53 protein-coding genes (1 of these 53 only partly in view) are annotated in these 57,024 nt (G+C 63.0%); 27 read left to right on the forward strand and 26 right to left on the reverse strand.

Translation table 11 applies throughout. From position 1 onward, the window contains the following. Positions 1-114 precede the first annotated feature (114 nt). Positions 115-789: a flavin reductase gene (locus BV95_RS22745; RefSeq protein ID WP_051749751.1), complete on the forward strand. Its 675-nt coding sequence runs from the start codon at positions 115-117 to the stop codon at positions 787-789. Positions 790-820: 31 nt separating this feature from the next. Here the strand turns inward: BV95_RS22745 and BV95_RS12200 are convergent, their stop codons facing one another. From BV95_RS12200 to BV95_RS12215, 4 genes are all read right to left on the reverse strand, one after another. Beyond that, positions 821-1,672, reverse strand: a complete 852-nt coding sequence (locus tag BV95_RS12200; RefSeq protein WP_234703178.1) for an SDR family NAD(P)-dependent oxidoreductase — start codon at positions 1,670-1,672, stop codon at positions 821-823. Between the two features lie 89 nt (positions 1,673-1,761). Next, on the reverse strand, positions 1,762-3,003 hold the full coding sequence (locus BV95_RS12205; protein WP_051749752.1) for a cytochrome P450: 1,242 nt from the start codon (positions 3,001-3,003) through the stop codon (positions 1,762-1,764). A 12-nt stretch (positions 3,004-3,015) separates the two neighbouring features. Continuing rightward, positions 3,016-3,474 (reverse strand): VOC family protein, encoded by a 459-nt coding sequence (locus tag BV95_RS12210; RefSeq protein WP_037452062.1) that lies wholly within the window; start codon positions 3,472-3,474, stop codon positions 3,016-3,018. 11 nt (positions 3,475-3,485) lie between these two features. Continuing rightward, a complete protein-coding gene (locus tag BV95_RS12215) occupies positions 3,486-4,169 on the reverse strand; it encodes an SDR family NAD(P)-dependent oxidoreductase (protein WP_037452065.1) in 684 nt (227 codons plus the stop codon). 206 nt (positions 4,170-4,375) lie between these two features. Here BV95_RS12215 and BV95_RS12220 point away from each other — a divergent pair, with 206 nt between their 5' ends. The 3 genes from BV95_RS12220 to BV95_RS22750 all read left to right on the forward strand — a co-directional run bounded on the left by BV95_RS12220 (position 4,376) and on the right by BV95_RS22750 (position 8,854). Next, positions 4,376-5,020 carry a TetR/AcrR family transcriptional regulator gene (locus BV95_RS12220; protein ID WP_234703179.1) on the forward strand — a complete coding sequence of 215 codons (645 nt, stop codon included), beginning with the start codon at positions 4,376-4,378 and terminating at the stop codon, positions 5,018-5,020. 218 nt (positions 5,021-5,238) lie between these two features. Continuing rightward, on the forward strand, positions 5,239-7,527 hold the full coding sequence (locus tag BV95_RS12225) for a TonB-dependent receptor (protein WP_037452068.1): 2,289 nt from the start codon (positions 5,239-5,241) through the stop codon (positions 7,525-7,527). 64 nt (positions 7,528-7,591) lie between these two features. Beyond that, positions 7,592-8,854 carry an MFS transporter gene (locus BV95_RS22750; RefSeq protein WP_051749753.1) on the forward strand — a complete coding sequence of 421 codons (1,263 nt, stop codon included), beginning with the start codon at positions 7,592-7,594 and terminating at the stop codon, positions 8,852-8,854. Between the two features lie 43 nt (positions 8,855-8,897). Here the strand turns inward: BV95_RS22750 and BV95_RS22755 are convergent, their stop codons facing one another. Next, entirely contained in the window at positions 8,898-10,190 is a 1,293-nt protein-coding gene (locus BV95_RS22755; RefSeq protein ID WP_051749754.1) for a cytochrome P450, read from the reverse strand. A 103-nt stretch (positions 10,191-10,293) separates the two neighbouring features. After that, positions 10,294-11,571: an MFS transporter gene (locus BV95_RS12240; protein WP_051749755.1), complete on the reverse strand. Its 1,278-nt coding sequence runs from the start codon at positions 11,569-11,571 to the stop codon at positions 10,294-10,296. 335 nt (positions 11,572-11,906) lie between these two features. Between BV95_RS12240 and BV95_RS12245 the strand changes: the two genes are divergently transcribed. From BV95_RS12245 to BV95_RS12255, 3 genes are all read left to right on the forward strand, one after another. After that, positions 11,907-13,652 carry an N-acyl-D-amino-acid deacylase family protein gene (locus BV95_RS12245; protein ID WP_037452073.1) on the forward strand — a complete coding sequence of 582 codons (1,746 nt, stop codon included), beginning with the start codon at positions 11,907-11,909 and terminating at the stop codon, positions 13,650-13,652. A gap of 69 nt (positions 13,653-13,721) precedes the next feature. Continuing rightward, complete coding sequence (locus tag BV95_RS12250) at positions 13,722-14,270, forward strand: nuclear transport factor 2 family protein (protein ID WP_037452075.1); 549 nt, start codon at positions 13,722-13,724, stop codon at positions 14,268-14,270. Between the two features lie 63 nt (positions 14,271-14,333). Beyond that, positions 14,334-15,017 carry an SDR family NAD(P)-dependent oxidoreductase gene (locus tag BV95_RS12255; protein ID WP_037452078.1) on the forward strand — a complete coding sequence of 228 codons (684 nt, stop codon included), beginning with the start codon at positions 14,334-14,336 and terminating at the stop codon, positions 15,015-15,017. Positions 15,018-15,079: 62 nt separating this feature from the next. Here BV95_RS12255 and BV95_RS12260 read toward each other — a convergent pair whose 3' ends face one another. Next, on the reverse strand, positions 15,080-16,258 hold the full coding sequence (locus BV95_RS12260; RefSeq protein WP_037452081.1) for an acetyl-CoA C-acyltransferase: 1,179 nt from the start codon (positions 16,256-16,258) through the stop codon (positions 15,080-15,082). A 168-nt stretch (positions 16,259-16,426) separates the two neighbouring features. Between BV95_RS12260 and BV95_RS12265 the strand changes: the two genes are divergently transcribed. From BV95_RS12265 to BV95_RS12275, 3 genes are read left to right on the forward strand one after another with little or no spacing between them, the layout of a single operon-like run. After that, positions 16,427-17,197: an enoyl-CoA hydratase/isomerase family protein gene (locus BV95_RS12265; protein WP_037452084.1), complete on the forward strand. Its 771-nt coding sequence runs from the start codon at positions 16,427-16,429 to the stop codon at positions 17,195-17,197. 56 nt (positions 17,198-17,253) lie between these two features. Continuing rightward, entirely contained in the window at positions 17,254-17,562 is a 309-nt protein-coding gene (locus BV95_RS12270) for a Zn-ribbon domain-containing OB-fold protein (RefSeq protein ID WP_234703180.1), read from the forward strand. Next, positions 17,559-18,719: a thiolase gene (locus tag BV95_RS12275; RefSeq protein WP_037452087.1), complete on the forward strand. Its 1,161-nt coding sequence runs from the start codon at positions 17,559-17,561 to the stop codon at positions 18,717-18,719. The genes BV95_RS12270 and BV95_RS12275 overlap by 4 nt, the downstream gene beginning before the upstream one ends. A 35-nt stretch (positions 18,720-18,754) precedes the next feature. On the opposite strand, the gene BV95_RS22760 is transcribed toward BV95_RS12275, so the two are convergent. Continuing rightward, positions 18,755-19,390: a TetR/AcrR family transcriptional regulator gene (locus tag BV95_RS22760; protein ID WP_051749757.1), complete on the reverse strand. Its 636-nt coding sequence runs from the start codon at positions 19,388-19,390 to the stop codon at positions 18,755-18,757. Positions 19,391-19,498: 108 nt separating this feature from the next. Here BV95_RS22760 and BV95_RS12285 point away from each other — a divergent pair, with 108 nt between their 5' ends. Further along, positions 19,499-20,359, forward strand: coding sequence for a TauD/TfdA dioxygenase family protein (locus tag BV95_RS12285; protein ID WP_037452090.1), 861 nt, complete (start codon positions 19,499-19,501; stop codon positions 20,357-20,359). Positions 20,360-20,363: 4 nt separating this feature from the next. Here the strand turns inward: BV95_RS12285 and BV95_RS12290 are convergent, their stop codons facing one another. Then, positions 20,364-21,266 carry a LysR family transcriptional regulator gene (locus tag BV95_RS12290; RefSeq protein WP_037452094.1) on the reverse strand — a complete coding sequence of 301 codons (903 nt, stop codon included), beginning with the start codon at positions 21,264-21,266 and terminating at the stop codon, positions 20,364-20,366. Positions 21,267-21,491: 225 nt separating this feature from the next. Between BV95_RS12290 and BV95_RS12295 the strand changes: the two genes are divergently transcribed. Genes BV95_RS12295 through BV95_RS12305 form a run of 3 tightly spaced genes read left to right on the forward strand, consistent with a single transcriptional unit; the run spans position 21,492 to position 24,531 of the window. Beyond that, positions 21,492-22,394 (forward strand): SDR family NAD(P)-dependent oxidoreductase, encoded by a 903-nt coding sequence (locus BV95_RS12295; RefSeq protein WP_037452097.1) that lies wholly within the window; start codon positions 21,492-21,494, stop codon positions 22,392-22,394. After that, positions 22,391-23,041: a glutathione S-transferase family protein gene (locus BV95_RS22765; RefSeq protein ID WP_051749758.1), complete on the forward strand. Its 651-nt coding sequence runs from the start codon at positions 22,391-22,393 to the stop codon at positions 23,039-23,041. Before BV95_RS12295 ends, BV95_RS22765 begins: the two co-directional genes overlap by 4 nt. Then, positions 23,038-24,531 (forward strand): AMP-binding protein, encoded by a 1,494-nt coding sequence (locus BV95_RS12305; protein ID WP_037452100.1) that lies wholly within the window; start codon positions 23,038-23,040, stop codon positions 24,529-24,531. Before BV95_RS22765 ends, BV95_RS12305 begins: the two co-directional genes overlap by 4 nt. Positions 24,532-24,601: 70 nt before the next feature. Here BV95_RS12305 and BV95_RS12310 read toward each other — a convergent pair whose 3' ends face one another. The 6 genes from BV95_RS12310 to BV95_RS12335 form a co-directional block, all read right to left on the reverse strand. Continuing rightward, positions 24,602-25,345, reverse strand: a complete 744-nt coding sequence (locus BV95_RS12310) for a 2-oxo acid dehydrogenase subunit E2 (protein WP_051749759.1) — start codon at positions 25,343-25,345, stop codon at positions 24,602-24,604. Beyond that, positions 25,342-25,659: a DUF4286 family protein gene (locus BV95_RS12315; protein ID WP_037452103.1), complete on the reverse strand. Its 318-nt coding sequence runs from the start codon at positions 25,657-25,659 to the stop codon at positions 25,342-25,344. Before BV95_RS12315 ends, BV95_RS12310 begins: the two co-directional genes overlap by 4 nt. Positions 25,660-25,664: 5 nt before the next feature. Continuing rightward, entirely contained in the window at positions 25,665-25,895 is a 231-nt protein-coding gene (locus BV95_RS12320) for a biotin/lipoyl-containing protein (protein WP_013849477.1), read from the reverse strand. Between the two features lie 20 nt (positions 25,896-25,915). Then, positions 25,916-26,941: an alpha-ketoacid dehydrogenase subunit beta gene (locus BV95_RS12325; RefSeq protein WP_409372076.1), complete on the reverse strand. Its 1,026-nt coding sequence runs from the start codon at positions 26,939-26,941 to the stop codon at positions 25,916-25,918. Further along, complete coding sequence (locus tag BV95_RS12330) at positions 26,941-27,921, reverse strand: thiamine pyrophosphate-dependent dehydrogenase E1 component subunit alpha (protein ID WP_037452106.1); 981 nt, start codon at positions 27,919-27,921, stop codon at positions 26,941-26,943. Before BV95_RS12330 ends, BV95_RS12325 begins: the two co-directional genes overlap by 1 nt. A 123-nt stretch (positions 27,922-28,044) precedes the next feature. Continuing rightward, entirely contained in the window at positions 28,045-28,950 is a 906-nt protein-coding gene (locus tag BV95_RS12335; protein ID WP_234703181.1) for a crotonase/enoyl-CoA hydratase family protein, read from the reverse strand. Between the two features lie 254 nt (positions 28,951-29,204). On the opposite strand from BV95_RS12335, the gene BV95_RS12340 reads away from it, so the two are divergent. From BV95_RS12340 to BV95_RS12360, 5 genes are all read left to right on the forward strand, one after another. After that, positions 29,205-30,011, forward strand: coding sequence for an SDR family NAD(P)-dependent oxidoreductase (locus BV95_RS12340; RefSeq protein WP_037452113.1), 807 nt, complete (start codon positions 29,205-29,207; stop codon positions 30,009-30,011). 117 nt (positions 30,012-30,128) lie between these two features. Next, entirely contained in the window at positions 30,129-31,472 is a 1,344-nt protein-coding gene (locus BV95_RS12345; protein ID WP_037452117.1) for an aromatic ring-hydroxylating dioxygenase subunit alpha, read from the forward strand. A gap of 24 nt (positions 31,473-31,496) precedes the next feature. Further along, positions 31,497-32,255, forward strand: a complete 759-nt coding sequence (locus BV95_RS12350) for an SDR family NAD(P)-dependent oxidoreductase (protein WP_037452119.1) — start codon at positions 31,497-31,499, stop codon at positions 32,253-32,255. Then, on the forward strand, positions 32,252-33,136 hold the full coding sequence (locus BV95_RS12355) for an SDR family NAD(P)-dependent oxidoreductase (RefSeq protein WP_037452122.1): 885 nt from the start codon (positions 32,252-32,254) through the stop codon (positions 33,134-33,136). The genes BV95_RS12350 and BV95_RS12355 overlap by 4 nt, the downstream gene beginning before the upstream one ends. Next, positions 33,133-34,086 (forward strand): SDR family NAD(P)-dependent oxidoreductase, encoded by a 954-nt coding sequence (locus BV95_RS12360; protein WP_051749760.1) that lies wholly within the window; start codon positions 33,133-33,135, stop codon positions 34,084-34,086. The genes BV95_RS12355 and BV95_RS12360 overlap by 4 nt, the downstream gene beginning before the upstream one ends. Positions 34,087-34,093: 7 nt before the next feature. Here BV95_RS12360 and BV95_RS12365 read toward each other — a convergent pair whose 3' ends face one another. The 3 genes from BV95_RS12365 to BV95_RS12375 all read right to left on the reverse strand — a co-directional run bounded on the left by BV95_RS12365 (position 34,094) and on the right by BV95_RS12375 (position 38,405). After that, entirely contained in the window at positions 34,094-34,969 is an 876-nt protein-coding gene (locus tag BV95_RS12365) for a DMT family transporter (RefSeq protein WP_037452125.1), read from the reverse strand. A gap of 149 nt (positions 34,970-35,118) precedes the next feature. After that, positions 35,119-37,440 carry a TonB-dependent receptor gene (locus BV95_RS12370; RefSeq protein ID WP_037452128.1) on the reverse strand — a complete coding sequence of 774 codons (2,322 nt, stop codon included), beginning with the start codon at positions 37,438-37,440 and terminating at the stop codon, positions 35,119-35,121. A 146-nt stretch (positions 37,441-37,586) separates the two neighbouring features. Further along, entirely contained in the window at positions 37,587-38,405 is an 819-nt protein-coding gene (locus BV95_RS12375; protein WP_037452131.1) for an SDR family NAD(P)-dependent oxidoreductase, read from the reverse strand. Positions 38,406-38,540: 135 nt separating this feature from the next. Between BV95_RS12375 and BV95_RS12380 the strand changes: the two genes are divergently transcribed. Next, entirely contained in the window at positions 38,541-39,527 is a 987-nt protein-coding gene (locus BV95_RS12380) for a GlxA family transcriptional regulator (RefSeq protein WP_013849465.1), read from the forward strand. 50 nt (positions 39,528-39,577) lie between these two features. On the opposite strand, the gene BV95_RS12385 is transcribed toward BV95_RS12380, so the two are convergent. Genes BV95_RS12385 through BV95_RS12395 form a run of 3 tightly spaced genes read right to left on the reverse strand, consistent with a single transcriptional unit; the run spans position 39,578 to position 43,769 of the window. Then, positions 39,578-41,230 carry an FAD-binding protein gene (locus BV95_RS12385; protein WP_037452134.1) on the reverse strand — a complete coding sequence of 551 codons (1,653 nt, stop codon included), beginning with the start codon at positions 41,228-41,230 and terminating at the stop codon, positions 39,578-39,580. Then, a complete protein-coding gene (locus BV95_RS12390) occupies positions 41,231-42,571 on the reverse strand; it encodes an aromatic ring-hydroxylating oxygenase subunit alpha (RefSeq protein WP_037452138.1) in 1,341 nt (446 codons plus the stop codon). A 43-nt stretch (positions 42,572-42,614) separates the two neighbouring features. Then, on the reverse strand, positions 42,615-43,769 hold the full coding sequence (locus BV95_RS12395; protein ID WP_037452141.1) for an acyl-CoA dehydrogenase family protein: 1,155 nt from the start codon (positions 43,767-43,769) through the stop codon (positions 42,615-42,617). A gap of 217 nt (positions 43,770-43,986) precedes the next feature. On the opposite strand from BV95_RS12395, the gene BV95_RS12400 reads away from it, so the two are divergent. From BV95_RS12400 to BV95_RS12415, 4 genes are all read left to right on the forward strand, one after another. Then, on the forward strand, positions 43,987-46,098 hold the full coding sequence (locus BV95_RS12400) for a 3-hydroxyacyl-CoA dehydrogenase NAD-binding domain-containing protein (protein ID WP_156028652.1): 2,112 nt from the start codon (positions 43,987-43,989) through the stop codon (positions 46,096-46,098). A gap of 40 nt (positions 46,099-46,138) precedes the next feature. Further along, positions 46,139-46,972 (forward strand): enoyl-CoA hydratase/isomerase family protein, encoded by an 834-nt coding sequence (locus BV95_RS12405; RefSeq protein WP_037452144.1) that lies wholly within the window; start codon positions 46,139-46,141, stop codon positions 46,970-46,972. A 5-nt stretch (positions 46,973-46,977) separates the two neighbouring features. After that, positions 46,978-47,940: a 3-hydroxyacyl-CoA dehydrogenase NAD-binding domain-containing protein gene (locus tag BV95_RS12410; RefSeq protein WP_037452230.1), complete on the forward strand. Its 963-nt coding sequence runs from the start codon at positions 46,978-46,980 to the stop codon at positions 47,938-47,940. A gap of 110 nt (positions 47,941-48,050) precedes the next feature. Further along, the gene (locus BV95_RS12415) at positions 48,051-49,037 is read left to right on the forward strand and encodes a phytanoyl-CoA dioxygenase family protein (RefSeq protein WP_037452147.1); all 987 of its coding nucleotides are present in this window, start codon (positions 48,051-48,053) and stop codon (positions 49,035-49,037) included. Between the two features lie 94 nt (positions 49,038-49,131). Here the strand turns inward: BV95_RS12415 and BV95_RS12420 are convergent, their stop codons facing one another. The 4 genes from BV95_RS12420 to BV95_RS12435 form a co-directional block, all read right to left on the reverse strand. Next, the gene (locus BV95_RS12420; RefSeq protein ID WP_037452150.1) at positions 49,132-50,265 is read right to left on the reverse strand and encodes an acyl-CoA dehydrogenase family protein; all 1,134 of its coding nucleotides are present in this window, start codon (positions 50,263-50,265) and stop codon (positions 49,132-49,134) included. 6 nt (positions 50,266-50,271) lie between these two features. Next, the gene (locus BV95_RS12425; RefSeq protein ID WP_037452154.1) at positions 50,272-51,471 is read right to left on the reverse strand and encodes an acyl-CoA dehydrogenase family protein; all 1,200 of its coding nucleotides are present in this window, start codon (positions 51,469-51,471) and stop codon (positions 50,272-50,274) included. A gap of 87 nt (positions 51,472-51,558) precedes the next feature. Next, positions 51,559-52,506, reverse strand: a complete 948-nt coding sequence (locus tag BV95_RS12430) for an MDR family NADPH-dependent oxidoreductase (RefSeq protein WP_037452157.1) — start codon at positions 52,504-52,506, stop codon at positions 51,559-51,561. A gap of 19 nt (positions 52,507-52,525) precedes the next feature. Further along, a complete protein-coding gene (locus tag BV95_RS12435; protein ID WP_013849454.1) occupies positions 52,526-53,368 on the reverse strand; it encodes an IclR family transcriptional regulator in 843 nt (280 codons plus the stop codon). Positions 53,369-53,529: 161 nt separating this feature from the next. Between BV95_RS12435 and BV95_RS12440 the strand changes: the two genes are divergently transcribed. Further along, complete coding sequence (locus BV95_RS12440) at positions 53,530-54,303, forward strand: IclR family transcriptional regulator (protein ID WP_037452161.1); 774 nt, start codon at positions 53,530-53,532, stop codon at positions 54,301-54,303. A 34-nt stretch (positions 54,304-54,337) separates the two neighbouring features. On the opposite strand, the gene BV95_RS12445 is transcribed toward BV95_RS12440, so the two are convergent. Beyond that, the gene (locus BV95_RS12445) at positions 54,338-55,564 is read right to left on the reverse strand and encodes an amidohydrolase family protein (protein WP_037452164.1); all 1,227 of its coding nucleotides are present in this window, start codon (positions 55,562-55,564) and stop codon (positions 54,338-54,340) included. Positions 55,565-55,830: 266 nt separating this feature from the next. Here BV95_RS12445 and BV95_RS12450 point away from each other — a divergent pair, with 266 nt between their 5' ends. Together BV95_RS12450 and BV95_RS12455 are read left to right on the forward strand one after the other, a co-directional pair. Further along, positions 55,831-56,259 carry a carboxymuconolactone decarboxylase family protein gene (locus BV95_RS12450; RefSeq protein ID WP_037452167.1) on the forward strand — a complete coding sequence of 143 codons (429 nt, stop codon included), beginning with the start codon at positions 55,831-55,833 and terminating at the stop codon, positions 56,257-56,259. Positions 56,260-56,273: 14 nt separating this feature from the next. Continuing rightward, on the forward strand, positions 56,274-57,024 hold the beginning of the coding sequence (locus tag BV95_RS12455) for an AMP-binding protein (RefSeq protein ID WP_051749761.1). The gene runs 869 nt beyond the window's last position; only the first 751 of its 1,620 coding nucleotides appear in the window; its start codon is at positions 56,274-56,276; its stop codon lies beyond the right edge, outside the window.

The following is a 57,024-nucleotide window of genomic DNA, read 5'->3' on the forward strand; positions in this document are numbered from 1 at the left end:
TTGACGGCCGCTATCGATGGTCTATTCTCATTCCTGGTCATGGTGGGGCTCCATTGGGGTTGGCGACTTTGAACATCACCAGCCTGCCATGGCCGCTCAAATCCTCAATGGATTTTGCAGAACATCCCGCACACTACCTTTGCCGGACTTGATCCACGGGACGGCCCGGAGGGAGCACCCATCATACCGGACTGCGCGGCACGCTTCGGCTGCCGTCCGACGTTCGAATATGACGGGGGCGACCATGCGATATTCGTGGGGGAAGTGATCGATTTCGTCCACGGCGAACGCGCGCCGCTCCTGTTTCACGGCGGCAAATATGGCCGGGTCGCTGCAAGGCCGCCGGCGATCCGGCCTGATGAAATCGACCGTGATGGAGAGTTTGGCCGCTATTTCATCGGCCATATGTTAAGTCGCGCCTATGATGCCGCCTTCGCGGAACTGCGGCGGGAATATCGACGCAGGGGCCTGCGGTCTTCCGAATATACGGTGCTCGTTTCGCTGGGGTTGGGAGATGGATGCACGCGAAGGGATCTGCTGGTCCGGGCTGCGAATGGCGGTGTCGATCTGCCCCTTGAGGCGATCGAACAGCTTGTTGCGCGGGGCCTGATCGTGGCTGCGGACGAAATGCTCCACCTCAGTCTGACGGGACGCCAGCTATTGATGGAGTTGATGGCGGTTGCGCAGGCCATCCAACTGCATTTCGAAGACAGCCTGACCCTGGCCGAAATGACGCAGTTGCACGACCTGTTGCGGCGCCTGTCGGAAGTCGCGCCGCGGGACCGTTGATGATGGCCCAGGGCGAGGATGCCCCTGGCCTTCAGGACACGCTATAGCCGCCGTCCACCGTCAGATGATGGCCGGTGATGTAGCTTGCCGCGTCGCTGGCGAGGAACAGGATGGCGCGGGCCTGTTCGATCGGATCGGAAATCCGGTTCAACGGGATGCGGCCTGGAACGGTCATGGGGCCGCGCATCTGGATTTCGCTTCCCATCCTTTTCGCGCCGCCGCTTGCCGTGCCGCCGGGCTGGATCGAGTTGACGCGGATCTTATGTTCGGCGAACTCGACGGCGGCGGCGCGGGTCATGGCGTCGACGCCTGCCTTGGCGGAATCATAATGGGTGTTGTTGAAGATCGTCGGATGGCTGGCGCTGACCGACGACACGTTCACGATGGAGCCACCGCTGCCCTGATCGCGCATGATCTTGATCGCCTCGCGCATCATCAGGAACGTGCCGCGCGTGGTGACGGCGTGCATGATGTCCCATTCGGACGCGGGCATCGTCATGGTGTCCGCCTTGCGCCGGTAAGCCGCGACATTGGCAAGGACATGCAGGCCGCCGAACAGCGCCTGCGTCTTGTCGAATGTGGCAGTGACCTGCGTTTCATCTGAAATATCGCAGACGGCGTAAGGGGAATGGCATGTTTCGGCCGCTTCCCGAACCGCGCCTTCGTCGACATCGACGAAGAGAACGCGTGCGCCCACCTGGGTGAACAGCGTGGCGGTCGCCTTGCCGATGCCCGAACCCGCGCCGGTGACGATGGCGGATTTGCCTTCAAGGCCGAAGATGGAAAGTGGCGAAGGATCGGACATGATGATTTCCTGACAGAGCGGTTGTGGATTGGAAGTGGCGGGGTCGATGGCGAAGTCCGGAAGCTGCATGTCGGACATCATATTCTTTCCAGCATAGGCTTTATGTTATTGGGTATGGATATTGTCAGACATGCCATCGTCGTCCCGATTTGCCGGGAGCGTCGCCATCAGACGTTCCAGACGAGGTTCAGGGAATCGACCCCGTTGACCGATCCCGAATGGGTGACGGGCGGCCGTTCCGGGTCCAGCCGGAAATCGGGCAGGGCCTTCAGCCATTCCTCTAGAAAGACCTGAATTTCCGCCCGTGCGAGCGGGCTTCCTACGCATTTGTGCGGGCCGTTGCCGAAGGTGTTGTGCACGGGGTCGCGGTCGAAATCGATCTCCATCGGCCGGTCGTAAAGCCGGTCGTCCATGCTGGACATGGAAATGGGCACCATGACCATTTCGTCCTTTTTGAACAGGGCGTCCTTATATTGGAAGTCTTGCAGGATCAGGCGGCCGGTGTTCGACAGTCCGAAGCGGCGCAGAAACTCTTCCGTCGCCCTGGGGATGATATCCGGTTCATCGATCAGGCGGCGGCGTTGTTGCGGATTTTGCGCCAGATAGCGGGTGATGAAGGACAACATGTTGGCGACAGTGTCGAGACCGCCGAAAAAGACCAGAACGGCCATGCCGATGACTTCATAGTCCCCCTGGAAACGGGGATTGTTCCGCCAGCCGGCAATCTTGCTGAGAAGATCGTCGCCGGGATCGGCGGCGCGTTCATCGAGTACTTGCCGGAGATAGGCGACGACCTTTTCCTGCGCGCCCAGCTTCACCCTGGAATCCGTCGCGGTCATGAAGGTGACGCCCCAGTCGACGAACCGCTCCCGCTGGTCGAGCGGCAGGTCGACGATGCCCAGGAACATCGTGACCGGCATGACCCGCGCAAAATCATTGACGAATTCGCATCGTCCCTTCGGCCTGATCTGTTCGATCAGGTCGCGGGTCAGCGCCACCGCATCCTCGCGCATCCGGGCGACGCGGCTGGGGGTGAAGAAGGGGTTGAGTATGGCGCGATAGCGGGCGTGCAGCGGCGGATCGACAGTCAGCGGCGGCATGCGGACGGGTGACGACCCGCGCGGTATCGTGAACACCTCATGACTGAATATCTCGAAATGTTCCTGCACGAACCTGATGTCTTCGCCGCGGGTGAGAATCCAATGCCCGCCGTTGCAGGGTGTCCAGACGATGTCGGGGCCATCATGCAATCGCTTCCACGCGGTATAGACGTCGCCTTCCTCAATGCCCGACGGGTGCAGATAGTCGAAATCCACCACCAGTTCGGGCGGCACATGATTGGGCACCGGCACGCGGTTGTAGAGCGCCTGATGCTGCGCATAGATGTCGACCATATCGGTGTCGGCCATCCGATTTTCCCTTCAATTATGGGGCACGTCGTCGTAGATCGACGTCGCTGCCCCGGTCAGATAGACAAATTCGCTGTACACCCCGGTGTCGGCGCGGGTGTCGGCGTAGATGTAGTTGAGCTGGCCATCCATGACGGCGCCCCGCATCGGGGTTGCAAGGCCGACGGCATCTATGCGCCGGTTGATGCTTTCCCAGGCGGCGGCGTCGGCTGCGCGAAAGCCGTGATGATGCAGGCGAACCGCGGATGGGTCATCGGGCACATAGGCTTCGTATATGTCGGGTGCGCCGGGGCCGATCTGGATGAGTTCCAGCATGATGGCGCCGACCCAGGCATGGGCCGCATCCATGGTCGGCGAGGAGCGCTTCCGGCGGAAGTGCGTTATCCCGAAACGCTGCCCCAGCGCCGCCGTGGCGCGGTCCAGATCGCGGGCGACGAAGCCCATCTGATAAAAGCCGTCGAACAGGGTCATGCCGCCATTCCTCACGCGATTTGAAAGCCGCCATCGACGACGATCGTCTGGCCGTTGATGTAGCGGCCGGCGGCCGAGGCAAGGAGCAGCGCGACCGGAGCCACGTCATCCGGCGTGCCGTGGCCCATCGGAAAGCGCTCCGGCCGCACGCCGGGGCCCTTGGGAGGCATGGGACAGCCCTCGGGAAAGGGGTCGGAAGGGATGGCGCCGACCAGGATCGCGTTGGACGCTATGCCGTCCGCCGCGCAATCCAGCGCGAACTGTCTGGTAAGGGCGTTCGTCCCGGCGCGCGAAGAGCCATAGGCATAATTGCCATGCAGCACCGGATGGACCGATCCGATGGTCGACAGGTTGATAAGGCGGCCACCCCGGCCATGCGCCCGCATCGTCCTGACGGCCTGCCGCATGAGCAGAAATGCGCCGCGAACATTGGTCGCGTGGACGCGGTCCCATTCGTCCATCATCAGGTCATCGAGCGGCCAGGGGCCGGTCACAATGGCGCCGTTCACCAATATGTCGAGTTGAGGCACGCCGTCGAACAGCGCTTTGACGCCCTGCTCCGTGAGTTCGGGTTCCGGCGCGTGCGTGACCGCCGCCCCTGCCCTTTCGAACAGCGCGGCAATGGCGTGGGGTACTTTGCCGGCACCGACCACCAGGGCGCTTTTGCCCGGCAGTCCGAAAAGCGAATCCAGCATCAGGCGCTCCTCTTCTTTTCAATTTTATGCTGTTTGATCGTGCAATATAAGAAACATGTCTTATTACAAGCGGCCAGCCCGTCTTCGGCAGGTTCGGGCCGCTTCATCATCCATGTGATGGGCGTGATGGGCGAGCCGTTGCATTATGGCGGCGTAAGGCGGATAGCGGAGCGACCTGCAGCAATGGCGAAAGAGCGGTTTCCATCATGCGTGATCTTCCTGCCCAACCGTTCAAGGGCACGGCGCTGGCCCTAGTGGAGGCGGCGGAAAGGTTGTTCGGCGAGCATGGGATCGAAAATATATCGCTGCGCCAGATCCGGCTGGAGGCCAATGCCGCCAATAATTCGGCCGTCAGTTATCATTTCAACGACCGGGAAAAGCTGGTCCGCGCGATCTGGGCGCATCGCCTGCCCGCTCTGGATGCCCGGCGGCGGGAAATGCTGGACCTGATCCATGCCGAAGGGCGGGAACGGGATGCCGCAGCGGTGCTGGGCGCGCTGGTCCTGCCCAATTACGAACTTCGCGATGCGCGAGGCGTGCATCGCTACGCCGCGTTTTTTCGCCATGCGATACGCTGGAGAGAGGGGGCTGAAATCCGCAACGCCCAGCTTTTCTCTACCCCCGCAAGCGGAGAGGCCATGGCCTTGTACTTCGCGCTGCGGCCCGATGTGTCGCCGGAACTGCTCAGCTATCGCCTGCGGCATGGCGTTTGCGTCTTTTTCGACATGATTTTCGAACGCGACAAGAATGTGGCCGAAGGGCTGGCGGTGATGCCGGAGGCGGAATTCCTTGCCGAAGGCATCGCCATGCTGGAAGCGATTTGCCTGCGTCCCGCACCTGCCGCCAACTAAAATAAGCCGGCCATTTCCGCACAGGCGGCGCCGCCGCTTCTGGAGCCAATAATCGCATAGGCGATCATTTCGGCATGGATTGGCGCGCCTGCCTTCTCCCTTCTAAGAAAGGCGTCTCACCTTAAGTCATGTATCTTACAAATGACGGGTGCCGAATGGGAGAAGATATGCTCAGAGGGAATTTATATCTGGCCGGGATATCGTTGCCTGGCCTTCTGATGGGTCTTGCCTCGCCAGCATTGGCGCAGGACGGTGTCGCAGAAATCATCGTCACCGCCCAGAAGCGCGCCGAAAATCTTCAGGACGTGCCGATTGCCGTCAGCGCCTATTCAAGCGAGGCGCTGGAAGCCCGTGGCGCGACCGGCCTGACCGCCCTGTTCCAGTCGCCGCCGCCGGGCGTGGTGATGCAGCCTTTCGCGGGCAGCCAGAGCATGTTGATCGTCGATATGCGCGGCGTCACCAACAGCGATCCGGGCCAGGGCACGGTGGAACTCGGCACCGCAGTCTATATTGACGACGTGTATCTGGGACGCGCCCAGGGCATGGGCGCGGAACTGGTCGATCCGGAGCGGATCGAAGTGTTGCGCGGTCCGCAGGGCACGCTGTTCGGGCGCAACGCCGAGGGCGGCGCCATCCGCATCGTGACCAAGAAGCCCACCGGCATATTCGGCGGCGACGGCAAGGTGACGATCGGCAATTTCGACCAGCGCCGTTATGAAGCGCATCTCAACCTGCCGGAGATCGCCGGTTTTTCGATCAAGCTGGATTATCTCAATTCCAGCCATGGCGGATGGACAAAGAATGGGCCGCGTGTCGCCCGGATCGGACGGCAGGACGATTTCGGCGCGTTCGACGGGGAAGGCTATCGCGGCAGCGTGCGGTGGCAGCCGACATCCGCGATCACCGTGGATTACGCCTATGACCATAGCGTCACCAAGGATACCCGCGATTATGTCGTGCTGGTGCGTCCGCCGCTGATCGATCCGAATGGCCGCACGATCCTGCCGCTCTCCACGCTGACGGGGGCGCGGCCTTTGACGGACCGGCTCGATGAGCGCACGGACACTGCGTGGACGTCGCTCTACAACGCCCCCTTCCGCACTGAAGCGTCAGGCCATACGCTTCAGGCCGGTTGGGAACTGAACGATGCGCTCACGCTGCGGTCGATCACCGCCTTCCGCAAGACAGAGGAAGAAGGCGCAAACCAGCTTGGCGGCGCGTTCACCCTGACCAAATTCCCCACCGCCCGTTCCGCGAGCATCCTGTTCCCACGGCTGGGCGGGACCAGTCTGGGGATCGATCCCGCCACCCCGATCTGGGGGATTTCGGGCGTAACCTCCTACAACAAGGTCAAACAGAAGCAGGAAAGCCAGGAATTCCAGCTCGTCGGTAGCCTGGCTGAGGTCGAATTCGTCCTGGGCGCCTATTATTTCCATGAAAAGGTGCAGGATACCCGCCAGACGCTGTTGGGCATCGTCTATACGGACCCCGCCTTTACCCAGGCACTGGGCGTCAATCCGTTCGCGGTGGGCAGCGCAGGGGCCGGGCTGAATTCCCAGACGGCGGAATCCACATCCTATGCGGGTTTTGCCCAGGCGACCTGGTCACCTGAATTCGCGGGCAACCGGCTGCACCTGACGGCGGGCCTGCGCTATACGGACGACAAGAAGACCTTCGACCGCACGATGTTCAACGGCGCTCCCACATCCGTGACCGGCGCGCCGTTCCGCGAAAAGCGCTGGGATCCGGCCTTCACCATCGCCTATGACGTGGCCGACAACGTCAACGTCTATGGCCGCTATGCCCAGGCCTATCGTGCGGGCGGCGTATCCGTGCGATCGCCCTCGTTCAAACCCTTTGGCGCGGAGGTGAACAAGTCCTTCGAAATCGGCGTGAAGAGCGACCTCATCGAACGCCGCGTGCGCGTCAACGCAGCGTTGTTCGAAAACCGCATCCACAACCGCCAGATCACCAGCCAGCTCGATCCGACCGGCGACCCGGCGGTCACCGATACGCTGAACGCATCGGGCGTGACGCGCATTCGCGGTGGAGAATTGGAGATCGTCGCGGCCCCCACGCGCGGGTTGCAGGTTTCAGCGACCTACGCCTATTTGCACGGCAAGCGCCCCGGCAGCTATTTCATCATCGATCCCAACGCCGAATTGCGCATCCAGAGCCTGCCCGAACATGCGGTCACGCTGGCGATCGACTATAGCGTGCCGGTCGGCATCGGCGATCTGGCCTTCCATGCCGATTATGCCATGGCCAGCGACACGCCGGGCACGGGCCGGGTGGCTTTCGGCGCCTTCGCCTACGACATTCGCCGCGACGTGGCCAATGCGCGCATCGCATTGCAGAATGTCGAAGTGGGACCGGCGAAGTGGCGGCTGGCGCTGTTCGCGAAGAATCTCTTCGACACGGCTTATCCGGTATTCACCTCGCCGGGGGCCAATGCGGTCCTCTCGCCCCCCAGAAGCTACGGGGTCGAACTGGGCACCAGCTTCTGACGTGATCCACCGGCACGCGGCATCTCTTCGGGATGTCGCGTGTCCCCTTTTGCGGGATAATGTCATGACGACCGCTGCTCAGGAATGGAAAAGACATTGGCGGACCCTGGCGGCCTCCTCCCTGGGGGTCGCGACCGGCTTTTCCATGCTGCAATTCAACGCCAGCATCTTCATTCAACCCTGGCAGGAAAGTTTCGGATGGTCGCGCGGGGAAATCGCCGCCGCCCATAACGGTATGATCCTGAGCGCGATCCTCTCACCCTTTGCGGGGGCGCTGCTCGATCGCCATGGCGTGCGCCGTCCGTTGCTGGCGGCGATGGCGCTGACGGGTCTGGTTTATCTGGCGATGACGCAGCTTGGCGGGTCGCTGGTGCAATTTTATGCGACCTACCTTGCCTTGCAGGTCATCGGCATCTTCACCACCGGCCTTGCCTTCACCCGTGTCGTGGCGGCGCGCTTCGTCAAGTCGCGCGGCCTCGCACTGGCATGCACGCGGGTCGGCATTTCGATCCTGGGCATATTCCTGCCCGCCACGCTGCATGCCCTGGTCGCGAGTGAGGGATGGCAGGCGGGATTTTATCTGCTGGCGGGCATCGTGCTTCTGGTGGGCCTGCCGGTCTGCTGGATCGGCATCCGCGACACGCCGCGATCGGTCGCGTCGGAAAAGCCCCTCCAGCGGGCGGGGGACGGGGAAAGCTATGTCGCGCTGCTGCGGCGCGAACCGCGCGTGCTGCTTCTCTGCCTGTGCGCGGGCTTCGGCTATGCTCCGTTGTCGACCCTGCTTAGCCAGTTTCAGCCGCTCCTGACCGCGCTCGACATTGCCCCGGCCGATGCGGCCATGTTGACGGGGGTGCTGGCGGGATCGGTGCTGATCGGCACTTTGGTTTCGGGAACGCTGATCGACCGGGTCTGGGCGCCCGCGGTGGCATGCCTGTTCAGCCTGGGGCCGATATTGGGCTGCATCCTGATGTTGCAGGGGAGCCTGACATTTCCCATGGCGCTGATCGCGGCAATGCTGATCGGCGCGGCGCAGGGCGCGGAGATCGACATCGTCGCCTATATGGCCGCGCGCTATTTCGGCATGCGCCATTATTCCGCCATTTATGGCAGCACCATCACCGTCATGACGCTGATGGCCGTGGCGGGGCAGGTCGGCATCGGTTTCCTGTACGATCGTTTCGGCAATTATCAGGTCGCCTTGATCGTGGTGATTGGCGGGCTGGTGGCGTCCATTCTGCTCTACCTGCTGATGGGCCGTTATCCCCGGCAGGTGGAGGGTGAGGCGGAACCATCCGTAGCGCCAACCGGCGCGGAAGCCGTCGCCTGATGACCCGCCCCATGAGATATGCGCATGGGGCGGGAGAGCTGCTTTAGCCCCAGGCGACCGGCAGTTCGCGCTGTCCCCAATAGATCCAACTGTTGATCCGTTCGGTCGGCCCGGTCAGGCGCAGATTGGGCAGACGTTCGACCAGTTTGCGCAGGCCCACCTGCGCCTCCAGCCGCGCGATCGGCGCGCCCAGGCAGAAATGCACGCCATAGCCGAAGGACAGATGGCGCTTCACCTGATTGAGCGGACGATCCATGATGAAGCTGTCGGCATCGGGGAAGATGTCCGGATCGCGATTGGCCCCCATCATGGAGAACATGAGCTTGCTGCGTTCGGGCAGTTCCGCGCCGTGCATCTTCACCGGGCACAGGCTGGTGCGGAAATGGGAGTTGATCGGCGGGTCGAAGCGCAGGCTTTCCTCGATCACATTTTCCACCAGATGCGGTTCCGCTTTCAGCCGTTCCCAGCGTTCGGGGACTTCCAGCAGGCGCCATATGACGTTGGTCAGCAGGCTGGTGGTCGTTTCCTGTCCGCCGGTCAGCAGTGCCGTGCAGATCTGGAACAATTCCATGTCGTTGAAGCGACGTCCTTCGACACGGCTGACGAGGCCGAGCGAGATATAGTCGAACGGCAGCACGGTGCCCCAATGTTCATGGGTGGGTTCATCGATCCCGGCATCGCGCAACATTTGCTTTCGCGCTTCGATCAGGCCCATGAAATGCGGCTGGATTTCCGCGATCAGCGTCTGTTCCGCGCTGGGATTCTTGTCGTTGAACAGCAATGACTGCAATTCATCCGCCCAGCGTTTGTAATCCGCATATAGCGCCTGGTCCGCGCCCAGCATGAAGCACATGGTCCGGGCAGGTAGCGGCAGGCAGAAGAGGTCGTGGAAATTGCCCTGCTTGTCGGTGCGATTTTCGAGTCCGGAGACGAGGTCTTCCGCAATCGCCTCTACTTCCGGCAGATAATAGCGCATGCGGGCGGGGGTCATCCCCTTGCGCAAGGCCGCGATATATTCGAGGTGGAAAGGCGGATCGGTCAATATGCCGAAATCGCTGAACGTCTCCCAATCCATGGGGGCATCGCCCCATTTGAACGACCATGTGGGATTGTCGGACAATATCTTGTCGCGAATTTCCTTGTAATCGCTGGTGATATAGAATTGATATTCATCGCCCTTATAGTGGTAGAAGGGACATTGGCCGGCAAGCGCCGAATAGGCGGGGCCGGGATTACGAACAGTCTCTGGATCGAGCGGGTCGAATATATGATCGGCCGCAGTCTTCAGCCGCCGTTCTTCCGGTTCCTGAGCCTTCGCCTCGGTGATCTCTGTCATCCCTTCCTCCGTCATGATGTTGGACAGAGCATAGGGCGCGCGGTCCCTTCATTGAACGAAAAGTCCTTTAGGGGCCTAACTATCGGATGCGCCGGATGGCTGTTCAATCCTTGTGCCGGGGATAGCGGCCCATCATCAGGTAAACGCAGCCCGCCGCCATGAAGCTGGCGGCAATCACCAGCAAGGCGGCGTCATAATTGCCGTGCCGGTCGAAGGCGACGCCCAGCATGGACGCCCCGACCGCGCTGGCAAAGGCGATGAAGAAGACGGTCATGCCATAGATGGTCGAGAAGGACCGAATGCCGAAATAGCGCGCCACCATATAAGCAACCACGTCGATTTCCGCGCCCAGACCGAGGCCAATCAACAGGATGGCAAGGCCTGCCATCGGGCCATCCAGCGCGCCCTGCCAGACGAGCAGGCAGGTTCCGGCCGCCGAACCGCAGGCGAACAGAAAGGCGATGCCCGGCGCCCAGAAGCGATCGACCAGACTGCCGGTGATGAGCGCGCCCACGAAACTCGCAATGCCCGCCATGCCCACCAGCGCGGCTGCCGCTTCGGCCGCTATGCCTTTGCTGATCAGCAGCGGCTGAAGCTGCGTCATGATGGCGGTAGCCGGTGCATAGCCCAGACCGGCGCCAACGCACAGCAGCCACACCCGCCGTTCCCGCAGCAGTTGCAGCCATGTCGGCAGATCGGGGTCCGGGCGCTGCTGTTCCACCGCGCTGGGCGTCCGCGAGCCGCCGATCCAGAACCACACGGCGGGCAGCGCGATCGCCAGCACCAGCAGCGCTTCCGTCGCATAGCCGGCGCGCCAGCCGAACCGCGCGATGATGGCAAAAAGGATTGTCGGCAACGCCGCGCTGGCGAGCGCCAGACCGCTGCGCGCAATCGCGAGCGAGATGCCGCGTGAACGGACAAAATATTGGCTGACGACCCGCGAACAGGTAAGGCCGCTGGCGGACAGGCCGATGACTCCCGCAAGGACGCTGAGCATGTAGAAGAGCGCCAGGGAGCCATTCATCGACGCCAGACCCAGATAGATCAGGATCGACAGGGTCATGCCACCAAGCATGATGCGGCGCGCGCCAAACCGGTCGACCGCGCGGCCGACGAAGGGCGCGGCGAAGGCGACGACCAGCGATGAATAATGGGCGAAGGCGATCTGGCCGCGTGACCAGCCGAACGCCTCCTGTAATGGCAGGACAAACAGGCTGGAAAGCGCCTGATAGGCGCCGTGGGACAAGCCGATGGCCATGAACGCGGCGACCCCGACCCGCCAGTTCGACCGCCATTCCTCTACCGCGCCCTGCCAGCCATGGTCGCTGTTCTGCGTTCCGGCATGGCCCGCATCGTGAACTATCTGCGCCTTTTCCGTCACGGCAGGGCCTCTCTCGCTATGGTTTTGAGAATTGACTGGCAGCGCCCCTGATCCCGGTCAATCATCGCGCCAGTGCCATCACATGGGCGGTGCCATCACATGGGCGGTACCGCCACCGGACGGCGGCTGGGCGCATCGCTGGAGATGGCATGGAAAAGCGTGAAGCATCGCTTATCTGAAATGTAGCATGGCTGGGGCCAAGCCCGCTTGGCACGCGGCCTGCCATGGGTCACGTTCCGGCAAGTGACAGGATGCAGCCGCCGCCCGATGCAGGCGTTGCGATCGCACTGATCCGTCAGATGCACCGGCCAGAAGCCAAGTTGAGAGGAAGCGCTATGCCCGACTATGACCTCATCATCCGGGGAGGCTGTATATATGATGGCAGCGGCGGAGAGCCGTTCGTCGCCGATGTCGCCGTCAAGGACGGGGTGATCGCCGCCGTCGGCGACGTGGGGGACAGTGCGAAGGAAGAAATCGACGCGGCGGGGCGCATCGTGACGCCAGGCTTTGTCGACGTGCATACCCATTATGACGGGCAGATCACCTGGGAAAACAAGCTGGCGCCCTCGTCCGACCATGGCGTGACGACGGTGGTCATGGGCAATTGCGGCGTCGGCTTCGCGCCCTCTCGCCCCGAACATCGCAAGCTGATGATCAAGCTGATGGAAGGTGTCGAGGACATTCCCGAAGTCGTCATGGCGGAAGGCGTGCCGTTCAACTGGGAAACCTTTCCGGAATATCTGGATGCGCTGGAAAAGCGGGAAAGCGACATCGATTTCGCCGCGCAGTTGCCGCACAGTCCCTTGCGCGTCTATGTGATGGGGGAGCGCGGCGCCAATCTGGAGCCGCCGACGCAAGAGGATCTGGCGGAAATGCGCCGCCTGACCGCCGAGGCGATCCAGGCGGGCGCGCTGGGCGTCACCACGTCCCGCAGCTATGCGCACCAGTTTCGCGACGGGCGCCCTGCCCCCTCGGTCAAGAGCGAGGATCAGGAAGTGCTGGCGCTGGCCCAGGGCCTGCGCGACGCCGGCAAGGGCGTGTTCCAGATGGTGCCCAGCTATGACGTGACGGCGGCCGAACGCATGGACCTGCTGGACGACATCGCACGGACATCGGGCCGCCCGGTTTCCTTCACCTTCATGCAGACGCCCAAGGGCGAAGGGGACTGGCAGGAAATGGTCGCCCGGCTGGAGGCGTCCAAGAATGCGGGATTGGAAGTGCGCGGCCAGATCATTCCGCGTCCGACCGGCGCCCTGCTTGGTCTGGAACTGTCCATGCATCCCTTCTCCTTCAGCCCCAGTTTCCGCGCGATCGACCATCTTTCGCTGGAAGAAAAGGTGGAGCGGATGCGCGATCCGGAATTCCGCAAGAAGCTGATCGCGGAGGAACCCGACGATCCGCAGGCATTCTTCGTCTATGTCATCTCCGATCTCGACGCGATGTTCGTGCTCGGCAATCCGCCGAACTACAACCCGCGCAGCGACGAGAGCATCGGCGCCCGCGCTCGCGCCATGGGCGTCGACCCCAAGGAACTGATCTACGACGCGCTGCTCCAGCGTGACGGGCGCGAGGTGCTTTATCGCCCGCTTGGCAATTCGGAAGGCGAAAAGTTCGAAAGTTCCGGGCGGAATCTGGTGAAGAACGACCGGACCTTCCCCGCGCTGGGGGATGGCGGGGCGCATTACAGCATGATCTGCGATGCCGCCTACACCACCTATTTCCTGACCTATTGGGTGCGCGATGCGAAGGGCGACAAGAAGGTCGACCTGCCCTATGCCGTCCGCAAGCTGACCTATGAGCCCGCCTATGCCGTGGGCCTGCACGATCGCGGCCTGATCAGGCCGGGCTACAAGGCGGACCTCAACGTCATCGACCTGGAAAGGCTGCATCTTTACGCGCCGCATGTCGTCTACAATCTGCCGACGGGCGGCCGTCGCCTGCAACAGCGCGCGGACGGTTATGACGCGACGATCGTCAACGGCGTGGTCACCTATCGCAATGGCCGTTCCACCGGCGCCCTGCCCGGCCGCCTTGTGCGCGGCAGCAAGGAAGCGCCGGAAAAGAGCCTGGAAATGGCCTGACGGACCAGGGCGGACGAAGCGGATCGACTGTTTCGCCCGCCCACGCATCGATAGCGCAGAGGAATTGCCATGACTGAAATTACGCCTGATCTCATTGTCTTCCTGCAGGAGATGAAGGATCGCACCGCCATCCACGACTGTCTGTTGCGCTATACGCGGGGCGTCGACCGGCATGACCGGGAATTGATGCTGTCAGCCTATTGGCCGGATGCTTTCGACGATCATGGCGTCGCGGAAGGCTATGCCGCCGACTTCGTCGACTGGGCGATCGGCTGGCATGGCGAATTCCAGACCAAACATCATCACGCGATCAGCAACCATGTGGTGGAGATCGACGGCGATACCGCGCATGGCGAAACCTATTATACTTTCTGGGGCGAAAATAAGGGCGCGCCGCCGCAGCTCAGCTTTGGCCGCTATGTGGACCGTTTCGAAAAGCGGAACGGCGAGTGGCGCATTGCCGACAGGGTCTGCGTCAACGAAATGACCACGACGCTGACGGCGGCCGAAATTCCGGAGGAATGGAAGGCCCGCATTTTCAGCACCGGTCCCAACCGGCGCGACAAGGGCGATGTGTCCTATATCCGGCCGCTGGTCCGCAAGGCGAATGTGGGCTGATTAGCCCCCCTGCCTATCGACGATATGGATCGACAAGTTAGACATTTGACTAGAGGATATTGCATGACCGCACGGACCGTCATTGTCACCGGGGCTTTCGGGATATTGGGCGGCGCCGTCGCCTCTGCCTTCGCCGCTGCGGGGGACAGGGTGGCGCGAGTCGATTACGCGCCTGCTCCGGCGGAGAGTCCGCCGGGATGCCTCGATATCGGCGGCGTCGATCTGACCGACTTCTCCGCGGCGCAGAAGGTGGTGGCCGACATCGTGAAGGCGCTGGGGTCGATCGATATACTGGTCAATGTCGCGGGGGGCTTCATATGGGAAACGCTGGCCGATGGAGGCAGCGCGACCTGGAGCCGCATGTTCGCGATGAATGCGACCACTTGCGTCAACATGACCAAGGCAGCGCTGCCGGAACTGGAGAAGGCGGCGCAGGCGCGTATCATCAACATCGGCGCTGGCGGCGCCGTGGTCGCGGCGGCGGGCATGGGCGGCTATGCCGCGTCGAAAATGGCCGTGCACAAATTGACCGAAAGTCTGGCGGCCGAACTCGCGGGCAAGGACATCACCGTGAACGCGATCCTGCCCAGCATCATCGACACGCCGACCAATCGCGCCGACATGCCCGATGCCGATTTCAGCCAATGGGTGCAACCGGCGGCCATCGCCGACGTGATCCGGTTCCTTGCCTCACCGGCTGCGCGCGCCATCAGCGGCGCGCTGATCCCGGTGTCGAAGGGCGGCTGAAACGCCCCTTGCCTGTTCGGGAAGGCGGCAAGCGGGCAGCTTCGCCCGCCTGCCGCCATATGTCAGACGATCTCGAACAGCGCGGCGGCCCCCATGCCGCCGCCGATGCACATGGTGATGACGGCGTTCTTCGCGCCCAGCCGCTTGCCCGCCAGCAGGGCATGGCCGGTCATGCGCGATCCGGTCATGCCGAACGGATGCCCGATAGAGATGGCGCCGCCATCGACATTGACCCTGGCCGGATCGATGCCCAGCCGGTCGATGCAATAAAGCGCCTGGCTGGCATAAGCCTCGTTCAGTTCCCAGATGTCGATGTCCGGCACTGAAAGCCCCAGCCGGTCGAGCAGTTTCGGAACCGCGAAGACCGGCCCGATGCCCATCTCATCCGGTTCGCAGCCTGCCACCTGCATCCCCTTGTAAAGGCCCAGGATCGGCAGTCCGCGCCGCGCCGCCTCGTCCGCGTCCATGATGACGCAGGCGCTGGACCCGTCGGACAACTGGCTGCAATTGCCCGCCGTCACGGAACCGCCTTCGAACAAGGGCTTCAGCCGGGCAAGATTTTCCATGTCCGTGCCGGGGCGGTTGCATTCATCCCTGGTCAGCGTGACCTGTTCCTGACCCGTTACGGCCAGCGCCTTGTCCACGACATTTTTCGTGGCCGCGATCGGCACGATCTCGTCATCGAACCAGCCATTTTCCTGCGCCGTTGCAGTGCGTGCCTGGCTCGTCACGGCGAATTCGTCCTGCGCTTCCCGGCTGATGCCATAGCGGCGGGCGACATTGTCGCCGGTCAGGTTCATCGCCATGTAGATTTCGGGCTTATGTTCCAGCAGCCATTCATCCCTGGTGCGGAAGCTGTTGCGGTGCGGGTCGACCAGGCTGACCGTTTCCACGCCGCCAGCCACATATACCCCCCCTTCCCCGCTGCGGATGCGCTGCGCGGCGATGGCGATGGTCTGGAGTCCGGAGGAGCATTTGCGGTCGAGCGTCATGCCGCACACGCTGATCGGCAAGCCCGCGCGCAGCGCGGCCTGTCGCGCGATGTTCGATCCGACCGCGCCTTCGCACCGTGCCGAACCCAGGAAAACATCGTCAATCTCAGCCGGATCGATCCCGGCGCGCTCCACGGCTGCGCGGATCGAATGCGCGGCCAGCGTTGCGCCATGGATGTTGTTGAGCGCGCCCCGATGCGCTTTGCCGATCGGCGTGCGCGCGGTGGCGACGATGGCTGCGTCCTTCATGCCCCGAAAATCTCCCGTCAGAAGCTATGCCGCAGATAGGAGCTGGCGGGACGGCTTGCCATAAAAGCGTCCGTCTCATCACGTCTTTGATGAAGCTGCACGGCATTCTTGACCCCGGCCGTGCCGGTCCACAAAGCTGGTTCGATTCCGAAGCATGGAGCGCTTCCAATGACCATTACCGTCGAAAAACAGGGTCCGGTCGCGATCGTGACGCTTGACCGTCCGCAAACCAAAAACGCCATCACGCAGGAGATGCGCGGTCAGCTATATGGCGCGTTCGAGGATATCGCGATGGACCATGATGTCCGCGCCGTGGTCCTGACCGGCGCGGGCGGCGATTTCTGCTCCGGCATGGACGTGACTGGCATGGGCAAGGGCGGCGTGACCGGATCGATGGACCGGATGTACACGCTCAATCGCATCGCCAAGGCCATTTATTCGCTCAAGAAGCCGACGATCGCGGCGGTGCCGGGCATATGCGTGGGCGTCGGCTTTTCCTATGCGTTGGCCTGCGACATCGTGCTCGCTGGCGAGCAGGCCCGTTTCGCGGCGATTTTCCGCAATATCGCGCTGGCGCCCGACGGCGGCCTCGTCTGGCACCTGCGTCAATTGCTGGGCGTGCAGAAGGCCAAGGAACTGGTCTATTCCGGCCGCATCATCCGGGCCGACGAAGCCGTGTCCATGGGCATCGCCTATGAAAAGGTCGCCCAGGAGGCGCTGATGGACCGGGCGATGGAACTGGCGGAGAGCTTCGCGTCCGGCCCCGGTATCGCCATGGGCATGGCCAAGCGCCAGTTCGAACTGAGCTGGAACAACGGTTTCGAACAATATCTGGAACTGGAAGCCGCGATCCAGCCCCTGATGAGCCGCACCGAAGACCATGAGGAAGGGCTGCGCGCTTTCCGCGAAAAGCGCAAGCCGGTGTTCAAGGGCGAATGACGCATATGCTCCAACCCGAAGCGGAATGGCGCGCGCACCTGGCCGAGGGGCGTTTCATGATCCAGCGTAGCCGATCGACCGGCGGCCATGTCTTTTATCCCCGCGTCGCCGAGCCGGGCACGGGCGCGGAAGATCTGGAATGGGTGAGCGCGTCCGGCGCGGGCACGGTGCACGCCGTTACGGTCGTGCGCAAGAAAGATCCCGCCGACAGCTACAATGTCGTTCTGGTCGATCTGGCGGAAGGGCCGCGGCTGATGAGCCGCGTCGATGGCGTGCCTGTCGATGTCGTTCAGATCGGCATGGCCGTCAGGGCCAGCATCATTATCGAGGGGGACAAGCCTTTGCTCGTCTTCGTGCCCGCATGAGCATGATCAACGGATTTCCACGCGGCCGGGCCGCCATTGTGGGCGCTTCGACCTATGGTATCGGCCAATGTCCCGGCGTGTCCGCCGTGGACATGGCGGCGAAGGCCGCGCTGCTGGCCCTGGCCGATGCGGGCATTGCCATGTCGGAAGTGGACGCCCTCTATACCTCCGCGCCCTATGAGGCGCTGGGCGGCATGGAACTGGCCGAATATCTGGGCCTGACGCCGAAAGTCACGGACTGCAACCGCACAGGCGGCTCCGCTTTCGAAGTGTATGTGCAGCAGGCGGCGCTGGCGCTGGAGGCGGGACTTATCGACTGCGCGCTGATCGCCTATGGTTCCAACCCGGCGAGCAACCCGCCGCCCGGCGTCGGCATGACTCGCCAGAGTCCGTGGGAAGCGCCCTACAAGCCGCTGGCGCCCCTCTCCTCCTATGCGCTGGCGGCGAGCCGGCACATGCATCTTTATGGCACCACGCGCGAGCAACTGGCCGAAGTGGCGGTCGCTGCGCGGCAATGGGCGCAACTGAATCCGGAGGCGGCGGTGCGCGATCCGCTGAGCGTCGAGGATGTGCTGAAGGCGCGGATGGTGTCCGATCCGCTGACGGTGCGAGACTGCTGCCTGTTCAATGACGGCGCGGCGGCGGTGGTGATGGTGCGCGCAGACCGGGCGAAGGATTGCGCAAAGGCGCCCATCCATGTGCTGGGCGCGGCCCATGCCGTCACCCATCGCGAAATCAGTTCCATGCCCGACCTGACCGTGACGGGCGCGGCGATTTCGGGTCCGCAGGCCTTCGCGCAGGCCGGGGTCAGGCCCGCGGACATCGACGTGGCGATGCTCTACGATGCCTTCACCATCACGCCCATCCTTTTCCTGGAGGATCTGGGCTTCTGCCCCAAGGGCGAAGGCGGGCGCTTCGTGTCGGGCGGGCATGTCGCGCCGGGCGGCGGGCTGGCGCTCAACACCAATGGCGGCGGCCTGTCCTGCGTGCATCCGGGCATGTACGGCCTGTTCCTGCTGGTGGAAGCCACACGGCAGCTTCGCGGCGAATGCGGCGAACGGCAGATCGATAATGCCCGCCTGGCCGTCGCGCACGGCAATGGCGGGGTGTTGTCCAGCGAAGCGACGGTGGTGCTGGGGACTGCCGCAACGCTGTGATGCGGCTGGATGAGGGGCGCGCCACCCGCCCCTCGTCAGGCGGGCGCGCTCAATACCAGCCGCACCAGCTTCTCTACGTCGGCAAGCAGCGTTTCCAAGTCCAGCGCCGGCTGTTCCTGACCGAACCCATGTTTGTCGAACAGGGCCACCGCGTTCCACATCATCGTTCCCGCCATCGCTATGCGCGCGCGGCCCAATTGCGGCGGCAACCAGCCCAGCGCGGCGTGCAGCCGTTCCAGCAGAGCCGCGATGCTGGGTGCGCCGGGCCGTGGCACGCGCGCATCGAACGGATCGCTGAGCAGGCCTGCCCCGCTCATATGCATCATGAAGCGGATATGGGCATGCGGCGCCTGTTCGTCATGCAGCAGGAAATAGGGCCGCATCATGCATCGCCAGGCGGTGAAGGCGTCGAGGGAATCCAGAGACGGCCCGCTTTCCCGGATCATGCGTGAACGGTCCGCCTCCGTATCCTGCAACCGCATGTCCACGACGGTGCGCAACAATTCCTCCACGCTGCCGAAATGATAGCTGACGGCGGCGGTGTTCTTCTGCCCGGCGGCGATCGCGACGGCGCGCAGCGTCGCCACGCCGATGCCGGACTGAGCCACCAGCGTCTCCGCCGCAAGGCAAAGCTGCCGCCGGGTGGTTTCGCTGCGGGAGTTGGAAGCCATCGCGACGCTTTTAGCCAGCCTGTGAGCCATGGCCAGTCCTCATATTAAAGCATTTGCTTTATTTATCGGATCATTTACATTGCGTCCAGAAAATTGAGAGGATTCCCCATGATCATCAGCGCCATGCCCGGCCCTTTCGGCGCCATCGTCGAAGGCATCGATCTTTCCGTTCCCCAAAGCGACGATATCCTGCGCGGACTGATCGCCGCCCTGCACGAGCATCAAATTCTGGCGATACGGGGCCAAAGATTGACCGATGCCGATTATGTCGCCTTCGGCCATCAATGGGGCAGGCCCCTGATGTTCCATCTGCAATCGCACCGGAAGGATGAATTTCCGGAGATGATCCGGATCACCAACGCCGCCGCCACGCCCGAACGCTATCGCGACGGCGCGAAATTCTGGCATCAGGACAGCAGCTATGAAGCCGTGCCCGCCAGCGTGACCATGTTATATGGCGCGGAAACGCCCGATGAAGGCGGCGAAACGCTGATCGCCAGCACCGCATTGGCCTATGACGCGCTGGATGACGCCATGAAGGCCAAAATCGATGGCCTTGTCGGGCTGCATTGCCTGGGGGGATCGCCTGCACTGCCGGGTGAGAAGATACCGTTCATTCCGGAAAATACGGCGCGGCACGGCATCGTTTCCCATCCGCTGGTGATGCGGCATCCTGTGACGGGACGAAAGGCGCTCTATCTGTCCGGATCGGCCTTCGGCGCGGAAGGGCTGGAGATTGACGAGGGACGCGCGCTGATCAACGCATTGCGCACCCATTGCACGCAACCGCAATTCGTCACGCGCTATAAGGTCGAAACCGGCGATATCTTCCTGTGGGACAATTTCCAGGTTCTGCACAGCGCCACGCCGATCGAATATTCCGACGAGCCCGGCAAGCGCCGTCTGCTTTTCCGGATCAGCACCAAGGGCGTGCCCGCTCTGTGCGATACCGCCGATCTGGCCGCCTGACGCATCAGCCGGGATTGAGGTTCCAGTCGATCCGTTCGGTCAGGAAGGCCAGCGCAGCCTGCACATGCGGCAGGGCGACGCGATCCGGCGCGCCCATCAGCACGACGGGCAGCCGGGGCCAGCTCAATTCCGGCAGGAGCGGGACCAGGCGACCGGCATCGATATGGTCGCGGGCCAGCATTTCCAGCGTCTGGCCCACGCCCAGCCCCGCAAGCGTGGCTGACAATATCGCGGCACCGTCGTTGAAGGTGAAGGCTGTCGGCGGCCGCACCCGAACGGTGCGGTCGCCCTGCCGCAGTTGCAACGGATTTCCGCCCGGCGTTTCCACGCTGGCATAAAGGATGGCGCGATGCTGCGCCAGGTCGTCCGCCTCCGCCGGTTGGCCGTGCTGCGCGATATAATCGGGGGATGCCAGGCAGATGAGCCGGGTCGTGCCGAGCGTCACCGTCTTCCATCCGGTCGGCGGCGCCTCGCCCGCCCGGATGACCAGATCGAAGCCGTCGACGCGGAAGAATGTGCCGCGATCGCCCAGCGTGAGGTCAAGGATCAGCCGTGGATGCAGCCGCTGGAATTCGGCCAGAGCGGGCATGATGAAGGCCTGCCCCATGGAGGCCGGAGCATCCAGCCGCACGCGCCCCGCAATGCCGGCCCCCGGCCGTACCGCCATGTCGGCCGTGGCCACGGCATCCAGCGCGGCCTGCGCATAGGTCAGATAATGCCCGCCCTCCGCCGTCAGGTCCACGCGCCGGGTCGAGCGGTTGAACAGCCGCACGCCCAGATGCTCCTCCAGCCGCCGGACGTGCAATGTGACCATGGGCGTCGAGATATTGAGGCGCAGCGCGGCGCGCGTGAAGGAACCGGCCTCAGCCACCGCGACAAAGGCTTCCATCGCGGTCAGTTGGTCCATCGGCTGCTCCTGCGGACCGGGGTGCGAGAATGCAAGGGATCGGCCATCGACATCAGGTTCAACAAGGGTGTCCGGGCTGTGGGTTGGTCAACCCGCGCATCCTATACCGGAATGTGGCGCTGCGCAGTCACCCCGCCCTTTTCATCGGCCTTTTGATGCTTGTCGCCGCCTGCTTGCCGCATTGCATGCAACCCTGCCACAAACTGGTCAAAAGAGGAGCCCTAGATGAGCGGTTTTCTGGATGAACGCGCCAATCTGGCCGGGAAAGTAGCAGCGGTCGTCGGTGGGGGCGGCGGCATCGGCGCGGGCATATCGCTGGCGCTGGCAAATGCTGGTGTCGAACTGGCGATCTGCGATATCGATATGGCTGCGCTGGCCGAAACCGAGGCCGCGATCGCATCCACCGGCGGCAAGGTTGTCGCCATGACCGCCGACGCCACGGAGGAAGGCGCGCTCGACGCCTTTTACGACATGGTCGAACGCGCCTGTCCGCGCCTGGACATAGTGGTGAACGTGGCGGGCGGAACGAAGCGGCAACTGCTTGCCGAAGCCAGCCGCGCCGACATCGCCCGCGATATCCATCGCAATTACGGCTATGTCGTTCAATCGGTGCAGCGCGCCGTGCCGTTGATCAGGCGATCGGGCGATGGCGGCAGCATCATCAATTTCACCACGATAGAGGCGCATCGCGGCGCGGCCAGCTTTTCGGTCTATGCCGGGGCCAAGGCGGCCACCACCAATTTCACCCGATCGATGGCGGTGGAGCTGGGCAAGGACAAGATCCGCGTCAGTTGCATCGCGCCGGACACGACCATGAGCCGGGGCAATATGGATGCCATGCCCCCTTCTTTTGCGGAGGGTTTTGCCAGGCTGCCTGCCCATGTCCAGGGCAAGGGTCTGGAAATATATATCCCCAGGGGCGAACAGCCGCCGGTCGACGCGCTGGCGGATGCCGTGCTGTTCCTGGGTTCCGACCTGTCGACCTTCATATCGGGCATGACGCTGCATGTGGACGGCGGCACCATGGCGGCGGCGGGCATGCTGGACTGGCCCTTTGGCGATGGCTTCGTGCCCACTCCGCTCGCCGGCACCCTGGCGCGCCTCTATCGCGACGGAGACGATGCGTGATCCTTTACGCCATCACCCTGTCGCCCTTTGCCGCCCGCGTGCGCCTTGCCCTGCGTATCAAGAAGCTGGATTACGACATGATGCCGCCGCCAGGGGGCAATACGCGATCGCCCGAATATCTGGCGATCAATCCGATCGGGAAGTTGCCGGTTTTGGTGACGGACGAAGGTCTGGCGATCGCCGAGTCCGAAACCATCGTCGATTATCTGGACGAATATTTTCCCACGCCATCCCTGACGCCTTCCGACACGGCCGAACGGGTGCGGATGCGCAACATCGTCCGCTGTTTCGAACTATATGCGACGCCCGCCATGTCCCGTCTGTTCAGGCAGATGGACCCCGCGACCCGCGACGAGGCGGTGGTCGCGACCGAAATAGCGAATTGGCGCAACGGCCTGGCGCTGACCGACCGGTTCGTGGCCGATGCGGCGTTCGCAGCGGGTGGGGCGATGAGCAAGGCCGACTGCATCCTGCTGCCCAGCCTGCTGCTGTGCGAAGTGGTCGCCGGGATTTTCGGCCTCGCGGACCCTTTGGCGGAGTGCCCGAATTTGACAGGCTACCGGGACAAGGCCCGGCAGCATCCCGACATGGGCGCGATCTGGACGGAAACGGCGGAAGCGCTCGCGGCGATGAGATCGGGCCGGTGACCATTAGATGGATCGATCCGGCGACGGGACAGCCCCTCGCCGGAACACCGCTGGGCATGGCGCTGAGCGCCCAGGCAAGGGCGACGCCCGACCGGCCCGCAATGACGATAGGCGGGCAAAGCTGGACCTTCGCGGCCTTCGACGCACTGGCGAACCAGCGGGCGCAAAGCTTTCTGGCCAAGGGCATGGCAGCAGGGGACCGGGTGATCCTTTCCATGCCCAACCGGGTCGATTATCTGCTCAGCGCCTTTGCTCTATGGAAGATCGGCGCAACCCCCTGCCCTGTATCGGATCGGCTGAATGAGGAGGAGTTTCGCGCCATCGTCGCATTGTCCGGCGCGCGCCATGTGATCGGCCCCGTGTCGCTGCCGCGATCGGAAGCGCGGCTGCACGATGTCGATGTCCCCGTCAAGGCGACCTTGCCGGACGCCCCATTGCCGCCCATCATATCCCGGCCCGGCAAGATCGCCCATAGCGGCGGCAGCACCGGGCGGCCCAAGCTGATCATCGATCCGCTGCCGTCGGTCTGGGGGCCCGACAAGGAGGGATGCCGACGCGGACCGCGCCACACGCTGCTCAATCCGGGACCGCTCTATCACTCCGCCCCCTTCAACACGACGACGATGGCAATGGCGCAGGGCACGCATATCGTCTGCATGGAGCGGTTCGATCCCGTCGAATGGCTGGCGCTGGTGGAGGAGCATCGCGTCACCTATGCCTATCTGGTGCCGACGATGATGACGCGCATAGCGCGGCTGCCGGAGGCGGTGACCGCTGCGGCGGACCTGTCGTCGATCGAGACGCTGCTGCACATGGCCGCGCCCTGCCCGCCCGACGTCAAGCGATGGTGGATCGACCGGATCGGCGCGGACCATGTGTGGGAGGTTTATGGCGGCACCGAACGGATCGGCGTGACGACCATCGGCGGCCGGGAATGGCTGGCGCATCCGGGATCGGTCGGCACCGCCGCGCTGGGTCAGGAAATCCTCATCACCGGCGAGGATGGCAGTCCGCTGGCACAGGGGGAAATCGGCGAGATCCGTTTCCGCAAGAGCGGGGGAGCCGGAAAAGGCTATGCCTATATCGGCGCCGAAAACCGCATCGTTTCCGACACGGACAGTTTTGGCGACATGGGTTGGCTGGACAAGGACGGATATCTCTACATCGCGGACCGGCGCACCGACATGATCCTTGTTGGCGGGGTCAACGTCTATCCCGCCGAGATAGAGGCGGCTGTGGAAATGATGCCGGGCGTGTTGTGCTGCGCGGTCATCGGCCTGCCCGACGCGGACCTGGGCAACAGGGTTCATGCCATCGTGGAACTGGCGCCAGATGTCAGCCCACCGGAGGAGGATAGTTTCCTGGCGCGGCTGGGCGAAATGATCGGCGGATTGAAACGGCCGCGCTCCGTCGAATTCACGACCGACCCGATCCGCGATCAGGCGGGCAAGGTCAGGCGGTCGGCCCTGCGCGCTGATCGGATGGCGTGATCCGGCATTAGCATCAGGCGGCGGCGGCGGATTTGATTCCGCCGCCGCGCCGATGATCGCGATATGTCCGTCAGGCGAAGAGGTCCGCCGACGCCAGCCTGTCAGCGATGAAGCGGCAGAAGCGCGCCGCATCCGCACCGTTGATCACGCGATGATCGTAGCTGAGCGACAGCGGCAGCATCTGGCGCCAGTCGATCCCCCCGTCATCCGCTGGAACCGGGACGGGACGGGCGCGGGTGACGCCCAGGATCGCGACTTCGGGGGCGTTGACGATGGGCGTGAAACCGGTGCCGCCAATATGGCCCAGCGACGTCAATGTGATGCAACCGCCGGACATTTCCGCCATGGACAGGCCCTTGGTCCGTGCCTTGTCCGACAGGGCGACAATCTCTTCGGCGATCTGCGTCACGGACTTGCGGTCGCAATCCCGGATCACCGGCACCAGCAACCCGCCGGGCGTATCCACCGCCACGCCGACATGCACATATTTCTTGAGCGTCAGCATGCCGCTCGCCGGATCGAGCGAGGCGTTGAATTGCGGGAAGGCAGCCAGGCCATCCGCCAGCGCCTTCACCAGCAGCGGCACGGCGGTCAGCTTCGTGCCGCCTGCGGCGTTATGCGCCTTGCGCCGTTCCTCCAGTGCGGTGATGTCCGCATCGTCCTGATGCGTGACATGCGGAATGGCGACCCAGTTGCGGCCCAGAAATGCCGCGACGAACTTCTGGATCTTGCTGAGGGGGCGCTGTTCCACCTCTCCGAAGACAGAGAAATCGCCGGTGGGCCAGGGGGCAAGACCTGCGAGGAGATCGCTCATATACGGTCCGGACCTGTCGGCTTGAAAAATGCGAAGCGCGGACTTTCCATGTCTATGGAATCGGTAAGCCGCATCGTCGGCGCCGCAGCGAACACGCTCTCCAGCAAGGCTGCCGGATCGTCGGTTTCCACCTCATAATCGGCGACGAACACGCCGGTTTCGGTCCCCGTCATGTCCAGTTCCCTGTAGCGGGTGCAGGATCGAACGCCCGGCAACCGGCACATCTCGACGGAGTGGACCTCATCATACCAGCGGTCATATTCTGCCTCGCGCCCGGCTACCGCGCGCGAGGTGACATGCAGGATATAGCGCATCGGATTTACTCGATGGTCGCCAGAAGGGTGCCGACCTCATAGGTTTCGCCGATCTGGGCGATGATCTTGAGGGTGCCGCTTGCGGGGCTTTCCACTTCCTGGGTCGATTTCTCCGACTCCAGCGCGTAGAGCGGCTGGCCTTCGACGGCCTGACCGCCATCTTCCACCAGCCATTCGGCCAGCGTGCCTTCGTTCATCGAAAAGCCAATCTTGGGCAGCAATACTTCAACAGCCATTGGGAACTCCCTGAGCGAAATTAGGATTTGATGAGGGCCTCGGCCGCCGCGACGATGTCGGCGGTCTGCGGGGCGAATGCGGTTTCCAGCGGTTTGGAGAATGGCACCGGGCAGAAGGCGCCGCCCAGCCGCTTCACAGGGGCCTTGAGCCTGCCGAACAGTTGCTCGTTCAGCACCGCCGCGATTTCCGCGCCAGCGCCGAAGGGCGTCACTGCCTCATGCACGATGATGGCGCGCCCGGTCTTGGCGACCGACTTCACCACCGTTTCCTGATCCCATGGCGCGATGGTGCGCAGGTCGATCAGTTCGGCGGAAATGCCGGCCTCCCTGAGTTTCGCGACGGCGGGCGTCGCCTCCTGGATCATGCGGGCATAGGCGATGATGGTGACGTCGCTGCCTTCGCTCAGCACATTGGCCTTGCCGATGGGCACGCGATGGCCCTTTTCCGGCGCTTCGGCGGGCGACCAATAGGTCGGCAGATTTTCGATGAACAGCACCGGATCGGGATCATCGATGGCGCTGCGCATCAGGCCATAGGCGTCCTGCGGGCTGGAAGGCGCGACGACCTTGATGCCTGCGGTGTGCGCGAACCAGGCTTCCAGATAGTCGCAATGCTGCCCGCCGCTGGCAAAGCCGGTGCCGGTCATCGTCCGGATGACGATAGGCACATGGGTCTGCCCGCCGGACATGAAGCGCAGCTTCGCCGCATGGTTGACGATCATGTCCATCGCCACGGTCGTGAAATTCATCAGCATGATCTCGGCAATGGGCTTGAAGCCCACCAGACTCGCGCCGATGGCCGCGCCGATGATCGCCTGTTCGGAAATGGGGGTGGAGCGCACGCGATGTTCGCCAAAGCGCGACGAAAGCCCCTTGGTGACGCCGCAAACGCCGCCTTCCTCCGGGTCGGCCAGGTCTTCGCCCAACGCGATGACATTCTCATCCTCCTCCATCGCATCCGCGATGGCGGCGTTGATGCCCTGAAGGATATTCGCCTTGGCGGCCTTCGCGCTATTTGCGGGGGCCATTGGGGTTTCGGCGTTCATCAGGCCATCTCCTCCGCGAACACGTCGCGCTTCAGTTCCTCCACGCCGGGGAAGTCGCTCGCCAGCGCGAATTCGACGGCTTCGTCGATATCCTTTTCGATGGCGGCTTCCATCTTGGCCAGTTGCCCTTCGGTCGCGACGCCGGTTTCGATCAGCTTCGCGCGGAACCTGGGCACCGGGTCGTTCGCCATCGCATCGGCCTTGCGCGCCTTGTCCATATAGGCGTCGGCATCGCCGAAGACGTGGCCGAAGAAGCGATAGGTCATCGCCTCGATCAAGGTCGGGCCTTCTCCGGCGCGGGCGCGGGCGATCGCTTCGTTCGCCACGGCGTACATTTCGAACGGATCGTTCCCGTCCACCCTGACGCCAGGCATGCCATAGGCGGCGGCGCGATCCGCCACCTTGACGTTGCTGGTCTTGTCATAGGCGGTGTGTTCGCCCCATTCGTTGTTCTGGCACACGAAGATCACCGGCAGCTTCCAGACGGCGGCCAGATTGAGCGATTCATGGAACGCGCCGATATTGGCCGCGCCGTCGCCGAAGGATGCGACGGTCACGCGGCCGTCGCCGCGCAGTTGCGATCCCCAGGCCAGGCCGTTGGCGATGGGCATGGTGGACCCGACGATGCCGGTCGTCACCATGATGCCCTTGGTGGGATAGGTGACGTGCATCGGCCCGCCCTTCCCCTTGCAGGTGCCGGTCGTGCGGCCGGCGACTTCCGCCCACAAGTCCTTGAGGGGCAGACCCTTGGCAAGCTGGTCGTGGCTGCCCCGGTAGATGGTGCAGATATAATCCTCATCGCTCAGGTTGACCGAAATCGCGCTGGGGATCACTTCCTGACCGCGCGGGCTGTAATAGGGCATGACCAGTCGCCCGTTCATGATGACCTTGCGCGACCGTTCGTCATTCGCCTTGATCAGCGCCATGCGGCGGTAGATCTCTATCTGGGTCGCCGCATCGGGGGTTGCCCTGTTGCTCATTTTCAGACGTCCTTTCGAAAGGCCGGATTTTCACTCTATGATTCCAGCATCTGCCATGTTTTCCCGGCCGTGAAAGCCCCGCCCCCGCTATATCGCAATTGTGAAGGATGAGGCGGACGATTCCTATTCCGGGCGGGGCCTCCGGGCGCGAAGTTCGATCCGTCCCTTGCCGAATGGCGCGTCGCGATTGGTCAGCGCTTCCTTGAGTCCCTTTTCCGCCATATCCTTGCGGAACTGGCTGCGCCGGGGGCCAGTGCTGAGATGCGCGCGGGCATCCAGTTCGGCGGCATAACGCAACGACTGCTTCGCGCCCGCCAGTTCCATCTGGGCGTTGACGACGCGCTTGTGGGTGGCGAGTATTTCCGCATCGACGCTGCCGATGCGGCGCACCATCTCATCGGCCTGAAAATCCAGTTCCTCAGCCGGATAGGCTTCCAGCACCATGCCGATGCGCGCGGCGTCGATGCCGCTGATCGTGTCGCCGGTGAACAGCATCCGCTTGGTCCACTGCGGACCACAATGATAGAACCACAGGTTCGTGGGCGGCGTGCCGTTGGCGCGGGCCGCGGGAAAGCCGATCTTCGCATCGTCCGCCGCCAGCACGATATCGCAGGAAAAGGCGAGATCGGTGCCGCCCGCCAGACAATTGCCCTGCACCTTCGCCACGATCGGCTTGTGCAGGTCCAGCATGATGGAGGTCAGGTCCTGCTGGCGCTCCAGATTCCAGATATCGTCGTCGATCGTGCCTGCACGGCTGCGATAGTCGGCAGGATCATATTCCGTCGCCATATCCCCGGCTCCGCCATAGCTGTCCGTCAGATCGTAGCCGGCGCAGAAATCCCTTCCTTCGCCCGAAAGCAGAATGACGTTGGCGTCCCGGCGGTCGTCCGCTTCCAGCAGGGCCTGGTGCAATTCCTTGAGCGTCTGGGCCGACAGGGCGTTGCGCTTTTCCGGACGGTTCAGGGTGATGCGGGCCACATTGTCATGCACCGCGAAGCTGATGCATTCCGTCGATTTAAGCCATTTCATCCCCATGTTCCACTCTCCAAGATCCTATCTTGCCAGCATAGCGCGCCACCTGCCGCGCTGACGAGGCCGCCGCCTCAGCCTATCGGCCATGTGATCCTTGCACCGTCCCCATCTTGTCCCGGCCAGACAGAGGGGGCAGTCGTATCGCATCAAGCAAAATGCAGGTGGGGATCGGTTTCCACCGCCAATTCCCGCCTTAGCGCGACCATGAATCGCTGCTGGCACGAACAATGGAATAGACAGAGGAGAGGATAATGGGCCGACTGGCAGGCAAGGTCGCGGTGATCATGGGCGCCACCCGCGAAGGCAATATGGGGCAGGCAATCGCCAGGCGCTTTCTGGACGAAGGCGCGCATGTCGTGGTTTCCGGGCGCGGGAAGGAAGGGCTGGACGCCTTCGCCGCCGCGACGGGCGCCACCGCTATAGCCTGCGACATCGGCAGCCGCGCGCAGATCCAGTCGCTGGCCGACGCGGTGGTGGCGCGGCATGGCGCCATCGACATCGCCGTCAACGCGGCCGCCATCGGCTTTCTGGCGCCGTTCGAGGAGGAGACGGAGGAGCAGATCGATTCGATGCTCTCCATCATCTTCAAGGGCGGGCTGTTCTTCATGCAGGTGATGGTCGGGGCGATGAAGCGGGAACGGCCGAGCGGACGGGGCGGCGCGATCATCAACATCTCCTCCGCCGTGGCCGACATCATGTCGAACGATCATTGCAGCTATATGGGCGCCAAGGCCGCGCTCAATCAGATGACGCGCTTTGTCGCCTATGAATATGGTAAGCATGGCATCCGCGCCAACATATTGGCGCCGGGCCTTACCATCACGCCGATGCTGGGCGGGTTCAACGTTCCCGGCCTGGTGGAGGCCTATGCGAAGGAATATCCGCTCGGCCGGATCACGACGGTCGAGGACATTGCCAATGCCGCGCTGTTCATGGCCAGCGACGAATGTTTCATGACCGGCCAAACCTTCAACGTGACAGGAGGATTGACGCTGCGCCGCAATCCCACCGCCGAAGAGGTCATGGCGTCCATCGCCGCCCATGGCGGCGCAGTCTAGCCCGGCGGTTCGCAGGGATCAGACTGGCGATGATCCAAGGGCATGGACGGCCCCGGCATTGACTTGCGCCGCGCCGACGCGGGAAGCTGACCGCAAAATCGAAGGAGAGACGGGACAGTGAACCAGCCAGTCGGTGCGCTACAGCCGGATGTCACGCGCAGGAAGAAGGCAGGCCCTGAGGATTTCATCCCCAAGGAAGATTATGTCAGCCGCGATTTCGCGCATAGGGAACAGCAGCGGCTCTGGCCCCGCACATGGCAGATGGCCTGCCGCGAAGAGGAAATCCCCCGCGTCGGCGATTATGTGACCTATGATCTGCTGGACGAATCCATCATCGTCGTGCGTGTCGCTGCGGATCGGATCGCGGCCTATCATAATGCATGCCAGCATCGCGGCCGCCGCCTGACGGACGGGTGCGGCCATGCGGCGCGCCTGTTCTGCCGCTTTCATGGCTGGTCATGGAAACTGGACGGCACGATCGCCCATGTGGTCGACCGCGACAATTGGGACGGCAGCCTGAAGGACGAGGATATTGCCCTGCCGCAAGTCCGCGTCGACCGCTGGGGCGGGTTCGTCTTCATCTGCATGGACGAAAATGCCGAGCCGCTGCTCGATTTTCTGTCGCCCATTCCGGAGGTTTTCCGCAACTATCCGTTCGAGAAGATGCGCTATCGCTGGTACAAGCGCACGGGCATCGACTGCAACTGGAAGACGGCGCTGGAAGCCTTCAACGAAGGCTATCACGTCCAGACCACCCATAGCCAATTGCTGCCGGTCCATGATGACGAAGCCCTGTCCTTCGCCGAGGGCCGCCATGGCAGCTACCAGCTCGCGCCGGGTCGCATTTCGCTTGGCGAGCGTTCTCCCCGGCTTGCCGGGACGAAGGTCGATTATCGGCGCAACGTCCGCGACTTCGTCCTGATGCTGGAAGAGGATCTGAAAGCCTCCATTCCTCCGCATATGGCGGAACTGGCGGGCAGGCTTGTCGATGAGTTGCCTGAGGATGCGACCCTACTGGACGTGCTGGTGAAATATGGCCAGATCGCCTTCGAAGCGGCGCAGGAGCGCGGCATCCCCTTCCCTTCCCTGACGCCGGAGGAGATGGCGCGGGCCGGGGCGGACTGGCACCTGTTTCCCAACATGGTCTTCCTGCCCGCGCCGGATGCGATGCTCGCCTATCGCGCGCGGCCCGACCGCAATGACCCGGAAAGGTGCATCTTCGAAGTCTATTCGCTGGTCCTTTATCCGGAAGGACAGGAACCGCCGCTGGAACGGCAGGAATTCAGCGACTGGCGCGATCATGACGCCTGGGGCCTGATCCTGACGCAGGATTTTGAGAATATGACCGAAGTGCAACGGGGCATGCGCTCCACGGGCTTCACCGGATCGCGCACCAATCCCGTGCAGGAACGGAGCGTGTCGAATTTCCACCGGGCGTTGCGCGAGTTCATCGGCGCCTGAATCCGTAGATAAAGAGGAGAGAATATGGCTGGCAGATTGAGCGGCAAGGTCGCGATCGTTACCGGCGGCGGCCAGGGCGTCGGTCTGGGCATCGCACGGATTTTCCTGCGCGAGGGCGCGAAGGTGCTGATCACCGGCCGCACCCCGGACAAGCTGGAAGTGGCGGTTGCGGCGCTGAAGGCGGAGGGCGGGGAAGCCGCCTGGATCGCCGGAACCGCCGGCGTGCGCGCCGATGCGGAAGCGGCCGTCGCCAGGGCGGTCGAATTGTTCGGCAGGCTCGACATATTGGTCAACAATGCCCAGACGTCCAAACCCGGCACCATGTTCGAGGACACGGACGACGCCCTTTTCGCGCTGACCATCGAATCCGGCCTCTACGGCACGTTCCAGCATATGCAGGCGGCCATCCCGCATATGAAGGACAAGGGCGGCTCTATCATCAATTTCGGTTCCTATGAGGGCATCCATGGCGGTGTCGGATTCGCTGCCTATGCCGCGACGAAGGAAGCCATTCGCGGCCTGTCCCGCACCGCCGCGCGGGAACTGGGCAAGCACAAGATTCGCGTCAACGTGATCTGCCCCGCCGCACTCAGCCCCATCGCCGAGCAATGGGTGAAGGATTTCCCGGAAGAAGCCGAAAAGGTCATGAAGCTGGTCGCGCTGGGTTATCTGGGCGATTGCGAGAAGGATATCGGGCCTGCCGCGCTGTTCCTGGCCAGCGAGGACAGCCGCTATGTGACCGGCCAAACCATCAATGTGGACGGCGGGCAGATGATGCTGTGACCGGCGTGCCCGCCTTTTCCGGCCGTACCGCCATCGTCACCGGCGCCGCCAAGGGGTTGGGTCGCGCCCATGCGCATTGGCTCGCCGCCCATGGCTGCGCCGTGATCGTCAGCAATCGCCCGGCGCCGGACGGTTCCTCCTCGGCGCGGGCCGTCGTTCAGGAAATCGTGAGCAAGGGCGGCCGGGCGGTCGCGCATGACGGGCCGGTACAGACGCCGGAAGCCGCCGCCGAGATGGTGCGGGTCGCCCGTCAGCATTTCGGCACGCCCGACATTTTCGTCAGCAATGCGGGCGTTCAGGCATTCCGGGATTTTGGCGCGGTGACGCTGGAGGAAATGGACGCGCTGCTCGACATCAACCTGCGGGGCGTGCTGGTGGGCCTGAAAGCCGTTTGGCCCGCCATGGTGGAGGCGGGCTATGGGCGGATCGTGCTGACCGGGTCCAGCGCCGGGCTATGGGGACAGGTCGGTTCCGCCGATTATGCGGCGTCCAAGGCGGCGATGGTGGGCATTGCCCGCTCCCTGGCGATCGATGTTCCGGCGGGCGCGGACATATGCGTCAACGTCGTCGCTCCCGCCGCTTATACGCCCATGTCGGCGGGCAGCATTCCGGCCGAGTGGGCCGACTATGCCTCGCCCGATCATGTCGCGCCGGTCGTTGGGTGGCTATGCAGCGACAGATGCTCCACGTCGGGGGGCATCTATCATGCGGGGGCGGGCAATGTCCGTCGCGTCCAGATATTGGAAGGGCCGGTTCGCCAACTGTCCGAAGGCGACATCGACAGCGTGATGCGCAGCCTGACCGCGCAGCCCGAATGGACCAGCTCTTTTGCTTCCGGCGCGGAAATCATGCCGGAACTGGTGAAGGCGATGAAAGCATGACGATGGATTTTTCCGGCCAGGTCGCCATCGTGACTGGAGCAGGCGGCGGCATGGGACGCGCCTATGCGCTGGAACTGGCGCGGCGTGGCGTGGCGGTAGTCGTCAACGACTATGGCGGCGGCGTTCTGGGCGAACAGAATGGCAGTTCCGGTCCGGCCGAGGCCGTGGTCGCGGAAATCGCGGCGGCGGGCGGGCGAGCTGTCGCCAGTGGCCGGGCGGTAGGAACGGCGGCGAATGCCCGATCCATCGTCCAGGCGGCCCTGGACGCCTTCGGGCGGGTCGATATCCTGGTCAACAATGCGGGTACAGGCATTGCGGGGGCCTTCACAGCGCATGAAGACGAGGCGATCGAACGCCACTATGCGACGAACCTGATCGGCGGCCATCATCTGATGCGCGCCGCATGGCCGCATATGGCAGCGCAGCGCTATGGCCGCGTCCTCAACGTCAGTTCCAACGGCGCGCTCGGCGTGGGTGGCAATGCGCCCTATGCAGCGGCCAAGGCCGGTATGCTGGGGCTGACGCTGGATGCCGCGATCGAGGGGAAGCCGCTGGGCATATTGGTCAACGCGGTCATGCCGACATCCTATTCCCGGTTGATCGAACAGATACCCGATCCGGCCACCGTTGCCTGGTTCCGCGACAATCTGCCGCCTGAAAAGGTGGCGGCGGCGATGGCCTGGTTCCTGAGCCGCGACTGCACCCGGACCGGCCGCATCCTGCTGACGGGTGGCGGCCGCCTGTCGAGCCTGATCTACGCAGAAACCGGCGAGATTTTCGACCCGGAGATCAGTGCGGAAAAGGTCGGCAGGCGGATCGAGGAGATATGGGACGAAACCACGCTAGCGCCCGTGCATAATCAGGCGGAAGCGGGCGCGCGCTATTTCCGCCACCTGCCCTGGACGGCCGCCGACACGCCGGATTTCGGACCGGACGTGGAAAGAGGCTGAACAAGGGTCAGATGCGCCGCCGTCCGTGCATGGTGATGTAGATGGCGGTGCCGATGATCAGCGCCGATCCCACATAGGTGCCCGGCTGCGGCCATTCGCTGAACAGCAGATAGCCGAGCGCCGTGGTGAACAGGATGCGCACATAGTCGAGCGGGCCCATCAGGCTCGCCTCCCCCAATGCCATGCCGCGAATATAGCAGGCCTGCGTCAGGACACCCAGCACGCCCATGGCTGCAAGCAGCAGGGCATCCTCCGCAGTGGGCATCCGCCAACTGCTCCAGGCCAGCGGCGCGGTGAAGAGCAGGCCCAGCAATGTCGACCAGGTTAAAAGCGCCAGGTCGCTATGGTCGCGCGTCATCTGCTTCACGCTGATCACCGACCAGGAGATGAGCAGCGCGGCAATCAGGCCCTGAGCCGCTGGCCAACCGATCAGCGAATGGGCGGAACCGGGAGCGATGATGATGAGCACCCCCGCAAAACCCGCCAGCGTGGCGAACAGCCGTTGCCGATCCAGCCGTTCGCCCAGCAGCAGAGCGGCAAGCGGGACGAGGAACAAGGTACGGCTGAAGGACAGGGCGTTCGCTTCCGCCAGTCCCAGAAGATGAAAGCTGTTGAAGGTGAGGATAATCGACAGGCTGGTCGCCGCGCAGCGTATTATCATCTGCCATGGCCGGCGAAGCGTGAATGCGAGGCGCGGCTGTCGCAGGATGAAAGGCGACAGCGCAATGAGGCTGACGCCTTGCCGCACGAAGTTCTGGGTCGCCGACGAATAGTCGTCGCCCAGCAGCTTCACCAGCGCCATGGCGATGCTGTAGGTGAAGCCGGAAGCCAGCATCCATAGAGCGCCACGCGCATTGTCATGATGCCCTCTGCCACCGTTCATCCCGCCCCGTTAGCCGCATAGACGGAGGAAGGATAGTGTCCAGTAACGTGATAAAGCCGATGTTCCGGCGACGCATTTTTTGAAGCGGGGGCCGAGGCCGAAAAGAAAGCGGGGCGCCAGACCCATGGTCCGACGCCCATCCGCTCGCATCAGAATTTGTAGGACAATTCCATCCCATATGTACGCGGTTCGCCATAGACCGAGGAGATGTAACCCGCCTCATTATAGATGCCGATCACGCCCACGCGGTAATAGCTCTTGGTCAGATTGTTGACGAAGGCCGCCGCGCCGAGGCCCGTCCCGAAAATATTGTCCCAGCCCGCCCGCAGATTGACCAGTTCATAACCCGGTTCGGTCGCCAGCACGTCATTCTTGTCGAGATGCTGTTTCGTGCGATAGCTGATATTGGCGTTGAGGTTGATCGAACCGGCATCGCCCGACAGCGGAATGTCATAGCTGACATTGGCGCCCATCTGATGATGGGGCGAACCGACCAATGCGAATTCGCCCGGTTGGCGGCCACGGCTGATCTCCACGCCGACATAGGAATAGAAGACGCTGACGTTGAGCGGTCCCGCCAGAAGACCAAGCTCCAGTTCGCCGCCGTAATTTTTCTGCCGGGCGGTGTTGTCGATGATCGTGTTCACATTGCCCGCGCTGTCGATCGACGATGTCTGTTTCTGGACGTTCTTATAATCCTGATAGAAAATGGCGAGACTGCTGGTCAGGGTCGCTCCGCCCAGTGCGTGGCGCGTTTTCAACCCGGCTTCATATTCCTGTACGGTTTCAGGATCGAAGGGCTGCAATTCCTCGGTCGATGCCGCCCGCAGCGAAAAACCGCCCGAACGGAAGCCGCGCCGGGTCGAGATATAGGTCGTCAGATTCGCGTTCGGTTCATATTGCAGCGTGACGTCCCAGGTGAAGGCATCCCATTTCTTGCTGTTGGTCTGTGGACAGTCGGCCAGCGTCGCGGGGATGAAGGAAGTGGTGGCGGTGTCCACGCGGAACAGGCAGGTGCCCAGATTGGGATAATAAGCGAAGACCCGTGCATTCCGCTTGTCGGTCGTGTAGCGGATGCCCGCCGAAACCTTGAATTGATCGGTAAAGGCGTAGGTGCCCGCGGCGAACAGCGCGAAAGTCTTCGCCTTTCCGCTGCCCGCATAGGCGTTGAGGAAAGTCGCGGCAGGCGTGTCGAGCGGCAATCCCGCGCCAGCGATCGCCAGTTCCGGGAACTGGCTCGAAGTGGAACCGTCCTTCCCCTTTTCGACGAAATAATAGGCGCCCAGCACATAATCCAGCCGGTTCTCGATCGCCTTGCCCTGGATCTGGAATTCCTCGCTGAACTGCTGGATGCTGCGATAGCGATTGGAATTGATGAGATAGGCGGGCACGCCGTCCAGATCCATGATCTGATCATAATCCAGCTTGCGATAACCGACGACATTCTTGAACGTGATATTGTCGAGACTGTAGGTCGTGCGGTTGGTGACGCCCCGGTTCTTCAGCCGCTCATAGGGCTGGGTCCGATAGGCGTCGAGAGAACCGCCGGTTCCCGATCCGGATGCGAAGCGATAATGCGGTCGCGTCTGCTGCGCGGCGAATTGTCCCAAAACGTTGGATACCGGGATGCCGAATCCCCGCAGCGCGTCATATCCGCCAATCGCCGGGGCCGCAGGATTGGCGGCGGTGCCCACCAGCGCCGTGCCATGTTCATCCGTCTTGATATAGTCGACGATCGTATTGGATTCGAATTCCGGCGTCGGCGCGAAGCGGATGGAGGTGCGGAAAGTCTGATAGTCCTGATCGTCATAGTCGCGGCCGGTCAACACGTCCCTGGTAAAGCCGTCGCGTTTCCTGATCTTGCCCGCAAAGCGTACCCCCAGCCCTTCGGTAAGCGGCACATTTATCATGCCGTAAAGGTCGCGCATGTCATAATTGCCGATCTGCCCGCGCAACTCTGCACGAAAATCCTCCGTCGGCTTGTTGGGTTCGATCAGCACTGCGCCGCCGGTCATGTTGCGGCCGAACAATGTGCCCTGCACGCCCTTCAGAACCTGGGTCGATTGAAGGTCGTAGAGCGCATAGGCAAAGCCGACGCTGCGGGCCTGGACCACTTCGGCGAAATAAGTGCCGACCGGCGGATCGGTGAGCAGTTGCGATTCCTGCGTGCGCTGGCCGCGAATGGCGAAGCCCAATTCATTGCGGCTGGTGCCCTGGTTGGTAAGGCTGAGCGACGGTACGCGGCTTTGCAGCCCAAGCGCGTCGCTGACGCCGCTGCGCGCGAGCGAGTCGCCGCTGACCGCGGTGATGGAAATGGGCACGTCCTGAAGCGCTTCCTCGCGCCGGCGGGCGGTCACGACAATATCGGGCGTCTGGACCGCGCCCGATGCCTGCGGCGCTGTATCCTGCGCTGCGGCGGCGGTCGCGAAGAGCGATGTGGCGGCAAGCAATGCGGACCGGAACATGGTCATCCTTCCTCTCCTGATCGGCCGGCACTGGCGCCGGCATGGCCGCTGTTGCGGCTCTGTGAACGATCATGTCGGAAGGATAATTTTACTCAATCGTCCCGAACGTCCGGACGATATTGATCAGAGCCATGATATTTAAGGCAGCCCGGTCAGTTTCCGGTTACGAAGGCATGGCCCGCGAGCGGTCCGATCCCCACCACGCCCCCATCGACCGCCAGTTCCACGCCATTGACGAAGCGGGCCGCGTCGCTGGCCAGGAACAGAACCGCCTGCGCCACGTCCCAGGCATCGCCCTCTATGCCGAGGGGGCTGACCTTCCTGCGCATCTCGCGCATCTCCTCCGACATGTAGCGCGCCGCATGGGGCGTCATGACATGGCCGGGCGCCACGCTGTTCACGCGGATGCCATCGCGGCCGTGTAGCACGCCGATCTCGCGGGAGAGTTGCGCCATCGCCGCTTTGGACGGCCCATAGGCGATCGCGCCCATGGCCCTGATGCCCGCCAGCGACGAAATATTGACGATCGACCCGCCGCCGTTGCGGGCCATGTGCGGAATGGCGGCCTGGCTCATCAGCATCGCGCTGGTCAGATTGGTGGTCAATATCCGGTTCCATTGGTCCAGCGTCATCGTTTCGAGTGTAGCAGGCCCCGAAATGCCGACATTATTGACCAATATGTCGAGCCTGCCGAATGCGGCGATGGCCGCATCGACCAGCTTGCCGCAAACGTCCGGGTCGCCGACATCGCCGCCTGCCGCCACGGCGCGCCCGCCCCTGGCCTCGACCCGTTCGGCCGTCGCCCGCGCGCGGGCAGGGTCGAGATCGGCGCAAACGATCCGCGCGCCCTCGGCCGCCATCAGCAGGGCGATGGAGCGGCCAATACCGATATCGTCATCCTCCGCACCTGCGCCGGTGACGATCGCCACCTTTCCGGCAAGGCGGTCATAATGGCGTTTCGGTTCAGGCATGGGGGATCTCTCCTTATCGGCAACGCCGATGGACCAGGAGGGCATATCCGTCCAGCGCGCAGCCCTTCTGTTCGCGCAGCGGGGGGACGATTGACAGGGATTATTCGCGCATATAGCGGTTGTTTTCTCTCAGTCATGGCTTTCGATTTCGCTCTTGTCGCGCTGCCCGGCGCCTATTCCAGCAGTATCGGCGCGCTGGTAGACAGCTTCCTGATCGCGCGCGACCGGGTGGAACATGTCTTCGCCGGTGAAGAGCAGATGCGCATGGAAACGCAGCTCCATATCCTGTCGGCCGATGGCGGGCCGGTCGTGCTGGGCGACGGCCGCTCCTTCCCCGTCGACGGACCTGCGAACCGGGAGGAGCCGATGGCGTTCATCTGGCTTCCTGCCTTCCGCGCGGGAGGCCGCGAACCATTGGAACGCCGTCTGGCAGAGGCCGGGCCGTTGATCGACTGGCTTCATCGCCAGTCGGAAATGGGCGCGGTCATCGGCGCCAGCGGGGCGGCCTCCACCCTGTTGATGGCGGGCGGATTCACGGCTGACCTTGCGGTTCCGGTGGCGCGGGCGATGCAACCGCTGACCCGCACGCTGTTCCCCCGTCAACCGTTCGAGGAACGGTTCGGGCTGGTGGACCACGGCCATCTGCTGATCGGCAACGGCATGGGCAACGACCTGCAACTGATCATCCGGGTGCTGGAACGGATGATCTCCCCCGACATCGCCCGATGGCTGTCCTCGATCGTGGGGCAGGATTATGAAGAAAAGGAACTGCTGGCGCCCGACCCGCTGGTCGCCAGGGCGCAACTGTGGATAGAACAGCGTTTCACCGGGCCTATCAACATGGCCGAACTGGCGAAACATCTGTCGACCAGTCCGGCAACCCTCAATCGCCGCTTTCACAAGGCGCTGGACCTTTCGCCCAAGGCCTATGTGGGGCAACTGCGCTTTCAGGCGGCGGTGCGCATGCTCGATAAATCAACGCGCTCGGTGGACCGGATCGCGCAACTGGTCGGCTATTCGGACAGCCGTTTGTTCCGGGCCATGTTCCGCCAGCATGCCGGCATGACCGCCAGCGAATGGCGGGCGCGACCGCGGCAAAAGGCGAAGAATAGCGGAACTTGAGCGTATCGAACGGAAAGCCTCTCCCATGGACGGGAGAGGCTTTCCAATAGTCAGCTATTGCTGCCCACGGCATGATGGGCGGCGATCCATCCGAAGATGAAGGACGCGCCGATGCTGGCGCCCGCCGCAGGGTAACAGCGGCCCATCACCGACGCCGTGGAATTGCCGGTGGCGTAGAGACCGCCGATCACCGATCCGTCGGCGCGCAGGACGCGGGCATTTTCGTCAGTGACGATTCCGCCCGATGTGCCGACATCGCCCGGCACGATCTCCATGACATAGAAAGGCGGTTTGTCGATCTTGCCGAGGTTGGGATTGGGTTTGACCGTCGGATCGCCGAAGCAATTGTCATAGCCGCGTCCGCCCCGGTTGAAATCCAGATCCTTGCCGGTTTCGCAATAGCCGTTAAATTTCTCGATCTCCGCCTTCAGGCCGGCGGGATTGATGCCGGTGATGCGCGCGAGTTCCTCGATCGAATCCGCCTTCTTCATCATGCCGCTGTCGAGCCAGGACTGGGGCGTCTTGCCCGGTGGATAATAGCCCCAGGCGTAGCGTTTGCGGTGGCGGCTATCCAGGATGACATAGGCAGGCACGTCGTTCCGGTAAAGGCGCTGGCCATTTTCCATATAGGAGCCGCTTTCGTTCAGGATGCGGCGGCCCTGGCGGTTGACGATGATGCAATGCGGCTTTGAAATGTCCGTATTGTGCATATTCGCCGGACCGCCTTCGGGCACCACCGTCCCCGGAACCCACCAGGCCTGATCCATCAGGTCCAGCGCGGCGCCATGTTTTTCCGCGATCTGTATCATCTCTCCGGTATCGCCCGGGTTGGCGTTGGTCCATTCCACCGAACTGGGCTGCGGGCCGTATTTCCTGCGCATTTCGGCATTGTGCGAAAAGCCGCCCGCATTGATCAACACGCCGTCGCGCGCGCCGATACGCAGCGTCCTGCCGCGATGCTCAACGATGACGCCGACGATCCTGCCGTCTTCCTCGATCAGCTCGGTGATGCCATGCTCCGTGCGCATGTCGACGCCTGCCTTGTCCGCCAGCATCAACAGGCGGCCCTGCAACGCGCCGCCAAAGCTGAGGATCGGTTTCCCCCGCTTCGCAACGACGCGCATGCGCCATAGCAGCTTCAACCCTTCCCACATGCCGCAGGGGGTGCGCGTGGCGAGGCCGATGATGCCCGCCTTGTCCGTCGGCAGCGGCATGACCATCGGGCCAAGGCGCAGCTTGTCGAACAGCGGTCCCATCTCGCGCGCGTCCAGCATCGGCGCGCCGATGGAGCGGCTGCGCGTCACGCCGCCGGGCCTGTCGTCATAATAGTCCGACCAGCCTTCGGTATGCAGCCACTTCATGCCCTGCTCTTCCAGCCATTTCAGCATGACCGGGCCGTGGCGCAGATAAGCTTCCTTCCGCTCCGGCGTGGCGCCGGGTCCGGCATCGTTACCGATGGTCGCATCCATGTAAGTGCGGCCCATCTCATGGCTGTCCTTGATGCCCTTGGCCTTGAGAATGTGGTTGTTGGGCACCCACAGCACGCCGCCCGACATGGCGGTCGAACCGCCCAGCTTGTCAGTCTTCTCAAGGATCAGCGGCGTCTTGCCGATGGACTTCAGGTACAACCCCGCAGCCATCGCACCGCCGCCCGATCCGATGATGACGAAGTCGGCGACCTCGTCGAACTTCGTCTCGTCCATTCAGCCCACCTTCCCCATATATTCATGATAGACGCGGTGGAAATTGCTGATCTCCACCTCCTGCACCGGATTGGTCCGGGCCACCTTGAAGGCCTGCGACTTCATGCCTTTCTGCACTTCTTCCATATTCTGGAAGTCCTGTTCCAGGATGAGGCCCCAATTGAGGGCACGCCATTTGCCGTCGCTGCCGTCGCCGCCATCTTCCACCTCGACCTTGGGCTCCGCGCCGGGTGCGTAACGCTCCAGCACATTGATCTCGAAGATGCACTTGTCCGGATCGTCGCCATAGGGGCGGGCGCGATAGAAGAGGACGTTCGTCGCCTGTTGCAGGAAGACCAGATTGGGGAAGATGTTCCAGTCGGTTCCCGCCTTCATCAACTGCTCCCCGCTGATCGCCGGGAACGGACGGCCGCTCTTCGCCGATTCTTCCGCATGAAACTGGGCGAAGGCCCCGTACATGGTGAAGGGATCGACCCCTTCGGGCAATTCCATCAGGCGCTTGCCCGCGGCCAGCATCTCCTGCGTGGTGGTCGCCTGGAGCGTGTCCCATATTTCCTTGTTGAATTCGTAGAAGCCCTTGCGGATATCGCCGCTCTGGTCACTGATGCGCGGGCTGGGCAGGCCGAACAGCGCGGTCGGCGCATAGCCGAACATCGCATGTTTCCCATAGGCTTTCGAATAGGTGTAATCGTCCTGATAGGCGAGCAACTGGCGATGCGTCGTCTGCACATGATAGCCTTCCATGAAGGCTTCCTGCGCGGTCTTCCAGTTGCAGGGCATGACGATGCGCTTGCGCCAGGCATAGCGCATATGTTCGATTTCGAACGGGTCGAGGATCGTCTTCGCCTCGCCCAGGAAATCCTCCAGGCTTTCGCTGTCCGGGTCCATGTTGATGAAGACCCAGCCGCCCCATTGGCCGACCTTCACCTGTTGCAGGGCGACATCTTCGTCCGGCAGCGCATCGCCCCAGTCGTGGCGGTCGACGATCTCGGTCGGCTTGCCGTCCAGGCTCCACTGCCAGCCATGATATTTGCAGTGGAACTTGCCCATCCGGCCGCAGCCTTCCGTCAGGCGGCGGCCCCGGTGGGGGCAGACGTTGAAATAGGCCGCGATCGTCCCGTCCTTCTGACGGACGACCGCGATCGATTCATCGGCGATGTCATAGGTGTAGAAATCGCCAGCGTTCGGGATCTCCTCCGCACGGCAGGCCATCTGCCAGATTTTGGGCCAGAGCCGTTCCTTTTCGATCCGCACATAATCGCGCGAAATATAGGCGTCGACCGGGATGCGATCGGCCGTTACCGGGTCTTTCCGCCTCGACACGCTGATCATTTCATTCATTGTCCGATCCTCTCCTTGGCGGGATGCTTCAGCTTTTGGCCGGTCAGCCCTTTGCCGGTCCCTGGGGGAAACGCATGTCGAATACGCCTTCCGCGATGCGGTTGAGCAGCACTTCTATCGCGCCTCCCGCAATCATCCACCCTCGCGTGCGGCGCAGGCAATATTCGACGAGGCTGTCCTGGCTATAGCCCGCGCCGCCCATGATCTGGATCGCCTCATTGGCGCAGTCGAAACCGGCGCGATTGCATGCGACCTTGGCAATGGCGGTTTCATCCGGCGAGGGCAGGCCCGCATCCGCGTTCGTCGCCGCACGATACAGCAGCAACTGCGCCGCATCCAGTTTCAGCTTCATTTCCGCGAACTTCCACTGCAGCCCCTGGAATTCGCACAGCGCCTTGCCGAACTGCCTGCGCGTCTTGGCATGTTCGACCGCGGCATTGAAGGCATAGCGGCCCAGCGCCAGACTGCGCGCCGTGTTGCCGATGCGTTCCACATTGAAGCCGGACATCTGCTTCTTAAAGCCGCCCGGACCCAGCAGCACCTTGTCCTTCGGCACATAGACATTGTCGAAGAACAGCGGATTCCATTCCTCGCCCGACAGAAAGCGGATCGGCTTGCCGAAGCTGAAACCTTCCTGGCCGCGTTCGATCAACACCGATCCGATATTGCCGGTGCCCGGTCCAAAGCGGACATAGACCAGAAACACGGTCGCATGGGTGCCATGCGTCGTGAAGATCTTCTGGCCGGTGATGCGGTAGCCGTCGCCATCCTCCACCGCCGTGGTGGTCAGTTCGGTCACGGCGGAACCGGCGTTCGGTTCCGTCATGGCGACGGAAATCAGACCTTCGCCACGCAACAGCGGCGCCAGATATTGTTCCTTCTGGGCATCCGTCGCGAACTGGGCGAAGGTACGGATCGCCCCGAAATTGCCAGCCTGGACGACGTCTGCCGAGCGGGGGCATATAGACGCGATGGTCTCGATCGCGATCACGGCGTCCATCAGGCTTCCGCCCAGTCCGCCCTTATCCTCCGGCACGGTGATGCCGATCAGGCCCTGTTCGGCCATCATCCGGGCCACTTCCCACGGATAATCGTCGCTATGCGCCCGCTCCAGCGCGCCGGCGGCCAGATGGCGCTGTGCGAAGGCGGCTACCGCGTCGCGGAACATGGTCTGCTCTTCATTCAAGTCGAACTGCATCGATCGCTTCCCATAGGGCGGCGCATATAGGCCGCGGATAAACTGCTATCATCGACCTAATCGGGGATGATCACGATGCGAAGATTGCAGGGATCATCCTTCACATTCACGATGCATCGCCCGCCCCCGTGCCCTCTGCTTGACAGTTATGACCTGCGAATAGCTTGTGGCGGTACGTTTCAGACCCCATTTCAAAACAGGGCACCACGATACAGCCATGACCCAGATCAACGAAAAGATCTCTACCCGCATCGAAGGCGATATCGGCTTCATCATCAGCGACAATCCGCCCGTGAACGCGCTGGGTATCGCCGTGCGGCAGGGGCTGGTCGGCGCGCTGGAGGAACTGGACGCTGATCCGGCCGTGAAGGCGATCGTGCTTTACTGCGCGGGCCGCACCTTCTTCGCGGGCGCCGATATCACCGAATTCGGCAAGCCGCGCCTGTCGCCCACCTTGCAGGACGTCATCGCCGCGCTGGAAAATTCGACCAAGCCCGTGGTCGCCGCCATCCATGGCACCGCACTGGGCGGCGGGCTGGAGACCGCGCTGGGCTGCGCTTTCCGCGTGGCGATTCCTTCAGCCAAGGTCGGGCTGCCCGAAATCAACCTGGGCCTGTTCGCTGGCGGCGGCGGCACGCAGCGGCTGCCGCGCCTGATCGGTCCGGAAAAGGCGCTGGAACATGTACTGTCCGGCAAGCCGGTCGGGGCGAAGCAGGCGCTGGAACTGGGCATTGTCGATGCCGTCGAGGATGGCGATCCGGCCGTTATCGGCGCGGCCTTTGCCCGCCGGGTGATCGACGAGAAAATCCCCGCCGTGCCGGTGCGCGATCGCGATGAAAAGCTGGCAGCGACCCGCACCGATCCGTCGGCCTTCGACGCGCTGGCAAAGAAGCTGACGGCGCGCAGCAAGGGCCAGCTTGCGCCGCAGGCCAATATCGATTCGATCCGCCGGTCCTTCACCATGGAGCTGGACGAGGCGATGGCGGTCGACGCCGTCGCCAATCGTGAATTGATGGCGGGCAGCCAATCGCGCGCGCTGCGCCACCTCTTCTTCGCCGAGCGGGAGGCCGCCCGTATTCCCGGCCTGCCCGAAACCGCTAAGGCGCGGCCCGTGAAGAAAGCCGCGATCATCGGCGCGGGCACCATGGGCGGCGGCATCGCCATGTGCTTTGCCGGGGCGGGCATAGCCGTCACCGTGATCGACACGACGCAGGACGCGCTGGATCGCGGCCTGGATCGCGTAAAGGGCAATTACGCCACATCGCTCAAGCGAGGGTCGATTACCCAGGCGCAGATGGACGAACGCCTCGCGCTCATCACCGGCGCCACCGACCGCGCCGCGGCCGCCGATGCCGACATCGTGATCGAAGCAGTGTTCGAGGATATGGACGTCAAGAAGGAGATTTTCTCCGATCTTGAAAAGCGGGTGAAGCCCGGGACGATCCTCGCCTCCAACACGTCGGCGCTGGACGTCGATGAAATCGCATCTGTGCTGGAACGGCCGGAAGATTTCGTGGGCATGCATTTCTTCTCCCCCGCCAATGTCATGAAGCTGCTGGAGGTCGTGGTCGCGAAGCACAGCAGCCCCGATGCGATCCTGACCGCGATGGCGGTGGGCAAGGCTATCGGCAAAGTGTCGGTCTGGTCGGGCAATTGCGACGGTTTCATCGGCAACCGCATGGTCGCCAAGCGATCCGCCCAGGCCGAAAGGCTGTTGCAGCAGGGCGCCTTCCCGCAGCAGGTGGACGCCGCGCTCACCAATCTGGGCTTCCCGATGGGACCGCTGACGACGAACGACATGTCGGGCCTGGATATCGGCTATTCGATCCGCAAGCGCCGTGGCACCCCCTTCCCCATCGCCGACGCCATCGTGGAAAGCGGGCGGCTTGGCCAGAAGACGGGCGCGGGCTATTATCGCTACGAACCGGGCGACCGCACGCCCCATCCCAACCCGGAGACGGAAGCGCTGATCATCGCGACATCGGAGAAGATGGGCATCGTCCGTCGCGACATTGCGGAGGAGGAGATGGTGCAACGGCTGCTGTTCCCCCTGATCAACGAAGGGGCGCGCATCCTGGAGGAAGGAATCGCGCTGCGTGCGTCCGACGTCGATCTGGTGTGGATCAACGGCTATGGCTGGCCCCGGCATCTGGGCGGACCCATGTTCCATGCGGATGAAACCGGCCTGGCGAAGATCGTCGCCAAGCTGCGCGAAATGGCTGCCGAAACGCCGGACGATCCGTCGCTGCAACCCGCCGCCCTGCTGACGGAATTGGCGGAGAAGGGCCAGAGCTTCGCCGAATGGCAGAAAAGCCGCGCCGCGGCCTGAACGAAACAGAGAATATTACAGGGATTTTCCGGAGACGATTATGAGCGACAACGAATTTTTGCGTGACATCGATTATAGCGAGTTCGACTTCTTCAAGGTCGAAATCGCCGAGGATGGCGTCGCCACCGTCACGATGAACGCGCCCGACAAGCTGAACGCGGTGGGGCCGCACAATCACTGGCAGTTGGAGGATATCTGGCTGAAGCTGGCGCGGGACGAGCGTATCAAGGTGATCGTGCTGACCGGCGCGGGCAAGGCCTTCTCCGCCGGGGGCGACATCAAGTTGATGGCCGAGCGTGCGCAGACCGAATATGGCTTGAAATACGCGCTGCGCGTGCCGATCAACACGCTGCGCATCTGGGACCAGATATTGATGACGCCGCAGCCGATCATCGCGGCGGTCAATGGCGACGCGATCGGCCTTGGCACGTCGCTGTTCGCCTTCTGCGACATGAGCATCGTCGCTGAGGACGCGAAGCTGGGCGATACCCATGTGCGCGTCGGACTGGTGACGGGCGATGGCGGATCGGTGATGTGGCCGCTGCTGGTCGGGCCGCAGAAGGCCAAGGAATATCTGATGCGCGGCAAGCTGTTGAACGGCAAGAAGGCCGAGGAAATCGGCCTGGTCAACTATGCTTTCCCCAAGGAGCAGGTGCTGGAGGAAGCGCTGAAGATCGCGCGCGAGATCGCCGGGCAGCCGATGTGGGCGGTCCGCTGGTCCAAGGCTGCGGTCAACAAGTGCATCCGCGATCAGGTGAACCTGACCGGCGAACTGTCCATCGCCTATGAAGCGATGACGATGCTGACGCAGGATTACAAGGAGGCGACCACCGCCTTCGCCAACAAGGAAAAGCCGGTCTTCAAGGGATATTGATCGCCATGGCCGCCTATCGCGACGCGGACAGCATAAGCACCGTCGCCGCGATCGGCGGCGGCGTGATCGGCAATGGCTGGGTCGCCGCCTTTCTGGGCAGCGGCCGGGCCGTGCGCCTGCATGATCCCATGCCCGGCGCCGGGGAGCGTACCCGCGCCCATGTCGCGGGCGCGTGGGACCAGATGGTCGAACTGGGTTTGGCCAGGGCCGACGATGACTGGCCTTCGCGCTTTTCGATGCACGACATAGTGGCCGACGCGCTGGCCGGCGCGGATTTCGTGCAGGAAAGCACACCCGAACGCACCGACGTCAAGCAGGCGCTGTTCGCCGAACTCGACCGGCTGACGCCTGCGGATGTGCTGGTAGCCAGCAGCACGTCAAGCCTGCCCATCACCGAATTGCAAGCCGGGCTTGCGCACGCCGACCGCTTCGTGCTGGGTCATCCGTTCAATCCGGTGCACCTGATCCCGCTGGTCGAAGTGGGCGGCGGCGAACTGACTGCCGGGCAAGCCGTCGACACCGCCTTCGCGCTCTATAGGGCGATGGGCAAACAGCCGATCCGGCTGAAACGCGAGATATTCGGCCATATCGGCAACCGGCTGACCGCCGCCATGTTCCGGGAAGCCGTCCGACTGGTTGCGGAGGGCTATGCCAGCGTCGGTGACATCGACAAGGCTATGAAACATAGCTTCGCGCTCAAATGGGCGATCCAGGGTCAGTTCACCACCTTCCATACATCGGGCGGCGCGGGTGGCCTGGCCGAATTTCTGCCGAAGTTCGGGCCGGGCATCGTCAAGCGCTGGGCGACCATGACCGATCCACCGCTGGCCGACCCGGCCTTGCAGGCGATGCTGGTCGAGCAGATGAAGGAAGCTGCCGCCGGACGAAGCGTTGCCGAAATCGCCGCCTGGCAGGATGATAAGCTGATGCAGATGCTGAAGCTGCTTGCGTCCGGCGATGAGCAATAGAGTCCGAAAGTCGACGGAAACTATCCGATCCTCATGATCCCGGCCATGATAATATGGCCCCGTCCCGGCGCCCGCAGGGTTGACCGGTCTGAGTGGAGAGGAACCAAGAGATGAGCGTAGATGTGATCAATCGCCCTGATGCCCCGGACCTGCATGTGCAGGATGTCGTCGCGGCGGGCGAACTGGAAAGCTGCAACCATCTGCTGGACGACCCGGAGGCACTCAATCGCTTCTATGAGGATAAGGGCTATATCCTGCTGCGCGGCGTGTTCGATCAAGGCAGCGTCGCGCGCGCACGGGACGAAATGCTGGCGGTCGCGGCGCAGATGGGGCTGGTCGAGCCGGGCGATCCGACCGGAAAGTGGACGGGCAAGCCTTCGGTCGGGGGCATGGAGGAAAGCGACCTCTATGCCGGAATCGCCGGGCGGCTGATCGAAGACCCGGCCAACCAGTCGGTGATGGAAAAGATTCTGGGCGAGCCTGCCTGCTCCGTCCCGATCGTGCAATATCGGACCTATCCGCCGCAGAGCAAGCTGGGCACCGTGCATCAGGATGGCTTTTACAGCCCCGGAATCCAGGACTATCGCCCGGTCTGGGTGTCGCTGACCCCCTGCACCCGCGACATGGGCGGGCTGGCGCTGGCGGTGGGCCAGAACAAGCGCGGCTATTTCCATAATGTGGGAAAGCCCAATCCCTTTCCTATCCCCAACGACGTGATTCCCGCGGAAAGCTGGGCCACGACCGATTATATGCCGGGCGACGTGCTGATCGTGCATCCGTGCACGCCGCATTGCGGTCTGGCCAATAATAGCGACCGGCTCCGCATTTCCTTCGACTCGCGTGTTCAGTCCGCCGCCAATCCCAGCGCCGTCGCCGCGACGGTGAAGTCTTTCACGCCGACGACCGTAACCGTGGATGCGGACCGGGTCGGAGAGATCACATTAAATATAGACGAGGACAGCTATTTGCGGCCGATTAATCCGGGTGTACGTGAGAGCTTTGACGACTTCGTCAATTATATGAAGCCGGGGATGCGACTGGTCGTGGTGCGCGACGGCGACCGCGCCGTCATGTTGCGCAAGGCCGCAGAGGGATAAGGAGAGTTGGGGAACGTCTCCCCGCTCGCCTGATAAGAAAAAAGGGGCCGTCTCAAAGAGATGGCCCCTTTTTTAACCCTATCGGCAATCCGCTTCAGGCAGCGGCGGAATAGACGCCGCGCTTTTCCACCAGACGGGCAAGGTGCCAGTCGCGGTCGCCCAGCAGCGCGTCGATCGCCGTCAGCCGCTTGAAGGCATGGCCGACCTTATATTCAGCGGTGATGCCGATGGCGCCGTGCATCTGCACCGCTTCCTGACCGATGATGCGGCCCGATTTGCCGATCTGCGCCTTGGCGGCGGAGATGTTGCGGCTCCGTTGATCGGCATCGATGTCGAGCGACAGCGCCGCGAGGATCGACATGCTGCGCGACAGTTCCAACTGCATCAGCATTTCAACGGTACGGTGCTGGAGCGCCTGGAAACTACCGATGGCGACGCCGAATTGCTGGCGGGTCTTGAGATAGTCGACGGTCACGTCGAACGTTTCCGCCATGGCGCCCACAGCTTCGGCCACCAGCGCGGCGGTCGCTTCTTCGAACACGGGGGACAGGATGCCCTCCCCCTGCCCCGTCGAGCCGATCAGCGCTTCGTTCGGGACATTGACGCCTGCAAGTGCGACCGTGGCGACCGGCACGCCGTCATAGCCGCGCTTGCCCTCAACCGTCACCCCATCCGCCCCCGCATCGACCAGGAAGAGCGAAAGCCCCTCTGGCGTCATCGCGCTGACGATGAATGTGTCGGCGCTCTGCCCGTGCAGGACCGCGATCTTGCAACCATCCAGCGTCCAGCCGTCGCCCGTCGCCGATGCGGTCGTGCGCGCCGCCAGCGTGTGACGGGGCAGGCCCTGCTCATTATGGGCCAACGCCAGAATGCGATCCCCTGCGGCGATGGCCGGAACGATGTCGGCGCGTTGCCGCTCCGAAGCGCCGTGACGCAGCACGCCGCCCGCCAGCACCACGGTCGCGAAATAGGGTTCGACCATCAGACCACGCCCAAGCGCCTCCATGACGATCATCATCTCCACGCCACCGCCGCCGAAACCGCCATCCTCTTCCGCGAAAGGCAGAGCGAGCAGCCCCATTTCGGCAAGACCGGCATAAGCCTCCCGGCTCCAGCCATCGGGCGTCTTGAGCGCATGTTCGCGCTTCTGGAAGTCATAGGTTTCCGCCACGAACCGCGTGACGGTTTCCTGCAGCATCTTCTGTTCGTCGTTCAGGTCGAAATCCATGGCTCGTCAAAGTCCCAGCATGGTCTTGGCGATGATGTTCTTCTGGACCTCATTGGATCCACCGAAAATCGACACCTTGCGCATTGTGAAATAGAAAGGAGCGGCTGCGTGGACCCAGCCATCGTCCGGATCGTTCGGCGCATGATCATGGTCGGGCATGGCCAGGCCAGCCGGTCCCGCCAGTTCGGTCACCAGCTCCGTCATGCGCTGCTGCATTTCCGTGCCCTTGACCTTCAGGATGGACGCGGCGGCATTGGCCCCGCCGCCATGGGCGTCGGCCGCGACGACGCGCAACTGGGTCAGTTCCAGCGCCCGCAATTCCACCTCCACCTCGGCCAGTTTGTGGGCAAGGCGGCGCTGTTCTTCCTCGCCAAGGGTGCCGTCCCGCGCCAGACGGGTTTCGAGCGCGCGCAGTTGCGACAAACGCTCCTTGGAAAGCCCGATGCGGGCGATGCCGCTGCGTTCGCTGCCCAGCAGATGCTTGGCGACGTCCCAGCCCCGGCCTTCCTCGCCAATGACATTTTCCACCGGGATGCGCACATCGTCGAAAAAGACTTCATTGGCGTCATGCTCGCCGTCGATCGTCTCGATCGGGCGGACAGTAATGCCGGGCGTTTGCATGTCCAGCAGCAGGAAGGTGATGCCCTGCTGCTTCTTGCCGCTGTTGTCGGTCCTGAACAGGCCGAACATCCAGTCGGCATGCTGAGCCTGCGTCGTCCAGATCTTCTGGCCGTTCAGGACATAATGATCGCCGTCGGCATCCGTGGCGCGAACCGCCGTCGTCTTCAGGCTGGCAAGGTCGGAACCGGCACCGGGTTCGGAAAAGCCCTGACACCACCAGATGTCGATATTGGCGGTCGCGGCAAGAAACCGTTCCTTTTGCGCCGGGGTGCCAAATTTGCACAGCACCGGGCCGATCATGTTGACGTTGAACGGAGAACCCTCCGGCGCATGGGCCAGCGCCATTTCCTCCTGAAAAATATAGCGTTGCGCCGGGGTCCACGCCTGACCGCCATATTCGACGGGCCAATGCGTGACGGCCCAGCCGCGCGCGTTGAGGATGCGTTGCCACCGCACCGTATCCTCCTTGGTCAGATGATCGCGGTTGATCATCTTGCGCCGCAGATCTTCGGGCAGGGCATCCTTGAGGAAGCTGCGCACCTCATCGCGGAAGGCCGTTTCCTCAGGCGTAAAGTCCAGTTTCATCGCGCTGTTCCCATATAATATCCCCTTCCCCAGCAGCGATCACGCCTCCAAGTCAACGGCGGGACAAAGGGCTTCACATGCCCGATATCATTGCGTCAGATCGAAGAGGACGCGACCGCTCCCGCCGACGCGGGCAAGCGCGATCCCCTCCTCTACGCGGGAGAGCGGGACGATGGCGCGCACCGGCAGGGACGGCGGATCGGCGGCATAGGATTCGGCAAGTTCCCCGAACATCGCATGCAGCCCCTCGGCCCCCAGCGCCGCTTCGGCAGGGCGCAGGCTGAAACCGGCAATCGACAGGCCCCCGCCGGTCAACAATTGCGAACGGACCTGAATCGGCTCCCCCGACAAATGGCCGAACAGCATCAACCGGCCGCCCGGCGCCAGGCAGCTTGCAAGCCGCCCGGTTGCCGTGCCCGCCACGCAATCGAGCGCTGCGCGGATCGGCCGACCACCCGATGCAGCCCGCGCGCGTTCAGCCAGACCATCGCCGTCCAGCAACGCATGGGACATCGCTGAATGCGGCCTTCGCACGACATCGATAATCCTGATGTCCATCCGCGCGGCGAAAGTGCGAACCCAATGCGCCACGACCGATCCTGCGCCATTCTGGATCAGCGCGTCGCCCGGACGGACGCTGGAATGGCGCAGAAGCAGATGCGCGGTGGGAGGATTGATGCGCAGCATGGCTGCCTGCACCGGATCAAAACCGGCAGGCAGCGCCATCAGATGAGCGCGAGGCAGAAGACGCTGCGCGCACCAATTGCCCCGGCTGAGCGGCATCACCAGATCGCCGGGCCGCAGATCGGCAACGGCGTCTCCTACCGCCTCCACCCACCCGGCACCCTCTGCGCCCAGGGGCTGGTCATGCGAAAGATCGAAAGAATATCGGCCATCGATCGCCAGAAGATCGGCCGGGTTGATGGGCGCATAGGCCATGCGCACCAGCACCTCATCCCCGCTGGGCGATGAAGGCACCGGCGCATCCGCGAGACGGACATGGCCCTTTTCACCGGGCAGGACCGCGCAATTCACGCCAAAGCCAGCCTTGCGGTCAGGCGAAATGGCGGCGGTAGCTGGCGATCTTGATCGTCTCGGGCATTTTCACGACATTGCTGCTGTCATGTTCGACGCCGTCTTCTTCCTGGTGCAGATCGGCAATCTGAACCTTGCGGCTGAGCAGCAGGTCCAATATTTCCTGACCGCGTTCAGCGATCACCGCAGGCTGGGCGATGACGCTGACGCTCAGCCGGTCCATATTCCGGCCGACGGGCAGCATCACGGCGACACAGCCGACTCCGTCCCGATCCTGATCGATGGCCCAGCCCTTCTCGCGCAGCACGGCGAATTCGGACAGGAGTTCAGCCACGCGGACATGCCGCGACAGGTCCGCCTCCTCCGCATTCAGGCGGTGAACCGCCGAACGGATGCCTTCGTTGCGATAGCTCGAAAGCAGCAGACGGCCCTGCGTGCTGTGCAATATGGACAGTTGATCGCCTGCATGCGCGTCAAGCGCGCTTTCATTATTGCCGTGGATGACGTGCAGATGCTGCAACACATAGTTGGAGCTGGTCGACAACAGAACCGTTTCGCCGGTCAGCTTAGCGATCTCGTCAATCGCGGAGAGCACCGGCCCGCCACGGAACAGCGAGGGCTTCACCCAGGCGCCCAGCAGGGCCACGCGCGCCGTCGGGCTATAGGTGCGCCGGACGCGATTATAGTGGAGATAGCCGAGCCGCGTCAGACAGCGGAGCAGTTCGGACGTGCTGGATTGCGGATAGTTCAACGTCCGCGACATTTCCATGACGGTGGCAACGCGGCGATCCTGATCGAAATATTCCAGGATCTCCAGCACTCGATGCGCGGATTTGATGGTCCGGGATGCGCTGGTAGCCATTTGCTTTCCTCTTCCTCCCGCGAATGCATGGATCGCATCCGCTGCACGAATTTTCGTACTCCATCACAAATATAATGTCCAACGGTTTTTCGAATTGCGTTCGAAATTTCGAACATCTATGCATCTCGCATCGAAATGATAATTGAAGTAAGCGGGGGACGATGCAGCAGGCGACACTTGCGGAAAGCCGCACCAGAGGACCGAAAGCGATCACGCGCGTACTCGACCTGCTGGCGTTGCTGGCGGGCAAGCAGGACGGCATGAGCCTGACCGAACTCAGCGCCATCATGGCCGTGCCGAAGAGCACGTTCATCGATACGCTGCGCGGACTGTGCGACATGCATTATCTGTCATGCCAGGAAGGACGCTATCGTCTGGGCCCGGCCGCCTATCACTTCGCCAGTCGAATAACGCGCCACTGGTCGGCGCCCGAAATGATCCGCGCCGAGGTCAAGCAACTCGCCGCTGAAACCCGCGAATCCGTGGGTTTCGCCATTGCCGACTGGGAAATCGGACAGGCCATTTACACAGAAGCGAGCAACAGCCCGCAGCCGGTGCGATATGCGATGCAGGCGGGCCTGCGTGCGCCGCTCTATGCCAGCGCCGCCGGTCGCGTATTGATGGCCTATGCCCCGACCGAGCAGGCAGAAGACTATCTGGCGCACGCGCAGCTTCGGCAACTGACCGAAAATACGCGAACCGATCCCGACGCCATTCGGGCCGCGTTGGTGGAAATCCGCGAGCGGGGTTATTGCGCCAGCTTCGGCGAGATGCTGAGCGACACGGCGGCATTGGCCGTGCCGGTCTCCGGGCCTGATGGCGATCTGCTTGGCGCGCTCATGCTGGCCGCGCCGCTCGATCGGATGAAGCAGAATTTCGAGCGGCTTCTGAACGCGACGCTGGAAGCGGGCCGCCGCGCCTCAGCAGAAAGCTGAAACGCGGCGGCGAATAGAGCAGGCAAGGATCGCCTCAGGCCGGCAGTCCCATGAAGCGCATGCCGTTTTCATACATGACCTTGCGGACGTCCGCCGCCGACAGGTCCCTGCATGCTTCTTCCGCGAACAGGCGCGGCTCCTCCACGCCCTCCGCATGGGGATAGTCCGATCCCATCATCACCCAATCGGCATTGCCGACCTGATCGATGATGGATTTCAGGTCATCCTCCGGATAGGCGACGACGGACACGTGACGGGCGAAGATATTGCTCGGCCGGTCCTTCAATTGCCCGGCGGGCCAATAGCCGTTCTTGGCAATGCCCCGGCATTTATCCATCTTCACCAGCATGGAAGGCACCCATTCGGCGCCATTTTCCGCCGACAGCAGCTTCACGTTCGGAAAACGTTCGAAGAAGTTCCAGAAGATGAAGCTCGACAGCGTCTCGATCACCGGCCGTTCGGAATAGCCGTGCATCCATACGAAGGCGGACTGGCGGATGCGCGATTGCTGCATCCCCTCACCCCACAGCGCCATATGGTCCTTCATGTAAATGGCTTCGGACACATGGAATACGACGCGGATGCCCGCTTCATTGGCGATCGCCCAGAAAGGATCATGATCGGGATGCGCGGGCGCCTTCCCATTATAGGGGCCCATCGGCATCAGGATGAGCTTCGCGCCCTTGGCGATCACCTCTTTCAGCGCCTTGCAGGCCTCCTCGACATTGTCGAGGGTCATGATGGGGCATGAATAGATGCGGTCGTTATAATTATACTTCCACTGGTCGTACATCCAATTGTTGTAGGCGTTCAACACCGGATAGGCATAGCGCGGGTCGTCCAGGAAACTGATGGCCGTGATCATGTTGCCGATAAAGAGGATGGACGAACGCACATCCCAGGCATCAAGCAGCTTCACCCGTTCCTGCGGTTCCACCATCGCCGGAGTTTTGGGCACGTGCATGTCGATCTCGGCCTTGCCCTCCTTCATGGCGCGCAGCCATTCATGCAGCTTGCCGGGGGCGGGAACGCGGCCATCCTCGAAGAGATGGTCGGCGCTGATTTCCACCTTGCGCGGCCCCACATACATGGCGAAGTCGCCGTCAGGCCCGGTTTTGAAGGTAATGCCATAGCGTTCGGCTGCGTCTTTGGGCAGATATCTGGTCCACGCTTCGTCCGTTTCCCAGAAATGGGTATCGGCATCGAAGATCGGTCCGGAGTACACGGGCGAAGTCTCCGCGGTATCGATTTGTCCAGACATATTGTTCCTTCCCCAAAACCATGACGCTATTCGGTATGATCTGGATCACGCCGCCATCAACTCGGACATCCAGTGTTTGAAACCCATATAGACATGGCCGCATGTCGCGAATATCGGCCCGCCTCTGCGATCACATAGGCGATGGGATGCAGACGCCATCAGATGACCGATCAGTATGTGCTACCTTCCGATAGCGGCCGCAGCGTTGTTGACGCGGGCACGCCACCACCCATAGGCCGGGCAATCATAACGGATGGAGGCAGCGGATGGCTGAGTTGGACGAGAAGCAGGAATCGGGCGTCGAATTCATCAGCGGCATCATGGGCGAAGGGTTCGGCAATGCCTTTCGCGCGGCCTGCACGGCTGACCGTTTCGGATCGCCAATCCCGCGCATGGCGGCAAGCTGGGCTTTTCATGATGCCTGGCAGCATCAGGGCCTGGCGCCCAGGGAAAAGAGCATGGCTGTCATATCCGCGCTGATCGCGATGCGGCAGCCGCTGGAACTGAAGAATCACGTCAAGATCGGCATCGCCAACGGCCTGACGGCGCAGGAGCTGGAAGGATTGCTGGTACAGCTTACACCCTATGTCGGCTTTCCCTGCATAGCCTCCGCCACGACGGCGGTGATCGAAGCCATGCGGGAGGCGGGCGTGTCCCCGGATGTGCAGACGGCCGAGGAAAAGGGACTTTTGTGACCGGCGCGACGACTATGGCGAATCCCCATTTTTCCGATCTGCCGAAGACGCTGGACCATATATTGCCGCAGGTCATCGCGCATGTCGCGGCGCGCTATGGCAGCACGCCCTTCATCATCGGGGAGGATGGGGCGACGATCAGCTTCGCCCAATTCAAGGAGCGGGTGGACGATCTTGCCCGCGCCCTGATCGCCCATGGCGTCGATCATGGGGACCGGGTGGCGATCTGGGCGCCCAACAGCCCGGAATGGATGATCGCAGCCGCCGCGGTGGAAAGCATCGGCGCGATCATGGTGCCCATCAACACCCGCTTCAAGGGCGGGGAAGCGCTCTACATATTGGCGAAGACGCGGGCGAAAATCCTGTTCACCGTGTCGGGGTTTCTGGGCAACGACTATGCCGCCATGCTGGTGCAGGCGGGCAGCGGCGCAGGCGATGCCGGACCAGTCCGCGATCTGCCGGGGTTGAGCCATATCGTGACGCTGGATGGGCCGGACTTTGCCCTGTTCCAGCGCAGGCAGGCGGACGAGGCCGAACTGACGGCGCGGGTGGCGGGCGTAACGCCGCAAACCATCGCCGATATTCTTTTCACCAGCGGCACCACCGGTCAGCCGAAGGGCGCGATGCACAGTCATGGGCAGGCGCTGTGGATGCCCGCCATCTGGAACGAATCCAACGATCTGCGCGCCGGTGACCGCATGGCCATCGTCAATCCCTTCTTCCACAGTTTCGGCTATCGGTCCGGCTGGATTTCCGCGCTGGTGG

It is taken from the genome of Sphingobium chlorophenolicum (genome assembly GCF_000722875.1).
In the GTDB taxonomy this organism is placed as follows: domain Bacteria; phylum Pseudomonadota; class Alphaproteobacteria; order Sphingomonadales; family Sphingomonadaceae; genus Sphingobium; species Sphingobium chlorophenolicum.

Excerpts from the sequence above, each read along its gene's own strand:
- BV95_RS12265 (WP_037452084.1), top strand. The coding sequence starts at position 16,427 with ATGACCATTACCGTCGAAAAACAGGGTCCGGTCGCGATCGTGACGCTT.
- BV95_RS12370 (WP_037452128.1), bottom strand. The coding sequence starts at position 37,440 with ATGACCATGTTCCGGTCCGCATTGCTTGCCGCCACATCGCTCTTCGCG.
- BV95_RS12275 (WP_037452087.1), top strand. The coding sequence starts at position 17,559 with ATGAGCATGATCAACGGATTTCCACGCGGCCGGGCCGCCATTGTGGGC.
- BV95_RS12385 (WP_037452134.1), bottom strand. The coding sequence starts at position 41,230 with ATGGACGAGACGAAGTTCGACGAGGTCGCCGACTTCGTCATCATCGGA.
- BV95_RS12395 (WP_037452141.1), bottom strand. The coding sequence starts at position 43,769 with ATGCAGTTCGACTTGAATGAAGAGCAGACCATGTTCCGCGACGCGGTA.
- BV95_RS12410 (WP_037452230.1), top strand. The coding sequence starts at position 46,978 with ATGGCCGCCTATCGCGACGCGGACAGCATAAGCACCGTCGCCGCGATC.
- BV95_RS12350 (WP_037452119.1), top strand. The coding sequence starts at position 31,497 with ATGGCTGGCAGATTGAGCGGCAAGGTCGCGATCGTTACCGGCGGCGGC.
- BV95_RS12415 (WP_037452147.1), top strand. The coding sequence starts at position 48,051 with ATGAGCGTAGATGTGATCAATCGCCCTGATGCCCCGGACCTGCATGTG.
- BV95_RS12420 (WP_037452150.1), bottom strand. The coding sequence starts at position 50,265 with ATGGATTTCGACCTGAACGACGAACAGAAGATGCTGCAGGAAACCGTC.
- BV95_RS22760 (WP_051749757.1), bottom strand. The coding sequence starts at position 19,390 with ATGGCTTCCAACTCCCGCAGCGAAACCACCCGGCGGCAGCTTTGCCTT.
- BV95_RS12205 (WP_051749752.1), bottom strand. The coding sequence starts at position 3,003 with ATGGCCGACACCGATATGGTCGACATCTATGCGCAGCATCAGGCGCTC.
- BV95_RS12340 (WP_037452113.1), top strand. The coding sequence starts at position 29,205 with ATGGGCCGACTGGCAGGCAAGGTCGCGGTGATCATGGGCGCCACCCGC.
- BV95_RS12390 (WP_037452138.1), bottom strand. The coding sequence starts at position 42,571 with ATGAATGAAATGATCAGCGTGTCGAGGCGGAAAGACCCGGTAACGGCC.
- BV95_RS12315 (WP_037452103.1), bottom strand. The coding sequence starts at position 25,659 with ATGCGCTATATCCTGCATGTCACCTCGCGCGCGGTAGCCGGGCGCGAG.
- BV95_RS12310 (WP_051749759.1), bottom strand. The coding sequence starts at position 25,345 with ATGAGCGATCTCCTCGCAGGTCTTGCCCCCTGGCCCACCGGCGATTTC.
- BV95_RS12200 (WP_234703178.1), bottom strand. The coding sequence starts at position 1,672 with ATGTCCGACATGCAGCTTCCGGACTTCGCCATCGACCCCGCCACTTCC.
- BV95_RS12425 (WP_037452154.1), bottom strand. The coding sequence starts at position 51,471 with ATGAAACTGGACTTTACGCCTGAGGAAACGGCCTTCCGCGATGAGGTG.
- BV95_RS12325 (WP_409372076.1), bottom strand. The coding sequence starts at position 26,941 with ATGAACGCCGAAACCCCAATGGCCCCCGCAAATAGCGCGAAGGCCGCC.
- BV95_RS12320 (WP_013849477.1), bottom strand. The coding sequence starts at position 25,895 with ATGGCTGTTGAAGTATTGCTGCCCAAGATTGGCTTTTCGATGAACGAA.
- BV95_RS22755 (WP_051749754.1), bottom strand. The coding sequence starts at position 10,190 with ATGACAGAGATCACCGAGGCGAAGGCTCAGGAACCGGAAGAACGGCGG.
- BV95_RS12365 (WP_037452125.1), bottom strand. The coding sequence starts at position 34,969 with ATGAACGGTGGCAGAGGGCATCATGACAATGCGCGTGGCGCTCTATGG.
- BV95_RS12335 (WP_234703181.1), bottom strand. The coding sequence starts at position 28,950 with ATGAAATGGCTTAAATCGACGGAATGCATCAGCTTCGCGGTGCATGAC.
- BV95_RS12375 (WP_037452131.1), bottom strand. The coding sequence starts at position 38,405 with ATGCCTGAACCGAAACGCCATTATGACCGCCTTGCCGGAAAGGTGGCG.
- BV95_RS12250 (WP_037452075.1), top strand. The coding sequence starts at position 13,722 with ATGACTGAAATTACGCCTGATCTCATTGTCTTCCTGCAGGAGATGAAG.
- BV95_RS12445 (WP_037452164.1), bottom strand. The coding sequence starts at position 55,564 with ATGTCTGGACAAATCGATACCGCGGAGACTTCGCCCGTGTACTCCGGA.
- BV95_RS12210 (WP_037452062.1), bottom strand. The coding sequence starts at position 3,474 with ATGACCCTGTTCGACGGCTTTTATCAGATGGGCTTCGTCGCCCGCGAT.
- BV95_RS12405 (WP_037452144.1), top strand. The coding sequence starts at position 46,139 with ATGAGCGACAACGAATTTTTGCGTGACATCGATTATAGCGAGTTCGAC.
- BV95_RS12215 (WP_037452065.1), bottom strand. The coding sequence starts at position 4,169 with ATGCTGGATTCGCTTTTCGGACTGCCGGGCAAAAGCGCCCTGGTGGTC.
- BV95_RS12260 (WP_037452081.1), bottom strand. The coding sequence starts at position 16,258 with ATGAAGGACGCAGCCATCGTCGCCACCGCGCGCACGCCGATCGGCAAA.
- BV95_RS12295 (WP_037452097.1), top strand. The coding sequence starts at position 21,492 with ATGAGCGGTTTTCTGGATGAACGCGCCAATCTGGCCGGGAAAGTAGCA.
- BV95_RS22750 (WP_051749753.1), top strand. The coding sequence starts at position 7,592 with ATGACGACCGCTGCTCAGGAATGGAAAAGACATTGGCGGACCCTGGCG.
- BV95_RS12220 (WP_234703179.1), top strand. The coding sequence starts at position 4,376 with ATGCGTGATCTTCCTGCCCAACCGTTCAAGGGCACGGCGCTGGCCCTA.
- BV95_RS12450 (WP_037452167.1), top strand. The coding sequence starts at position 55,831 with ATGGCTGAGTTGGACGAGAAGCAGGAATCGGGCGTCGAATTCATCAGC.
- BV95_RS12400 (WP_156028652.1), top strand. The coding sequence starts at position 43,987 with ATGACCCAGATCAACGAAAAGATCTCTACCCGCATCGAAGGCGATATC.
- BV95_RS12225 (WP_037452068.1), top strand. The coding sequence starts at position 5,239 with ATGGGTCTTGCCTCGCCAGCATTGGCGCAGGACGGTGTCGCAGAAATC.
- BV95_RS12435 (WP_013849454.1), bottom strand. The coding sequence starts at position 53,368 with ATGGCTACCAGCGCATCCCGGACCATCAAATCCGCGCATCGAGTGCTG.
- BV95_RS12245 (WP_037452073.1), top strand. The coding sequence starts at position 11,907 with ATGCCCGACTATGACCTCATCATCCGGGGAGGCTGTATATATGATGGC.
- BV95_RS12270 (WP_234703180.1), top strand. The coding sequence starts at position 17,254 with ATGATCCAGCGTAGCCGATCGACCGGCGGCCATGTCTTTTATCCCCGC.
- BV95_RS12290 (WP_037452094.1), bottom strand. The coding sequence starts at position 21,266 with ATGGACCAACTGACCGCGATGGAAGCCTTTGTCGCGGTGGCTGAGGCC.
- BV95_RS12255 (WP_037452078.1), top strand. The coding sequence starts at position 14,334 with ATGACCGCACGGACCGTCATTGTCACCGGGGCTTTCGGGATATTGGGC.
- BV95_RS12360 (WP_051749760.1), top strand. The coding sequence starts at position 33,133 with ATGACGATGGATTTTTCCGGCCAGGTCGCCATCGTGACTGGAGCAGGC.
- BV95_RS12330 (WP_037452106.1), bottom strand. The coding sequence starts at position 27,921 with ATGAGCAACAGGGCAACCCCCGATGCGGCGACCCAGATAGAGATCTAC.
- BV95_RS12285 (WP_037452090.1), top strand. The coding sequence starts at position 19,499 with ATGATCATCAGCGCCATGCCCGGCCCTTTCGGCGCCATCGTCGAAGGC.
- BV95_RS12440 (WP_037452161.1), top strand. The coding sequence starts at position 53,530 with ATGCAGCAGGCGACACTTGCGGAAAGCCGCACCAGAGGACCGAAAGCG.
- BV95_RS12380 (WP_013849465.1), top strand. The coding sequence starts at position 38,541 with ATGGCTTTCGATTTCGCTCTTGTCGCGCTGCCCGGCGCCTATTCCAGC.